The 42091-nt window shown below is 41.3% G+C and carries 43 protein-coding genes, 1 tRNA gene, 1 other RNA gene and 3 pseudogenes; 29 read left to right on the plus strand and 19 right to left on the minus strand.

The genetic code is table 11. From position 1 onward, the window contains the following. The first annotated feature begins 66 nt into the window (after positions 1 to 66). The 3 genes from PVV70_RS06925 (at position 67) to PVV70_RS06935 (ending at position 1209) form a co-directional block, all read left to right on the plus strand. Positions 67 to 450, plus strand: a complete 384-nt coding sequence (locus tag PVV70_RS06925) for a hypothetical protein (RefSeq protein ID WP_273758541.1) — start codon at positions 67 to 69, stop codon at positions 448 to 450. A 276-nt stretch (positions 451 to 726) separates the two neighbouring features. Next, complete coding sequence (locus PVV70_RS06930) at positions 727 to 876, plus strand: hypothetical protein (protein WP_273758542.1); 150 nt, start codon at positions 727 to 729, stop codon at positions 874 to 876. A 96-nt stretch (positions 877 to 972) separates the two neighbouring features. Then, positions 973 to 1209, plus strand: a complete 237-nt coding sequence (locus PVV70_RS06935) for a hypothetical protein (protein WP_273758543.1) — start codon at positions 973 to 975, stop codon at positions 1207 to 1209. Here the strand turns inward: PVV70_RS06935 and PVV70_RS06940 are convergent. Both PVV70_RS06940 and PVV70_RS06945 read right to left on the minus strand, forming a co-directional pair. Beyond that, positions 1206 to 3140 (minus strand): bifunctional DNA primase/helicase, encoded by a 1935-nt coding sequence (locus tag PVV70_RS06940; RefSeq protein WP_273758581.1) that lies wholly within the window; start codon positions 3138 to 3140, stop codon positions 1206 to 1208. The genes PVV70_RS06935 and PVV70_RS06940 overlap by 4 nt on opposite strands. Before the next feature lie 386 nt (positions 3141 to 3526). Continuing rightward, a complete protein-coding gene (locus PVV70_RS06945) occupies positions 3527 to 4609 on the minus strand; it encodes a DUF1376 domain-containing protein (RefSeq protein WP_273758544.1) in 1083 nt (360 codons plus the stop codon). A gap of 480 nt (positions 4610 to 5089) precedes the next feature. Between PVV70_RS06945 and PVV70_RS06950 the strand changes: the two genes are divergently transcribed. From PVV70_RS06950 to PVV70_RS06970, 5 genes are all read left to right on the plus strand, one after another. After that, positions 5090 to 5407: a helix-turn-helix transcriptional regulator gene (locus PVV70_RS06950; RefSeq protein WP_273758545.1), complete on the plus strand. Its 318-nt coding sequence runs from the start codon at positions 5090 to 5092 to the stop codon at positions 5405 to 5407. A 313-nt stretch (positions 5408 to 5720) separates the two neighbouring features. Continuing rightward, complete coding sequence (locus PVV70_RS06955) at positions 5721 to 6110, plus strand: hypothetical protein (RefSeq protein ID WP_273758546.1); 390 nt, start codon at positions 5721 to 5723, stop codon at positions 6108 to 6110. Positions 6111 to 6112: 2 nt separating this feature from the next. Continuing rightward, the gene (locus PVV70_RS06960; RefSeq protein WP_273758547.1) at positions 6113 to 6301 is read left to right on the plus strand and encodes a hypothetical protein; all 189 of its coding nucleotides are present in this window, start codon (positions 6113 to 6115) and stop codon (positions 6299 to 6301) included. Positions 6302 to 6344: 43 nt separating this feature from the next. Next, the gene (locus PVV70_RS06965; RefSeq protein ID WP_273758548.1) at positions 6345 to 6545 is read left to right on the plus strand and encodes a hypothetical protein; all 201 of its coding nucleotides are present in this window, start codon (positions 6345 to 6347) and stop codon (positions 6543 to 6545) included. A 604-nt stretch (positions 6546 to 7149) separates the two neighbouring features. Beyond that, entirely contained in the window at positions 7150 to 7917 is a 768-nt protein-coding gene (locus PVV70_RS06970) for a lambda exonuclease family protein (RefSeq protein WP_273758549.1), read from the plus strand. Between the two features lie 376 nt (positions 7918 to 8293). Here PVV70_RS06970 and PVV70_RS06975 read toward each other — a convergent pair. Further along, positions 8294 to 8368, minus strand: a tRNA-Thr gene (locus PVV70_RS06975). A 195-nt stretch (positions 8369 to 8563) separates the two neighbouring features. On the opposite strand from PVV70_RS06975, the gene PVV70_RS06980 reads away from it, so the two are divergent. The 4 genes from PVV70_RS06980 to PVV70_RS06995 all read left to right on the plus strand — a co-directional run bounded on the left by PVV70_RS06980 (position 8564) and on the right by PVV70_RS06995 (position 11101). After that, positions 8564 to 8716 carry a hypothetical protein gene (locus tag PVV70_RS06980; RefSeq protein ID WP_273758550.1) on the plus strand — a complete coding sequence of 51 codons (153 nt, stop codon included), beginning with the start codon at positions 8564 to 8566 and terminating at the stop codon, positions 8714 to 8716. Between the two features lie 166 nt (positions 8717 to 8882). Next, a complete protein-coding gene (gene murA / locus PVV70_RS06985; RefSeq protein ID WP_273758551.1) occupies positions 8883 to 10178 on the plus strand; it encodes a UDP-N-acetylglucosamine 1-carboxyvinyltransferase in 1296 nt (431 codons plus the stop codon). Next, complete coding sequence (locus PVV70_RS06990; RefSeq protein ID WP_273758552.1) at positions 10175 to 10468, plus strand: hypothetical protein; 294 nt, start codon at positions 10175 to 10177, stop codon at positions 10466 to 10468. The genes murA and PVV70_RS06990 overlap by 4 nt, the downstream gene beginning before the upstream one ends. 279 nt (positions 10469 to 10747) lie before the next feature. Continuing rightward, on the plus strand, positions 10748 to 11101 hold the full coding sequence (locus PVV70_RS06995; protein ID WP_273758553.1) for a helix-turn-helix transcriptional regulator: 354 nt from the start codon (positions 10748 to 10750) through the stop codon (positions 11099 to 11101). A 633-nt stretch (positions 11102 to 11734) separates the two neighbouring features. Here the strand turns inward: PVV70_RS06995 and PVV70_RS07000 are convergent. The 5 genes and pseudogenes from PVV70_RS07000 to PVV70_RS07020 form a co-directional block, all read right to left on the minus strand. Beyond that, positions 11735 to 13909: an isocitrate/isopropylmalate dehydrogenase family protein gene (locus PVV70_RS07000; RefSeq protein ID WP_273758554.1), complete on the minus strand. Its 2175-nt coding sequence runs from the start codon at positions 13907 to 13909 to the stop codon at positions 11735 to 11737. Beyond that, positions 13906 to 14115, minus strand: a pseudogene (locus PVV70_RS07005) (alpha/beta hydrolase); the annotation flags it as partial. The gene PVV70_RS07000 and the pseudogene PVV70_RS07005, both read right to left, overlap by 4 nt. Before the next feature lie 150 nt (positions 14116 to 14265). Next, the gene (locus tag PVV70_RS07010; protein ID WP_273758555.1) at positions 14266 to 15465 is read right to left on the minus strand and encodes a multidrug effflux MFS transporter; all 1200 of its coding nucleotides are present in this window, start codon (positions 15463 to 15465) and stop codon (positions 14266 to 14268) included. Between the two features lie 378 nt (positions 15466 to 15843). Further along, complete coding sequence (locus PVV70_RS07015; protein ID WP_273758556.1) at positions 15844 to 16665, minus strand: TIGR00282 family metallophosphoesterase; 822 nt, start codon at positions 16663 to 16665, stop codon at positions 15844 to 15846. A gap of 18 nt (positions 16666 to 16683) precedes the next feature. Beyond that, the gene (locus tag PVV70_RS07020) at positions 16684 to 17289 is read right to left on the minus strand and encodes a 5-formyltetrahydrofolate cyclo-ligase (protein WP_273758557.1); all 606 of its coding nucleotides are present in this window, start codon (positions 17287 to 17289) and stop codon (positions 16684 to 16686) included. Between PVV70_RS07020 and PVV70_RS07025 the strand changes: the two genes are divergently transcribed. Continuing rightward, the gene (locus PVV70_RS07025; protein WP_273758558.1) at positions 17283 to 17519 is read left to right on the plus strand and encodes a hypothetical protein; all 237 of its coding nucleotides are present in this window, start codon (positions 17283 to 17285) and stop codon (positions 17517 to 17519) included. The two genes, PVV70_RS07020 and PVV70_RS07025, sit on opposite strands and share 7 nt — an antisense overlap. Positions 17520 to 17659: 140 nt before the next feature. Here PVV70_RS07025 and ssrS read toward each other — a convergent pair. Beyond that, positions 17660 to 17820, minus strand: a non-coding RNA gene (gene ssrS / locus PVV70_RS07030) — 6S RNA. A 520-nt stretch (positions 17821 to 18340) separates the two neighbouring features. Between ssrS and PVV70_RS07035 the strand changes: the two genes are divergently transcribed. Continuing rightward, complete coding sequence (locus PVV70_RS07035; RefSeq protein ID WP_273758559.1) at positions 18341 to 18472, plus strand: hypothetical protein; 132 nt, start codon at positions 18341 to 18343, stop codon at positions 18470 to 18472. Between the two features lie 5 nt (positions 18473 to 18477). On the opposite strand, the gene PVV70_RS07040 is transcribed toward PVV70_RS07035, so the two are convergent. From PVV70_RS07040 to purE, 4 genes are all read right to left on the minus strand, one after another. Then, complete coding sequence (locus PVV70_RS07040) at positions 18478 to 19263, minus strand: tetratricopeptide repeat protein (RefSeq protein WP_273758560.1); 786 nt, start codon at positions 19261 to 19263, stop codon at positions 18478 to 18480. A 146-nt stretch (positions 19264 to 19409) separates the two neighbouring features. Next, positions 19410 to 19535, minus strand: a complete 126-nt coding sequence (ykgO, locus tag PVV70_RS07045) for a type B 50S ribosomal protein L36 (RefSeq protein ID WP_004863016.1) — start codon at positions 19533 to 19535, stop codon at positions 19410 to 19412. A 627-nt stretch (positions 19536 to 20162) separates the two neighbouring features. After that, positions 20163 to 21308 (minus strand): 5-(carboxyamino)imidazole ribonucleotide synthase, encoded by a 1146-nt coding sequence (locus PVV70_RS07050; RefSeq protein WP_273758561.1) that lies wholly within the window; start codon positions 21306 to 21308, stop codon positions 20163 to 20165. A 1-nt stretch (position 21309) separates the two neighbouring features. After that, positions 21310 to 21807 carry a 5-(carboxyamino)imidazole ribonucleotide mutase gene (gene purE / locus PVV70_RS07055; RefSeq protein ID WP_273758562.1) on the minus strand — a complete coding sequence of 166 codons (498 nt, stop codon included), beginning with the start codon at positions 21805 to 21807 and terminating at the stop codon, positions 21310 to 21312. 82 nt (positions 21808 to 21889) lie between these two features. On the opposite strand from purE, the gene PVV70_RS07060 reads away from it, so the two are divergent. The 3 genes from PVV70_RS07060 to PVV70_RS07070 all read left to right on the plus strand — a co-directional run bounded on the left by PVV70_RS07060 (position 21890) and on the right by PVV70_RS07070 (position 23395). After that, positions 21890 to 22144: a hypothetical protein gene (locus PVV70_RS07060; RefSeq protein ID WP_273758563.1), complete on the plus strand. Its 255-nt coding sequence runs from the start codon at positions 21890 to 21892 to the stop codon at positions 22142 to 22144. Positions 22145 to 22656: 512 nt separating this feature from the next. Next, complete coding sequence (locus PVV70_RS07065) at positions 22657 to 22809, plus strand: DUF5993 family protein (protein ID WP_005774735.1); 153 nt, start codon at positions 22657 to 22659, stop codon at positions 22807 to 22809. Between the two features lie 10 nt (positions 22810 to 22819). Continuing rightward, positions 22820 to 23395, plus strand: coding sequence for a disulfide bond formation protein B (locus PVV70_RS07070; protein WP_005774736.1), 576 nt, complete (start codon positions 22820 to 22822; stop codon positions 23393 to 23395). Positions 23396 to 24823: 1428 nt separating this feature from the next. On the opposite strand, the gene PVV70_RS07075 is transcribed toward PVV70_RS07070, so the two are convergent. Then, a complete protein-coding gene (locus PVV70_RS07075) occupies positions 24824 to 25213 on the minus strand; it encodes a helix-turn-helix domain-containing protein (RefSeq protein WP_273758564.1) in 390 nt (129 codons plus the stop codon). A gap of 429 nt (positions 25214 to 25642) precedes the next feature. Continuing rightward, positions 25643 to 26016, minus strand: a pseudogene (locus PVV70_RS07080) (helix-turn-helix domain-containing protein). Positions 26017 to 26261: 245 nt separating this feature from the next. Here PVV70_RS07080 and PVV70_RS07085 point away from each other — a divergent pair. From PVV70_RS07085 to PVV70_RS07115, 7 genes are all read left to right on the plus strand, one after another. After that, complete coding sequence (locus PVV70_RS07085; RefSeq protein ID WP_273758565.1) at positions 26262 to 26453, plus strand: hypothetical protein; 192 nt, start codon at positions 26262 to 26264, stop codon at positions 26451 to 26453. A 754-nt stretch (positions 26454 to 27207) separates the two neighbouring features. Next, positions 27208 to 27426 carry a translation initiation factor IF-1 gene (gene infA / locus PVV70_RS07090; protein ID WP_004857577.1) on the plus strand — a complete coding sequence of 73 codons (219 nt, stop codon included), beginning with the start codon at positions 27208 to 27210 and terminating at the stop codon, positions 27424 to 27426. A gap of 241 nt (positions 27427 to 27667) precedes the next feature. Further along, positions 27668 to 28417 carry a Maf family nucleotide pyrophosphatase gene (locus PVV70_RS07095; RefSeq protein ID WP_273758566.1) on the plus strand — a complete coding sequence of 250 codons (750 nt, stop codon included), beginning with the start codon at positions 27668 to 27670 and terminating at the stop codon, positions 28415 to 28417. A gap of 21 nt (positions 28418 to 28438) precedes the next feature. Beyond that, positions 28439 to 28783 carry a DNA gyrase inhibitor YacG gene (gene yacG / locus PVV70_RS07100; protein ID WP_273758567.1) on the plus strand — a complete coding sequence of 115 codons (345 nt, stop codon included), beginning with the start codon at positions 28439 to 28441 and terminating at the stop codon, positions 28781 to 28783. A gap of 610 nt (positions 28784 to 29393) precedes the next feature. Further along, complete coding sequence (locus PVV70_RS07105; protein WP_273758568.1) at positions 29394 to 29798, plus strand: hypothetical protein; 405 nt, start codon at positions 29394 to 29396, stop codon at positions 29796 to 29798. Next, positions 29743 to 30147 carry a TylF/MycF/NovP-related O-methyltransferase gene (locus PVV70_RS07110; protein ID WP_273758582.1) on the plus strand — a complete coding sequence of 135 codons (405 nt, stop codon included), beginning with the start codon at positions 29743 to 29745 and terminating at the stop codon, positions 30145 to 30147. Before PVV70_RS07105 ends, PVV70_RS07110 begins: the two co-directional genes overlap by 56 nt. After that, a complete protein-coding gene (locus PVV70_RS07115; RefSeq protein WP_273758569.1) occupies positions 30135 to 31346 on the plus strand; it encodes an MFS transporter in 1212 nt (403 codons plus the stop codon). The genes PVV70_RS07110 and PVV70_RS07115 overlap by 13 nt, the downstream gene beginning before the upstream one ends. Before the next feature lie 242 nt (positions 31347 to 31588). On the opposite strand, the gene PVV70_RS07120 is transcribed toward PVV70_RS07115, so the two are convergent. After that, positions 31589 to 31978, minus strand: a complete 390-nt coding sequence (locus PVV70_RS07120) for a helix-turn-helix domain-containing protein (RefSeq protein WP_273758570.1) — start codon at positions 31976 to 31978, stop codon at positions 31589 to 31591. 862 nt (positions 31979 to 32840) lie between these two features. On the opposite strand from PVV70_RS07120, the gene PVV70_RS07125 reads away from it, so the two are divergent. After that, on the plus strand, positions 32841 to 33950 hold the full coding sequence (locus PVV70_RS07125) for a hypothetical protein (RefSeq protein ID WP_273758571.1): 1110 nt from the start codon (positions 32841 to 32843) through the stop codon (positions 33948 to 33950). 162 nt (positions 33951 to 34112) lie between these two features. On the opposite strand, the gene PVV70_RS07130 is transcribed toward PVV70_RS07125, so the two are convergent. Next, positions 34113 to 34502, minus strand: a complete 390-nt coding sequence (locus PVV70_RS07130) for a helix-turn-helix transcriptional regulator (protein ID WP_273758572.1) — start codon at positions 34500 to 34502, stop codon at positions 34113 to 34115. Positions 34503 to 34971: 469 nt separating this feature from the next. On the opposite strand from PVV70_RS07130, the pseudogene PVV70_RS07135 reads away from it, so the two are divergent. The 4 genes and pseudogenes from PVV70_RS07135 to PVV70_RS07150 all read left to right on the plus strand — a co-directional run bounded on the left by PVV70_RS07135 (position 34972) and on the right by PVV70_RS07150 (position 40286). Continuing rightward, a pseudogene (locus PVV70_RS07135) lies at positions 34972 to 36208 on the plus strand (MFS transporter). A 323-nt stretch (positions 36209 to 36531) separates the two neighbouring features. Next, complete coding sequence (locus PVV70_RS07140; protein ID WP_273758574.1) at positions 36532 to 36666, plus strand: hypothetical protein; 135 nt, start codon at positions 36532 to 36534, stop codon at positions 36664 to 36666. 506 nt (positions 36667 to 37172) lie between these two features. Next, a complete protein-coding gene (gene clpB / locus PVV70_RS07145) occupies positions 37173 to 39752 on the plus strand; it encodes an ATP-dependent chaperone ClpB (RefSeq protein WP_273758575.1) in 2580 nt (859 codons plus the stop codon). A gap of 201 nt (positions 39753 to 39953) precedes the next feature. Then, complete coding sequence (locus PVV70_RS07150) at positions 39954 to 40286, plus strand: hypothetical protein (RefSeq protein ID WP_273758576.1); 333 nt, start codon at positions 39954 to 39956, stop codon at positions 40284 to 40286. Positions 40287 to 40828: 542 nt separating this feature from the next. Here PVV70_RS07150 and PVV70_RS07155 read toward each other — a convergent pair. Together PVV70_RS07155 and PVV70_RS07160 are read right to left on the minus strand one after the other, a co-directional pair. Continuing rightward, the gene (locus PVV70_RS07155) at positions 40829 to 41197 is read right to left on the minus strand and encodes a helix-turn-helix transcriptional regulator (protein WP_273758577.1); all 369 of its coding nucleotides are present in this window, start codon (positions 41195 to 41197) and stop codon (positions 40829 to 40831) included. Positions 41198 to 41742: 545 nt separating this feature from the next. Next, positions 41743 to 42091: helix-turn-helix domain-containing protein (locus PVV70_RS07160; RefSeq protein WP_273758578.1), on the minus strand; the 349-nt coding region annotated here is incomplete at its 5' end.

Raw genomic sequence — 42091 nt, forward strand, 5'->3', positions numbered from 1 at the left:
TTCGCATCTTGAAGCATGGATTGGGATCTTGAAGAGAGAGGTGTTTTGTTGCATGGTGGATTTTCCTTGAATAATTTGATGGGGGAGTGGTGTGATGTTGCACGGGCTTTGGTATTTTATGCTACGCCCAGCATTTTCCTTATGTTGGGGTATGAAGTAATGCTGCGGCGTGGTGCAAAAAAGGGGTTGTTCTTCAAGATGCTGTTGTTTGGTTTCATTTTTGCTGCTGTTACTGATTTTATTTATAAGCAAGCCCGAATATTTTGGTTTAGCTTGGCTTTGATCGGCGCCAAGTATTTGGGTGTGCCTTGGATTTGGTCCTTGAATGAGTGGGGTTCAATCTGCATTTGTGTCCTTCTTGTTCGTGTTATGAGCGCTTTTTTTCATGAGGGAATGCGGTGTGTTGGGGTGACTTGTGCTTTGTTTTTAAAAAGAATAGGCTTTTATTGAATCGTGGGCGTTTTCTTTAATTTTATGGTTGCGGGGAGACTTGTTGATGTCGCAGAGTTTGGTGCTTTTACTGTTATTGCTGTTTTTTTGCCTTTTTGTTGGGGCGTGTATTTTTCTGGATAAGGAGGCTGCGCGCCGCGGGGTTACAAGGTGGATGTTTTTTGGCAGGTGGGTGGTCTTTTATGGCGTGATTGCTCTTTACCTTAGTTTTATTTCTGTGGGCGTGGGATGTTACACTGTTAGCGGGGCGTTGTTGTTGAAGAGAGCGCTGTTTTCTTGCAGTTTTGTCGCTGTCCTTGGTTTGGTGCATGGGGGCGTCAAAAGTCTGCCTGTTGTTTGGCAAATGTTCGTGAAGACGACCCTCTTTTGTTGCTTGATGGGGGGTATCCTGTGGCTTTTTGTTGTGGGCGTCAGCGTTATGAATAGCGTAAGAGGCATATTCTTGAAGGCGTTGGTCTTGGCACTCTTGTTGAAACTGCTCTTGGTGCTCTTGGGGGCTTTATACGTGCGCAGAGTGATACGGTGGTGCAGAGGGTGTTGCGTGTTTTGAATTTTGTGCTGTTTATCTGCATTTTGTCTCTTGTCTTTAATTTTGCTCAGTGGGGAGCAGAGAGTTTGGGTTGGAGTTGGCTTTGGTTCTCGAATCACGATGTATTGATCTTCATTTGGGGATTTCTTTTTCCTTTTATTTATCAGGGAATGAAATCTGTGCGTGTGATGGCGGGACGTTTTTTTTTAAAGAGTGAGGAGGGGCGTTAAAGATAACGCCGGGGAGAAGATTGTTCAAAAGAACAGCGATAGCGGTAGGTTTGGGGGTCAAACCAGAGACCGACTTTGCCTTCAAAATCCCCAGAACGTTGTTTGGCAATATTCATAATGACACCGGGGCGTTTGACTAAATCGGCTTTTTCTTGCGCCAGAGAGGTGGCAAAGATTTTGTCTTCTAACGACCGGTTGCGCCAAATGGTGATGATGTTAAAAGCATTTGCTCCAATTTCTGAGGCACCTTTAATATCTTCTGTGCCAGGGATATCCTTATCCAGCCCCCCTTTGCGGGCATGGGCGACAAGATGAATATGAACAGTGTTTAAAACAGCCCAATCAACCATTTTATAAACCGCTTGTTCTTGTCCGGCATAATCATCAGAGGCAATGCCAAGCCGCATCAGACTGTCGATAATAAATTGATCACAACCATAACGCGCACGACAATAGTCAAAGACATCAAGCAAGGTGTCGACACTTGATTTGCCAACATGTTCATAAAGGATAAGCCCATCGTCTAAAAAATGCAAAATGCGTTCAATAGTCTCTTTTGTAGGCTTTTCTAAGCCGCCCGTTTGTTTGGTTAAACGCCGGAGCGATTGTTCTCCTTTCATTTCTAGAGAGGCTAAGCAAAGGCGACTGTTTTGCGCAATCCAATGGGGTATACAGTCGGACAACAATTGGCTTTTGCCTGCACCACTGGCACCACTCCACAGCGTTAATTCTGCGGGGCGAAAATGTAATTTGTCTTTCAGTTTAGGATAGGGAACCGTATAGCCAAGATGTTTTTCAGGCTCTGGCCAAAAAAGCCCAATCACTTGATCTTTATAGTCTGAGGCGCGTCGTAAGCCCTCTGGGGCAAAGCTTTTGGCAGAAGTAAAAGCCGATGCTATGGTGGCAGCATCAATGCCGGCGGTTAAACACTCATTGGCATCTTTGCGGGGTAAGCAAACACGGTAGCAACGGTGACGCCCAAGCCTGCTGGCAATTTCACGGGCGGCTTCTTCTCCGGGCTGGTCCATATCGGTGGCTAAAAAAATGGTTTCAAATGCTTCCAAATGATCAAATTCATTTTCAATCCAATTGTGCTTGCCCCCCTTTCCACCTCCAAAGGGGACAGAGACCGCTGGATAGCCATAGGCAGCAAGCGATAGCGCATCAATTTCTCCTTCCGTGATGACAATGGTTCGGTTTGTTGAAGAAAGCGTGGGAAACAACGTGGGGTCTATGGACGCATGTTGAGGCATCTGCGTAGCATTGTGGGGTGTGGCTGTGCGTTCCGATGCGTGTGTGGTGCTGTGGATTGTGGCGGTGGGCGCAGAGGTGTGCGTGGGCGTGTGGGGTGTGGGGTAAAGGGCTTGCCAACCAAATAAAATCGGTTCACATTGGGCTGTGGTAGGTTTTGTTTTCGCGCCTGCTTGAGTAAGCCGTTCTTTGACTAATGCAAGGGTGCCATCGGGTTTATAAAAGGGGAAAATGATTTTTTCACCCTCTTCTCCTATGCGGTAACGCTTTATAATCTCTAGAGGAATGCAGCGTTCTTTGTGGAGATAGTTTTTTACCAGATTCTGCGGGGGGCGCCCTTTTGGAACTGGGGGACGGCGATAGGAACGTTGGGGAACCATAAAAGGTTTGGGGCGTGTCAGATTGAGAGCAGCGCGTGCTTCTTCTAATGCTTGAGAGAGGTTGATGCCTTTGACTTCACACCAAAGGTCTAAAAGATCGCCTCCAATGCCTTCTGCAAAATCATACCAAAGGCCTGCTTTACTGCCGCTTAAGCAGACCGATAAACTTTGACCGGGCTCACCGCGCGTGTTGCCAACACTCCAATGGTTGCCACGTTTATGCCCTTGGGGAAGAAGCATTTCTGCTATCCGATCAGCTTGGGCAATAAGTTTTTGTTTGATTTCAAAAATTGTGCTCATAGTCATTCGTGATCTTATGCGTTTTGGGATTCTATTTTGCTGTTCTTGCTATTCAATCTTGTGGCAAAATCCGTAGCGCTTATGGCGTGCCAATCTGCTTTGTGGGCTTTTTACGGGTCTTGGCTTGCCAATGGATTTGGGCTCTCACTTAAACCTTCCAAAATTGCTGCGTTGATGTTTGCTTGCTGGTGTGGAAAGCGGAGCCTTTGCTGACGAGTGGGTAAGGGCAGGTGTGCCGCGTGAAAGAGAAGAGGCGGCGGTTTGCGGGTGTTGTGTTCAGGGTTGTTTTGCCTGATGGGACTTTGTCTGATGGTGTTTTGTTTATGGTTTTGAAACATTGGTGCACCCGCATTTGCTTGTGTGAGAAAATGGTTTGGCGTGTGATGTTAACAAGTATCGGTATAGTTGATCAGACTGCGGTAAAGGTTCTCGTTGCTCTGAGAGAGGCGCGGTGAAACGCTTTCCTGTTTTTGCTGTTCTAATCGCTCAATCTCACGGCGAAACCAGTTGCGCCATGTGGCTTGCCAATCTACTTTGAGGGCTTCTTTGCCACTCTTGGCTTGCCAATAATCGCGAAACTTCTTGGCTTGCCAATGGGCTTGGCTCTCACTCAAACCTTCCAAAACGGCTGCCTTGATGTCTGCTTGCCAAGTTTCAGGAAGACGGTGCCCTTTGACAATGCTGGTGGTGGTGGTTTTTTTGTCGGAACAAACTGGAGGTGAGTCTGAGAAACTGGAGGACACAAGATTGGTGGCGGGGTGGGGGTGTTTTCGTGGGACAATTTGTGTGTGAAGAACGCCAGCGCTCCCTGCTGGAGGAGCATTGGGAGAGACGTTTTCATGCTTGGTTTCTGCCAGTGAGGAGGAGTCTGGTGGGGAGGAGGCTAGTGAGGAAGAAAGCCCCAATGTGGGAGATGGCGTGCTTTGTTCAAAGCTCTCTTGGCTGGAAAGAGAAGGCTCGTTCTCATCAAATACCCTATTCTTTTCAAAAACACCGTTAGGTGTTTCCTTTTCTTCTGTCTTTTGAGCTTCTAAACTTTGTTGATCATCTCTTGTCCGATCGTTAAGCAGTTGTTGAATCTCAGTATTGATTTTCTTGCGCTTTTTTGCCGAAGAACGACCCGCAAAGGATTTTTGTTCAAGCAATTTTTCACGCTCTTGAAAAACATTTTCGCAACGTTTGTTCCATAAGCCATTGGCTAAACTTAAAATCTTACCCTCTTGGATAAGCATTTCTAAAACATTAACAAAAGTTCGCTTGTCACAACCGCAAAGACGCGCTAAACGTTCTTGCGATATTTCTAGAGGACGTCCGCGTGCATACATCTCATTGAGAAGAATCGTATAAATTCCAATTTCGTGTGCACGCATTCCGCGAACACCTCCTAGAAAATCATTTTGATACCAACAAACATACGGAAGCCTAGACGATTCATAGTGAGGAGTTTCTTGTTGATCAGCGTGTTTCATACGGCAATCTACTTTCTTCTTTCTTATACAGTTTCATTGACGGTAAAAGCGCAAACAGAAATTTAGCTTGTTGTTGCCTTTGGCTCTGCTCAATAACGACTAAGAGACTTCTTTATGATGTTTATCAATGAGTGGGTGTGCTTGAAGGGCATGAAAACTTAAAATTTGAGATTACAATGATGGAAAAAATAAAGAGAACAACACTTCTCAATGGATCAGCTTTTGGGGATCAGCTTTTGGGGATCAGCTTTTGGGGATCAGCTTTTGGGGATCAGCTTTTGGGGATCAGCTTTTGGAAGCGGTCTTTTGTATCCTATGGCGTGGTTAAAGTGTTTTTATTTTATAAGCAAAAAATGATTTTTTATTCCCCCTTAAAAAATAAAATTTTTCTCCTTCATTTTATCCTTTTTAGAGGATATTTCAAGCCCATTTTGTAAAAAGGACGTGTTTTTTTTAAAAGACGCGCTATATGGTGAAATTATGAATATCGATGGTTGGCGTCAAAGATTAAGAACCGCTTTGGAAAAAAGTGGACGCTCAAAAAGATCTGTTTCTCTCGCTGCCGGTAAAGGCGCGGGCTACCTTCATTCTATCCTTTCTGAAGGAAAGGAACCAACAATCGAATCTCTCTCACGAATTTGTCACGCAATTAATATCAGTATGAATTATATTCTTTACGATAAGGGCGCTAGCCCTGAAGATAAAGAATTTATAGAGCTTATTTCAAAGTTGTCTCCTGAAGAGAGAAAGGCAATTTTGACTCTTTTGCGGCGACCCGTTGACGAAGCTTTAAAATAAGTTCTTTTTGTGCTTTTGAATCAAGACGACTCCAGTATTCTATTAATATTATATCACTCATTTTATCTCTCCTGTGTGTTTATCGTTGCAATTAATTGAGAACAAATAGCGAACAACAAAAAAACATGAGGGGAATAAGGAACAATAAATTTTTATTGACATATGTCATTTGAGCCCCGCAAAGATTTAAAATATATCTTTTATGAAGGATAAAATGGTTGACATCTCTCCTATAGAGGATATAAGACTAACGCTATATTTGATCTTGTCAAGATGAAGCTCTGCTTTATCAACTATCTAAAGGGGGAAAATCATGAAAAATATTCCATTCGTTAAAGAGGATGAAATTATTATCATTCTTTGTGAAGATGAAAAGCCCGATAGCTATGAAGGACCTATCGAAGAAATTGAAGAAGTACTCGAACTCATTGAAGAATCTGAAACTGTTTATAAAGTTTTACGATTTGATCTTACAACAAATCATGCTGAAGACGTGACCGAACAAATCGCTGATTGTTATGTCGAAAATTATGAAATGAATGAAGAAAATACGCAGTTGCAGCCCTTCATTTTGAATAGTGAAGCCTATCATGTTTGTTTAGATGAAAGAGTGGCACGCGATTATGAAGATAATCTCTATGGTTCTTATGAAAAACAGCATCGTTTACGCCCTTGTGATGTCTTGTCAGATTATTGGTGGTAATCATGCCAAGTTATCTCAAGACTTCTTATCGAGGCTTTGCACTTTATTATGCTGGAAAGACTCAAAATTTAATCAGACTTGAACCACAAAAACACCATGCTGTTCTTTTCATATCGCAAGAGGCGGCTGAGGATATGGCAAACAACTTGTCGGAAGAGTATTGCTACCATGATTTTTCTGTTGTGCAATAGCAGCATGGAAAAAAGCTCTTCCCTCCCATGAGATAAATCATTGATGGGCAAGGTAAAGGTCTCCAGTGTTGTTTCACGGGGGGAAGGGGGTTTTGTGTTTTCCTTTCGTTCATTTCTAGGGGCTGTTGGGGGGGGAGACGTTGTTTTTTTGGGGGGAGAGTCGATAGGAGGCACCAGTATGGAGAAAAGAGGAAAGGGGTGGGCGCGGTGCGTGAGGGGGAAAGGTTGGTGTGCGGTTGATTGATTTTTGGGGATGAAGAAATGGAAAAGCTGTCGCAAAAGGCAGAAAGCTTAGCGGGATATGTAAAATGTCTGTTGGACAGTGAAGTGTGAGAGAGGTAGAGGAGGTGGTGTACAGGTTGATGATGGGGAAATTTCATAAAAAGGTAAATTTTAAGGGGGGGCGTGGGCATCAGAGACTTAGTGTGAGAAATATTGCGTGGGGAAGATGATGGGGGTGTTTGAAGGGGGGATAAGGAGGCAGCTTGGAGGGAAGATGTTGGGGCAGTGAAAGAGGAAACGGGGGCGGTTTTGTCTGCTTTTGTGTTGCATGTTTGAGGGGCAGTGAAAGGTCCCTTCATGGCGGGTTAAGTTGACGGATAATTGGTGGGGTAGGTGTTGTTTCACGGGGGGGGAAGGGGGTTTTGTGCTTTTTTTTCGTTCATTTCTAGGGGCTGTTTGGGGGGAAGAATTGTTGGGGGGCTGTTTTTTTGGAGGGAGGAGGCGTCTATGGTGTTTTTATTGGCACAAGAGGATGTTGTGCGTGGGGGGGTAAAGTGTGATGTTTCAAAGAGGATCTTGCAAAGAGGATATAGTGTTAAAAAAAGAGCCAGATAAAGGGGGAAAACATGCCAATTATTATCGATTGTGTTCAGGGAACAGAGGAATGGCAAAAAGCGCGTAATGGTTTGATTACAGCTTCTTTGTTTGAAATGGTCATGGCAGAAAAAAAACAGGGGCAAAAAACATCACGCTATCATAGTGTCATGATGAAATTGGCAGGAGAAAGAATTACCGGAAAAACCGTGGAGGAAGGGACAACACTTTCTCAGCGACGTGGAACAGAATTAGAACCAAGCGCACGACAGCTTTATGGAAAATTGACACAGACAGAACCGGAATGTATTGGCTTTGTTTTAGCTGATGATCGCAGAAAAGGATTTTCTCCGGATGCTTTTGTGGGGGAAAATGGATTGTTGGAAATTAAAACAAAAAAACCTGAAATTTTAATTCCTCATTTTGCGCAAAAAAATTTTCCAGCAGAACATAAAGCTCAATGTCAAGGAGGTTTATGGATTTCTCAACGCGAATGGGTGGATTTGATGCTCTATTGGCCAGATATGCCTCCTTTGATTAAACGCGCTTATCGTGATGAAGCCTATATTAGAAAGCTTGAAAATGAAATTCATCGTTTTAATGAAGCTTTGGAAAAGATGGTCCAGCACATTAAGCGTTTTGAGACAGGCTTTGGAATAAGAACAGATAGTGCTTTGAAAGAGGGGGAAGGTAAAAAGTTGAAGACAAAGCGTCTGTTGAGAGGAAAAACAAGAGTAAGGCGGGGAAGAAAGGGATCTTGTACAGCGTTGATGAGGGGAAAAGTTCTATCAAAAGATTAGTTTTAAGGGGGCGTGGGCATCAGAGATTTAGCGTGAGAAGTGTTGCTTGGGGAAGTGGGGGCCGTTTTGTTGGGGGGAAGTTAAGGTCGTAGGGGAGGGAGAAGCATTTGAGGGAAGATGTTGGGGAAGTGAAAGAGGAGATGGGGGCGGTTTTGTCTGCTTTTGTGTTGCATGTTTGAGGGGCAGTGAGAGGTCCCTTCATGGCGGGTTAAGTTGACGGATAATTGGTGGGATAGGTGTTGTTTCACTAGGGGGGAGAAAGGGTGCTGTTGTGTTTTCGTTTCGTTTATTGTGGAGAGCTGTGTTGATGGGGATTTTTGAGCCGATAAGGGAAGGCTTATAGAGAGAAGAAGAGAGAGGAAAAAAGAGAAAAAAATGGTGCTGCGAGAGAGGATTGAACTCTCGACCTCTCCCTTACCAAGGGAGTGCTCTACCACTGAGCTACCGCAGCCGTTTTCAATCGTTGCGCTGTCTTGTGCCATATTGTCAGAAAATAGGCAAGAGAACATTTGTATATTCTTGCAAGAAAACGTATCTTATGTCATGACAAGAGTGTTCTTATACTCTTAATATATTTTAAATAATATATTTTAAAAAGCCGTGAGTTGATTGGATAGAAGCTCAACACTGTTTAAAAGGTTGCGCAATGACACAGATGCATCAAAAACATAAGCACGATGGAATCAATCATCAAGAGGAAAAAGCAAAACGACGCCAAGAAAGATTGGCGCAACAATTGCGTCAAAACCTGAAACGGCGAAAAGAGCAAAGTCGAAAAAGAGCGCAGGAAGAGCGCTAAAATGCAAAAAAAATGTTTTTTTTAGGGCATCTTTGCAACCAAATGTCTCAATCATTTGTTCTCATAATTAGAATGCGTTTTTAAAAAAACGATCAATAAAGCATAACTTTTCAAAAGGAGAAAAACCTTTGGAAGGGATGGCGTAAAGGAAAAGAGGGAAAACACGATGGATGCTATTCAAATTGTTGGTGGGGTAGAACTTAAAGGGACCATTCCGATTTCGGGGGCAAAAAATGCTGCTTTGCCTCTTATGATTGCGTCACTGTTGACAGAAGAAACGCTTACGCTAGAAAATATTCCGCATCTTGCTGATGTTGAGTTGCTTATTCGTATTCTCAATAATCATGGTGTGGGCTATGCCGTTGATGGACAAGAGCTTAATGATGATGGGACCAATTCAAGAACCATTCATTTTAGCGCGCAAAAAATAGCCACAACACGGGCGTCTTACGAATTGGTGAGAAAAATGCGGGCAAGCTTTTGGGTTATTGGACCACTGCTTGCGCGATGCTTGGAGGCTTATGTTTCGCTTCCTGGAGGATGTGCTATCGGTACAAGACCTGTGGATTTTATTCTTGAGGGGCTGAAAAGCTTAGGTGCTCATATTGCCATTGAAAATGGATATGTTCATGCAAAAGCACCAAAGGGATTAAAAGGGGCGCATTACCGTTTCCCTAAAGTCACTGTCGGAGGAACGCATGTACTGTTGATGGCAGCGACAATGGCAAAGGGAACAACCACTCTTGAGAATGCGGCGTGTGAACCAGAAGTTACAAATCTTATTCGAACCTTGAATGCCATGGGGGCTCAAATAACGGGTGAAGGTACAACGACGCTTACCATTGAAGGGGTGAAAAAACTCAAAGGAACAAGAATACGCGTCATTGCGGATCGAATTGAGGCGGGGACATATGCAATGGCTGTGGCGATGGCAGGGGGAGATGTCTTTCTGAAAAATGCCAACCCTAACCATCTGACAATAGTGCTGAAGGTTTTGCAAAAAACAGGGCTTGAGATTCAAATAGAACCTCAAGGTATTCACGTAAAGCGAAATCCAAAAAACACAAAAATTATGCCCGTTGATATTACAACAGGACCATACCCTGCTTTCCCAACCGATCTTCAAGCGCAGTTTATGGCGCTGATGACACGGGGCTTAGGCATTTCCCATATTACGGAGACGATTTTTGAAAATCGTTTTATGCATGTTCAAGAACTCAACCGGTTAGGGGCAGAGATAAAACTCGATGGTGAGACGGCAACTGTCTATGGAAAAGAGAAGTTGCAAGGCGCTCCTGTGATGGCAACCGATTTGCGGGCTTCTGTCTCTCTGGTGATTGCGGCTTTGGCTGCAAAGGGCGAAACAATCGTTAACCGTGTTTATCATCTTGATCGTGGCTTTGAGAGATTGGAAGAAAAATTAGCCCGATGTGGTGCTAAAATTCAACGGATAACGGCGTGATCTTATCCCAAGAACACGCCCAATCTCGTACGGGGGGTGGTGGCGATGCATTAAGGTATGTTTTGGGGTGTATTGTTAGAGGCGGTGATGGCAAAACCCCCTGTAGAACAGAGGAGGGGCAATGGCGGGAGATGTCTTTTTTGAAAAATGCCAACCCTCATCATCTGACAACAGTGCTGAAGGTGCTGCAAAAAACAGGGCTTGAGATTCACATGAGAGCCTCAAGGAATTCACATGAAGCGAAATCCAAAAAACAGAAAGCAATTTTGTGTTTGATTGCTGAGAGATGAAAAACATTCCTTTAAATTTTATTGTAAATTTTTTTCAATTCCTTTATACCTTAAAAGGTAACTTTGGTCGTATACGCAGCGATCAAGAGGGAACTAAAAGCCCTAAAGTTTGGTACATAAAAATGAATCCGCTCTTGTGGATGTCCCGGGATTCCGGGAGTTTTTGCCATGTCCAGGTGTGTCCACACACTAAAAGCAAAAAAGCTGATCCAAACTCAGTACTTTTAGACTCCCGGAATACCAATGCGAGGGCGCTCGCAACCGGAGGGGGAACCTGAAGTGAAAGCGAAAAATCCACATTCTAACGATATTTTGATAGGCAAAAGAATTCGTTTGAGAAGAGAGATGTTGAAAATTTCTCAAAAAGAATTAGGGCATCGTTTAGGGGTAACCTTTCAACAAATCCAAAAATATGAAAAAGGCATCAATCGCGTTGGTGCAGGGCGTCTACAAGAAATTGCTGATATCCTAGATATCTCTATTTTCTTTTTTTATGCCGATATTTCAACAAAAGAAAAAAATATATCCTATGATGAAATTGCTAATAAAGAAGAGCATGTCCTTTTGAAAAGCTTCAGAGAGCTTAAACCTAAGCAAAAAAAAGCAATTTTGTGTTTGATTGCTGAGAGATGAAAAACATTCCTTTAAATTTTATTGTAAATTTCCTGAAATTACTTTATGAACAAGCAAATATTTTTCGTTGTACGATACGGTTTTATGGGGGGAATCCAAAGCCTGAAAATCCAAACTGAGATATGAGCCTACTTTATAAGGAACACGGGATTCCGGGAGTTTTTGCCATGTCCAGGTGTGTCCACACACTAAAAGCAAAAAAGCTGACTCGGATTCAGTGTTTTCAGACTCCCAGAATACGCATGAAGAAGGTGTTCCGCAATGGGGCAGAAAAATGACACGTGAAAGCTAGAAAACAGCCTTCTGGTTGATTTCTCATGAGTGTAAAAAAATTTAAAGAGTCTTTTTTCTCCATAATAAATTATTCGATAGTTTTTTCTAAAGGAAGGGAATGCTGTGGTGGCGGGTGTTGACCTTTTCCTCGCAGAAATATCCCAAGAAAATCTCTTCCTCTTCATTTAAAAAATCATAAAGTTCTTATCCTTTATTCTTAAAGGCGGTTTGAGATAAAGCGCTTTGGGTGAGAGGAAAACGCATTATTTCATCAAACAAAGGGCACTCTCGTCGTGGTTTCTGTATTCGAAGGCGCGTTCTCTTCAAGCGTTTTTTCAATGTTTCAACAGTGTGATTGGCTCATTGGCTGTTTTCCCTTCGCAAAACTCTTTTTAAAACCGACCAAGCGGCATATTCTTGTAAGACAACACCTAAAAGCGGTCGTGTATAGGGGAACGTCAGATGATCATCGTCATAACCTTTCATCTGTACTGTTATTGTCGCATGTCCAAGGCTTTCTGGCTGCTTTTCTAATGTTTCAATGGAAGGGGAGAGGCGCACTGCAACCTCAATCTGCGGAATATTTTGGGGATTTTTTTCTGGCGTCTGAAAATATTTTAAAAGATGGGGATCATCGATCAACCAATGTACCTGTGCGTATTTTGCGAGTTGTTGACACGCTGTGGTCACTTCTCTGCCTACCAAATGGGAGCGAAAATGATGTTCAAATTCTTCGATTAAAGATTGTGCCAAGGGAGTGGATGATTGACCAACCAATTGCACCAAAACATAGGGGCTTTTCCATAAAAAATGGCGTTCAAAGGGTGCATGTGCAAAATGACGATCAACCCAATGCGCAAGGGTGCTTTCATCAATTCCAATCAAAGTCCAAGCATATTCTGCACGCGATGGTGAAGAATATTTCTTCTCATTTTGCTGTAAATAATTTTCTAAAAGGGCAAGAGCTTGGGAGGGGGGACCAGGCAAAACAACAAGGGCGCTACCATCACAAGAAAGATAAAATCCTGGCGCGGTGCCGGTAGGATTGTCAAGCACTGTTGCTGTTTCCGGAAACAAGGCTTGACGCGCATTATTCTTATCCGGTGCAATTCCTAACCGCTCTAATTGATCTTTTACTGTGTGCCAAACATCTTCATGATGCACCAAAGGTTGCCTAACCGCTTGAGCAACGCTATCCCGTGTCTTATCATCAGAGGTCGGTCCCAAGCCTCCACTGATAATAATCAAATCTTCTTGTCCAAGACAAGAGACAATCGTCTCACTGATTTGCTGTAATTGATCCGCACAAACAAAATGACGCGTGACTTGAATATTTCTTTTTTCCAAGCTTTGGCTTAAATCTTGTAAATTCGTATTCAAATATTGACCTGAAAGAAGTTCATCACCTACAGTAATAATGGCTGCACGATATGAAGAGATAGGATTTGTAAGACAATTGCTAACAGTTTCAGCCATTTGACGTGTAGAGGCACTCCCTCCTAGATCATAAGGTACAGTTTTTCCAGCACGAATAACTTGATCGACACTTTGAGATAATTGTTTTGCTTCCTCGTAAAAGCCTAAATGTTCTAAGAGTAAAGACACAGTATAAAACATCGCAGAAGGATTGGCCTTGTTCTGCCCAGCAATGCGTGGGGCGCTTCCATGAACAGGTTCAAAATAAGCAATCTCGCTCCCCACATTTGCACTAGGCGCGAGGCCCAATCCACCCATAACGCCGGCGGCAAGATCAGAGAGAATATCGCCAAACATGTTTTCAGCAACAATCACACCAAATTGCTCTGGCTTTGTTGTAATCCACAAAGCAACCGCATCAACATTATGAATATCTGCTTCAATTTCTGGATAGTTTTGCGCGATTTTTTCAAAAATTTCTTGAGCAAATTGTCCACTTTCTCGCATCACATTGGGCTTATCAGCAAAAGTAACCCGTCCAAATCCTTGTGTCCGTGCATAAGAAAAAGCGTATTCAAATAACCGCTCTAAACCAAAGCGTGTTTGCAAACGAACTGTCCATGCTGCTTCTTCAAGACCATATTTTTCTAAATTGGAATGTTTTAACCAAGCGGATGTTTCAGGTGTGATACCCCGAAAATCTAAACCCGCATAGAGACCTTCACTATTCTCTCTAATAACACAAAACTGAAAAGGTTTTTTGGGGCCAAGGATGTATCTTATAGGGCGTATATTGGCAAACAGACCTAACTTTTGGCGAAGCTGAATAACAGGAGAAGTATAGCTAAGGTTTTTCTCTCTTAAATGCGGTGCAAGTTCTTTTAAAGCCGCTTCTTTTCCTTTACTGGTCACAGCTCCAAGTAAAACAGCGTCACTTTCAGCTATTTTTTGCCAAGTCGCGTGAGGAACAGGATCTCCTTCCTTTTTCCAGCATTCCCAACCAATATCACCATAAGTGAATTCAATCGGCAATTGAAATGACTCCAAAACCATTAGCGCTGCATCACAGACCTCTGTTCCTACGCCATCACCAGGTAATACAAGAACTTTCTTTTTCATAATCTATCAATCCATTCATCAATGATTGCATTCGTCATAACAGGATTATCCTCCCACAAACGCATACCAGCCCCAGAGATAATCTTATATTCATGATTTATATAATGACTTTTCGTTTGATTATTAACCGTTGCAAGTTGTGACTTTTCCCCCACTAAAGCTAAAAAATTTCCAGTATATTTTATAATCTCATCTCTAGCATCCACGGTAACCGATCTCAATATATTCAATTTGAGCAGCTGTTAGATTTTTAATGTTCAACGATGTAATCTAGAGAAAAAGAAAATTGATTCCGATATCCTCCATCACGCAAAGTGACATCAAGATTTTTAAGCATAGTTCCCCCCCCAATTCGGTTATTTGACTTGATTTATGGTGATAAAATAATTGGCTTTTAGAATATAAATGACAAAACCTACAAGACTGCATATTGCCAATAAAAGGGCAAAAGCTTGAGGATTATGGCCGGATATCTTTCCAATAATTGCCGCGCTTAATGCTGCACTTCCTAATTGTAAAGAGCCCATCACACCAGATGCTGCTCCAGCTGCTTGCGGATGTGAGGAAATTGCTAACGCTGTACCTAATGGTAACAAAAAGCCATTGCCAAAAGTTAGAAGCGAAATGGCACTCACACTTGTGACAAGGGGCCACGGACTCACATAGATTTGGAGAGCAAATAATATCCCTCCCAAGACAAAAATAAGATATCCACGTCGAATGGTCCGTTCCATAGATTCTTGCTTCAAAAATCTTCGTGCAACCAAGTTGCCTAAAACATAAGTCAAAGAAACACCAATGTAACTATATCCAATATCGTTACTAGGTAAGCCCAAAGCTGTAAGAAAAAAAGGCGACTCAACAATGTAAGCAAAATAGGTTGCATAGGCAAAACATGGGATCAATGCGTAAAAAATAAATTGCTTATTTCTAAGGACTTCTAAACTGCCCTTAATGATCCCCACAGCCGTGAAAGAGTGACGTTTGTTAGGAGGTAAAGTCTCTGTGAGGACAAAATAACACAAACAAATAGTGGAAAGGATAAAAAGGCTTAAAAAGATAAAAGTAGCTTGCCAATTAAAAACTTGCAATAACACCCCCCCAATCAATGGGGCAAGCGCCGGTGATGTTCCAACAAAAGGAAAAATAACCAAATAAAGCCTTCCTGCGGACTTTTTATCCATTAAATCATTTATAATAGCGCGACTTAAAACGATCCCAGAACAGGCGCCAAGACCCTGTAAAAAACGCAGTGCAAAAAAAGTTTGAATATGAACGGTGTAAATTATACTCAATGTGGTAAAAAACCACAAAAATAAGCCAAACAAAAGTGTCTTTTTGCGTCCAAAATTATCGCTGAGTGGTCCATAAATCAGTTGTCCAACAGCTAAAGCAAGTAAAAAAATGGCCACCGCACTCTGAATCTCAGATTCACTCACTTGGTAATATTGACGCATATCTCCAAGAGCGGGGAGAAAAATATCCGTAGAGATTAAACCACCGATGGATAAACATACAATAGAAATTATAAATAATAAAGAAGGCTTATTGTCCACAAACAAATACTTTTCAAAATTAATATTTTTAAAGTAAGCACAATTTATACTTATAAATATAGTGATATTGTATCATCCTTTATCTTTACCCACAGGAAAAGTGATCACTTTTATATGTTATTGTCCTTTACTCATGTCAATAAATGTCCGCTCATAAAAATACGTGAAAATACATAAAAATACGTGAAAATAATTGAGAGATCTCTTAATTGATGGGGAGGTGCAGAATCGCCTTTTTCTGAGTTTTCAAAAGGGACGCATGGTGCATGATCCATCAAAAGGTGCGGCTAAAGAGGGGGCGCGGGGCTAAAGTTGGAGAGGCTTAGAGGGCGCGCGGTTTAAAGAAAGGGGCAGTGGCTTGAAGGAAGGGGCGCTTGCCTACCAAAAATCTGGAACTTCAGGCTTTAAATGCGGACCAATGCGCACCGCTGAGACTTTTTCTGCTAACCCAGTGCGGTCGGAAATCTCAACCGCAAAACCACAAAGGGTGGCGGGACCACGGGCCGGTTCAAAACGATCTTGCTTCGTTTGGTAAAGAAAACGGTGTAACGGTTCTTCTTTATCCATGCCAAGGGAGGAGTTGTAATCACCACACATGCCGGCATCTGTTAAATACGCACTGCCACCTTCTAAAATCTGCGCATCAGCGGTGGGAATATGCGTATGTGTGCCAACGATAACACTGACACGACCATCTAGAAAATGCCCAAAACATTGTTTCTCACTCGTCGTTTCCGCGTGAAAATCAAAAATAATCGCATCGGTTTGCTCCATTAACGAACAGGCAAGCAGAATATTTTCCGCTATCTCAAAGGGATCTTCAACTTTGTTCGGCATAAAAACACGACCCAATAGATTGGCAACAAGAACACGCGCACCATTTTTAGCCGTAAAAACACCTGCTCCTTTGCCGGGAGTCTCTTTCGAGAAATTGGCAGGACGTAAAAAACGATCACTCTCATGCGCATACTGTAACGCTTCTTTGTGGGAAAAAGCATGGTTGCCCGTGGTCACAACATCAGCACCCGCCATTAAAAGATCTTGATATGTCTCTTGGGTAAGACCAAAACCATCAGAGGCATTTTCTCCATTGACCACAACAAAATCAAGCTGCCATTTCTCAATCAGTTGAGGAAGATGCTCAAAAACAACCTGACAGCCTGTGTTACCGACAATGTCACCCAAAAATAAAAACCGCATAGGCGCTTTAATCACATTTTAACATTTTAAGAAACCTTTTTCTGTAAAAATTCCTTGAAGCTGTAAATCATGTTCGGCTGCCGGAATAGAGGTAACCTCCTGACACGAAAAGCCTATGCCCCATAATGCCATTTGATGTCCTTGTTTTTTAAGGGTTTCAACTGCGCGGTCATAATAGCCGCCTCCATAGCCAAGACGGTGACAGTGATGATCAAACGCAGAAAGTGGAACAAGAATATTATTGGGGATAACCGTGGCGTTGTCTGCACTGGGACCTAAGGTGCCAAAACGCATGGGTTTAAGTCGCGTGTGTGGTGAAAATGCTCGAAAAATCATGGTGGTGGAATCAAGTACTGCGGGTAAGGCTAAACGCCCTCCGCGTGAGGCTATCGCATCAAGAAGAGGACGCGGGTCAATTTCCGATTTAATGGGCAAATAGCCTGCTAAAATGAGACCTGAAAAATCTGTTCCTTTTTTTTCAAGATATTCAAGAAAGTGGCAACAAGCATGCTGTGAAAACAGGGCGCGCTCTTCTGTTGAAAGGGCATCACGACGCGATAAACCACTCTTGCGTGCGCACGCGCGAAGCGATGAAGCTGTTTCACAGAGGGGAACTTTTGTCATTGTCTCGTCACTTGTTTAGCGGTTGGTATTTTAGCCATTGTAGCCATGCTTGCTATTTTGTAAACCCGCTGCTCAGAATAAGAGCCGTGTACGGGAAAACAGGGCGCGCTCTTCTTGCTAAAAAGCATTACGACGCGATACACCATTCTTGTGCTGCTCTCGCGCAAAGCGATGAAGGAGCTGTTGCAAATCTCATGATGCTAAAGCTTATCGTCATTTTGATCGCTTAAGCCTCTTGCTGTATAGAAAAGAGGGGCTCATAGAACAGAAAGCTTCACACAAAAGGGAGGCTCATAGAAAAGGGCATGAACAATTTTGGGGGAAAAATGTAGGGAAAAAAGTTTTAGGGGGAAAAGTGATGCAAAAAAAGGGGTGATCCACAACAGCCGATGGAAAAAGTCGACCCCGGGAACCTATACAAATAGGTGGGCGCCATATGAAAAAGCCCACGGGCTTCATCAGGGACAGCTCCCTTGGAGATCACTAAGGTCTCAGGAATACGTTATTTCCTGTCGAGAAGCGCAGAACACCCTCCTTAATATAAAACAATTTCACAGCTTCTGCTAGAGATAAAATAACCGCAAATGTTTTATTTTTTTAAAGTTTTACAAGCGTTTTTTTACACCCTTGCTGGTAATGGCTGGAAAGTAATGTGGGATGGATGGATGGCTTATTCAAAGTATAAAAATCAAAAAAACACTGGATGGGAGAAGGGGAATGAAACAACTTTTTTCATTGGTGATGTTTGATTGGCACTTTGCTTTTTGGGCAAGGTTTGATTGCTTTTTTGGGGGAAAGCTTGATTGGCGCTTTCTAGGCAAGGCTTTATTTTAATGTTTTATGGAAATGTTTGCCGGCAAAGCTTGAAGGGAAATATTTTTTTCTTCAAGGATGCTCTTGGACTGAACTAGATCGCCTTTGACGTTTTTTGCCTTATGAAGTGTATTTTAAGGCTGTTTTATCAATTATGAGAGCACGCAGGGGATGCCTTTCGTTTTTATCATTTTCTAAGATTGTAAAAAAAACATTGCCAATGGCATAGTGCCGGAGGGTGCGGCGTTGGGAGGGTGTGGCGTTGGAGGGTGTGGCGTTGGAGGGAGAAGGGCGTATTTATTCAGCTTGGGATGGGTTGCGCGTTTTATGCAAACTTGAAATAGACTTAAAGGGTTTTGTTTCAGTATGATCCGTTCAAAGAGCTTGCGGTGATTGTTCGTCTAAGAGAGCTTCAATGCGCTTTTGAATCCTTTGCATTTGTGGGTAAATGCTTAATGCCGTTTCATAAGCTTTAAGAGCAAGTTGTGGACGCTCTGTCGCTTCCATGGTAACCCCAAGTTCAAAAAAGGCAATGTAGTTACGCGGTTCAAGTTCAAGAGCATGGTTCAGATCAAGCATGGCAAGTTTGAAATCACTCAGTTGAATGTGAATCCAAGCACGTCTTATCCAAGCTTCAGCGTGAGTTGGTAAAAGCGCAAGAATATTATCAATATAATCAAGCGCAAGCCCATAATCATCATTATTGATCGCATTTTCTGCCCATGACATTAAAAGATCAATCGTCTCACTCCCCGATTGGGACCATAAAAGTTGAAGTTGTTGACTGATCTTTTTTGCTTTCGCAACATCAGCACAATATTTTAATTCTTTCAATAAACGTAAAATTTCTGCCTCTTTGTGTTGCTTAACTTTGTCAACAGAGGAAAGCTGCTCTGAGTCGAAATCTTCAAGAATCATCGCCGATGAATCAGAATCAGAAGACGTTGCAGAAGAGGGAGGAGGAGAATTGGGGATGAGATCATCTAAGGGTAAGAGCGATTGTGGAGAAGGACGATCTTCAGGAAGTGAAGGAGGATTCTGTCCGTAGCCAGAAGAAAGAAAACAAAAAATCCCCATAAAAGAAAGAAAAAAAGCGCGCTGAAAAAGACAAAAAAAATGCAGCAGAAAAAATCGAAAAGCTTTTAAAATAGAAAAATCCATAAAAACAAGCCCTCAAAAGATAAATCACCAAATATGATCAAACAGTGGACTCGTAACCAACAGATTTATATCTCCCAAAAAATCTCAAGAAAAACTTTTTAATGCCTACAATAAAGTAGGCATAAAAATATTTATTCTGAAAGAAATTAGCCCTGACGTGCTCTAAAACGTGGGTTCGTTTTATTGAGGATATAAACACGCCCCTTACGGCGCACCAAACGATTGTTCCGATGGCGCTCCTTGAGTGCTTTAAGCGAATTTTTAATTTTCATCCTATTCACCGTTTAAACAGTTTACATAACACAATATTATAACAACAATAAAACAATATACGGCATACGAATACCACCTTATGATTGTATCATTGCATCATAATATAACACCATACACTTTTTCACTGTGATCACAAAAATAAAAACGCACCCTTAAGGTACGCATCAACACACTTCATTAGCACAACGAGTAAGTGAAAATTGCAAAAAAAGTGATAGGAAATCTAACAAGAAGACTTACTCTTGTCAAGGGTCTCTCTGCGACAAAAAGAGGGGGGATGGTTGCTTTAAAAGACAAAATATTTGAGCAAAAGACGGATAAGGCGTGAAAATAAGCTCAAAGCTTCTCAGTTGTGAGAAAATAAGCTCTGTCAGGGGCCGTTGGAGAGTTCGGGACGTTGCTTGAGCCGTTGGATTGTTGAGCGGTTTGGGATTTTGTCTTTTGAGAGCGGGGGGTGTTAAAAGGGTAGGGCTTATAAGGAGCGTGTGAAACCTTGTTAGGGAGAGTGGAAGGGGAGTGAGGGATTCAGAGGGCGTTGCTTGAGCCGTTGGATAGCGGTGTGTGCGCAGGTGTTTGTGCTTTCAGTTCATTCGGGGAAAATGGGAAAAAACGTTTGTATAGGGAGGTTAAGATTTGCTCGCTGGTCCCGTTAATTGAATGACATGGCCCATTTTGCGATAGGGTTGGGCTGTGCGTTTGCCATATAAATGGATCGAAGTGCGCTCTTGTGTGAGAAAATATTTTAAAGTGTTCAAATTATTCCCAAGAAGATTGGTCATTTGGCAATCACTATGGCGATAGGGGCTGCCTAAGGGAAGACCACAAATCGCACGGATATGCTGCTCAAATTGTGAGGTGATGCAGGCTTTTTGCGTCCAATGACCAGAATTATGCACACGCGGGGCTAATTCATTTACTAAAAGACGACCATCCGTTAAGACAAAAAATTCAATGCAAAGAACACCTACATAATTAAGAGCATTCATCACTGTCATGCTGATATCTTGCGCGGCGTTTTGCACTTCAAGGGGAATATGAGAGGGAACAAACGACTTATGAAGAATGCCGTTTTGATGTTGGTTTTCAGGACAATCATAAAAAATATGTGCCCCTTCTTTTGTCCGCGCCGAGAGAACCGAAATTTCCGATAAAAAAGGAACGATCTCTTCTAAAATACAAGGCTGTCCTTGAAAAGTTTTTAAGGCTTCTTGACAAGTTTGTTCATCGGGACGATCAAGCTTGATCTGATTTTTTCCATCATAACCAAAACGACGTGTCTTTAAAAGACCACGACCACCTAAGGCATCAACAGCAGAAATAAGAGAAGAAGAATCGTCAACAGCATGCCATGAGGCGGTGCTGATCCCTTGATCCCGTAAAAATTGTTTCTCAAAAAGTCGATCTTGCGCGATCTCTAATGCGTTGGAAGAAGGATAAACAGGTTTGCTTTCCTCTACATATTGAATCGTTTCAAGCGAAAGATTTTCAAATTCATAACTGATAACATCACACTGCGCAATCAATTCATCTAAGGCTGATGTATCATCATAGGAGGAAACAATATGCTTATTGGCTGTTTGAGCGGCTGGGCAATCAGATTCAGGGCAAAAAATAACCGTTCGAAATCCTAATTCTGCGGACGCTATGGCGAGCATGCGTGCTAATTGTCCACCGCCGATTAAACCAATGACACTGCCTGGAGGAAGCATGTTGGAAGAGGCCGGCGTGCCGGAGGGGGTGGCGTTGGAGGGTGTGGCGTTGGAGGGTGTCATTTTAAACCTCTGTTACAGGCGTTAGCGCGACATTGGCGGTTTGTTGCTCACGCCAATCTTCTAAGCGTTGGGCAAGATCAGGATCATAAACCGCCATGACAGCGGCGGCTAAAAGGGCCGCATTAATTGCTCCGGCTTTGCCAATGGCTAGTGTGCCAACCGGTATGCCTGCTGGCATTTGCACGATTGAAAGCAAAGAGTCTTGACCAGAAAGAGAGTGTGAGTGCACTGGAACGCCAAAAACAGGAAGCGGCGTAAGTGCTGCGAGCATACCAGGAAGATGCGCCGCACCCCCAGCTCCGGCAATTAAAACTTTAAAACCTGCCGATTTTGCTTCTTTGGCAAATTGATAAAGACGTTCAGGAGTGCGGTGGGCTGAGACAATATGCAAACTATGAGAAATACCAAGAGCCGTCAAAATATCGGCACTATGGCACATCGTTTGCCAATCCGATTGGCTCCCCATTAAAATCCCGACATCACATGATTTCTTCATCATTCTCTATCCTTTTCAAAGATTCAAGGCGATTCTTTATCATTCGCTTTTTAAGAGTTTTATAATCTCTTTGCAAAGCCAATTGATGGCAGAGAAACAGTTTTTTTTAAGTAAGAGTGAAAGGTCAAAATTTAAAGGGCAAATACAGAAGTTCAAAAATACCCTCTTGAAGCTCATAAAACACTGTCCTTTGAGCTTTTTGCTGTTCAATATGTTGGAGGGGGAGGGGTTAAACAGCAAGAGTGTCTTTTACTTTAAGAATGCTAAGAAAATGTACTTTGAAGTAAAAAGAAAAAAATACATGCTGGAAATATATTCTGGAAAAGTCCTTGAAGATTAAAAGGTTTTTAGAAAATGTCTCTTTTTTTGTTGCTAAAACAAAGACCGTTCCCATATACTGTACAATATGGTGCAATTAATGGTGCAATTTGAAACACTATTTATGATAAAAAGAGATTTTTATGGCAAAAATGCGTTGTAAATAAGGACATTTTCCAGAAAAATAAACAGAGGGATATCGTGTCTTTTAAAGGCTTTTTATTTTGATGTTTAGGTATGGGGGGAAAGAAACTCTTTCAATAATTGTTGAGATCAAAGAATGCTAATAATCAACGCTTTAATGCTTCTGTTCAAAGGCGTTTTGAGGCGATTATCTCTTTCATCATTTCTGCATATATTTCTGCATATAAATGTAACGATAAGACCATAAATATAACAACAATATAAAGTGAAGGATGAATTGTGAATAATAAATCCATGGTCTCTTTTTTGCCCAATTTTTTAATATGTTGAACCCTCATAATAAGAAAGAACAATTAAACACCGGATATTAAGAAAGGAGATTTAAAAGTTATGTTTTTTCCATTTTTAATCGCTTTAGGCACTGCAATAACAACGGTGTATGGCAAAAAAAATATAAGTTATGTTTTGTGGGCTATTTTGTTCGTTGTTATTCTTTTAACCTTTAATCATCACGCAACTTCTACTTTGAATTTATCTTTTTGAGAGAATAGCCATGGAAAATGTTGAACAAAAAAATCCTCATTTCGTCATTTTTATGAATACACTAGGACTAATTGGATTGTCCATTGTCTTGGTGGTCGCTTTTTATTATCAATTGGTAAAATTTGAGTTACCTTGTCCCCTTTGTTTGCTGCAACGCGTTGGATTGATGCTGGCTGGATGTGGGTTCTTGCTCAATATTCACCATAGGGTGAAAAATACCCATTATGGCATGGTTATTATCGGTTGTATGGTCACCAGTGCTGTTGCTGCTCGGCAGGTATTTTTGCATATCACACCTGATGATCTGGGATATGGTTCAACGTTCTTTGGATTGCATTTTTATACTTGGGCTTTCATTATTTCTGTCCTTTGTATCTTTGCTGTGGCATTCGTCATGATTTTAGGCGAATTGGCACATAAGTTTAAAGAGTTTTCTTCTTTTCCAATCTTAAGCAAAACAGCAAGTTTCTTATTTGTATTTTTAATCGCGGCAAATTTGATTTCAACCATATTGGAATGTGGTGGCGGACAATGCGCCGATGACCCCGTAAGGTATGAATTGTTGTCGAATTGGTTCCCTTCATAGTCTTGAATTTTTTTAATTATTCCTCATCATAATTTTACGGTTAAAGAGGCGGAGATGTTGAAAAATCCGCTTCTTTTTTACTCGGGCGGTGTTCATCAAGTGTACTGAGGCGGTGTTCATCAAGATTTTTGTTCTTCTCAAAGGAATCTTTTATTGAAGAGATTGGCTTTTATGTCTATTGGCGATTGATCTTTTAAAAAAGACTTGGTTTGTCGTCTTTTTGGGGGTGAATTTTAAAAAAAACGCGTTATTGTTGAGCGGTGTTGGAGGATTTGTTCGAGGGGACTTGTCTTGAGCCGTTGGATTGTCGAACGGTGGGGAATAGGAAACCTCGTTTGTTAAGGGTTCATTAACGATAAAAATTTTTTGTTCTTGATTTTTTTTCGCTCTGTGCTAGATAATTCTTTGTATTCATTTTGGTGCTTCTGAAGTATTTTAGATACTTTTAGAGGGGGTAGTTTAAAATTTTGAAAATTATCCCAATAATTTTCTCTGAGGTTTGTTTATGAGAGACGAACCTTTTTTTTTTAAATCTGCTTTTTCAATGTTTTTTCTGTGAAGCCTTTGTTTTGGAAAAGCATAAGTGTTTTGATGATGATTCTCCTTACGAAAAAATATTGACGTAGAAAAACAATTTATCGTTGTGAATGTTGAAGGCGAAAATCAAAAAAGTTTGCTCATGTCTCACTTTCTGAGGGTGAAGTCATTCAATAGATCTTTGTTCATTATAAAAAAAGCATTGTTTGTGGGGCAAGATTCTCTAAAAAATTGTAAAAATACTTTTTATGTCCCTTTTTGATCACCAAAATGGGAGCGCGAAATTTTATGCTGGTCAATAAAATAATAAACCGGTTTATCTCTATGATGGAAATTAAAGTGGGGGATGGAAATTAAAGTGGGGGATGGAAATTAAAGTGGGGGATGGAAATTAAAGTGGGGGGATGAAAATTAAAGTGGGGGGATTCAGGTGAAAATGGGACTGGGATTTTAAAGGCATTAAAAAAAACGTGGTCGTATCATCATTTTGTACAGATATTTCTGTAAATCTGTAAAAGCGTGAAAACAGAAATACGCAAAAAAGAGAGGAGGATTGATGCTTTGTGGAGGCTTTGGTGTGGTTTGGGCTTTTGCTGTGGCGTGAAATGGAGTGAGCAAATTGGGGTGAAGAGTTTGTGAATGGGGGAAAGCTGGGGTGAAAAGTGAGATGTGACTGGAGGAGAGCCTCTTGTGAGTGGAGGGGCAAGAAGCGGGATTATTTGGTGCTTTGTGGAGAAATGATGGTTGGAAACTTTTTTGAAAGTGCGTAGAAATTAAGAATATTTTAGAGTGGCGTTACCTGTCGTGTCTTATGAAACACTCTCTTTGAGAGGTGCATAAATTTTACTGAAAAGCATAGTATGAGCGAAGAATGTTTCTGTGCGCTTTTGTCTAATCAGAAATGAGCCAAAAAATTGCCTGCTGTTTTTTGCGGGGAAGCTCTCTGAAATTTTTTAAAAGAGCGTGTTCTTTTGCGCTATAGGTATATTGATCATCGTGTGCATGATGGTCTTTTGTTACAATATCCGCTGTTACAATATCCGCATAAAAAAAGCTTATCGGAACTTGTAGTTGTGTAGCGATTTCTAGTAAACATTTAGCGCTTACACGGTTTAAACCTTTTTCATATTTTTGAATTTGTTGGAAACTCACCCCTAAAAAGCTTCCTAATGTCTTTTGAGAAAGCCCCATGGCTATGCGTCTTTGACGAATTCTTTTGCCGATTGAAATATCAATAAAATGTGGATTTTTGGTTTGAAACTGTGAATTTTGGGTTTGCATGTTAAGCCCCCTCCAGTTGCGAGCGCCCTCGCATTGGTATTCCGGGAGCTGAAAACACTGACTTGACTCAGCTTTTTTGCTTTTAGTGCTGTTAAGCACCTGGACATAGCAAAAACTCCCGGAATCCCGGGATACCCGCAAAGCGGGATAAATTTATGTGTCAAGTCTTCGGGGTTTTCAAATCCCTATTGATCGTTGCGTAAGCGACCAAAAACACTCCATTGATAAAATAATCTTAGAAGATTAGCAAGAACAATCAAAACATTTTTTATTTGTTATGGTCGTAAAGCAATGTTATTTCAGAAGGGAAAAAGAGCAGGAATATTCGGGATAGTTTGCTCAAGTCTGATGAAATTTCATCCTTTGATGTGTGATATAATTTTACTGAAAAGCATAGTATGAGCGAAGAATGTTTCTGTGCGCTTTTGTCTAATCAGAAATGAGCCAAAAAATTGCCTGCTGTTTTTTGCGGGTAAGCTCTCTGAAACTTTTTAAAAGAGCGGGTTCTTTTGCGCTATAGGTATATTGATCATCGTGTGCATGATGGTCTTTTGTTACAATATCCGCATAAAAAAAGCTTATTGGAACTTGTAGTTGTGTAGCGATTTCTAGTAAACAGCTTGCGCTTACACGGTTTAAACCTTTTTCATATTTTTGAATTTGTTGGAAACTCACCCCTAAAAGCTTCCTAATGTCTTTTGAGAAAGCCCCATGGCTATGCGTCTTTGACGAATTCTTTTGCCGATTGAAATGTCAATAAAATGTGGATTTTTGGTTTGAAACTGTGAATTTTGGGTTTGCATGTTAAGCCCCCTTCAGTTGCGAGCGCCCTCGCATTGGTATTCCGAGAGTCTAAAAGTACTGAATCCGAGTCAGCTTTTTTGCTTTTAGTGCGGTCGAGCACCTGGACAGTGAAAACCTCCCGGAATCCCAAGACACCCACAAGAGTGGGCTCAATTATACGCTCGGATTTAGGGCTTTTAGTTCCCTCTTGATCGGTGCATGGACGATCAAAATATCTCTTAAGTAATAAAGGAGTTTCAAAAGATTGGCAAGAAAAATGAAAAATATTGGGAAAATGAGAATATTTTTTGGAGCTCAAGAATTATTCTCTTATATCCTAAAAACAAACTCTTTACGCAGTGGTGAAGAGAAGCATTCGGGACAGGTCGGGATAGAGCAAGGCGTGTTTTATGAAGTGTTCTCGTTGAGGGGGAGTGATCTGGACCACATGAAGTGATTAGCATGGGGGATGAGGCTTGTTTGGTCTTGTCTGTTCCATGTTTTTGAAGGGGCGATTTGACAGAGCGTGTGGGGACGAGAGGCTGGTTGGTCTTTTGTAAACTTTTGTTTTTTCAGTGGGGGGGAAGTTTTGTCTTGTGGGAGGCAAGTCAATAGGCTTTTTTCGGCAGTTTAGTCTACAGATTTCTTTAAAAATGGTAAAATGTAAAAACGTGTATCTGTAAAAAGGGAAGGGTCGTTTAAGCCGTGGAGGATGAATGCTTTGTGGAGGCTTTGGTGTGGTTTGGGCTTTTGCTGTGGCGTGGAATGGAGTGAGCAAATTGGGGTGAAGAGTTTGTGAATGGGGGAAAGCTGGGGTGAAAAGTGAGATGTGACTGGAGGAGAGCCTCTTGTGTGTGGAGGGGCAAGATGGGATGGAGAGGTAAGTGTGTGGAGGGGGGGGTGAGAGGATGGAAGGGAGAGGGGTAAGAGATAGGGAGAGAAAAGTTTGGAGATGGGTATCATTTCTTGTCATGCTTAAACCAAAATCATCCTAAAAATTGAAAAAAATTGGCAGGTAAAATTTGAGGGAACGAAATTGGAATGCTCAAAATAGAGGGTGAGGTTTTTTGAGAACAGAAAAGAGAAAACTGGAAAAACCTTTCCCTTTTTGTGGAATTTTTATTCACAAATTTGAGAAAATAGGGTATGAACGCTGGAAAATAACGCACAGCTTAACAAAATATGCGCATTGTATAAGGAAATGATTGTTTATGTCAAAAGAAGAAGTTTTAGAATTTTCGGGTATCGTTACCGAACTCTTACCGAATGCGATGTTTCGTGTGAAACTGGAAAATGATCATGAAATTATTGCTCATACCGCTGGAAGAATGCGAAAAAATCGCATTCGCGTGTTAGCCGGTGATAAAATCATGGTGGAAATGACCCCTTATGATTTAACAAAAGGACGCATTACATACCGTTATAAGTAATCTCATGGATGGCCCCGCGCTTTTTTGTAAAAGTCATAATATTCTTTCTGTTATTTTTAACAGACCTTGAAGGGGTTTTCTCTGCGTGAGAAAAGGCGAATGTTTAAAGTGACCTTGAAAAGGTGTAAAGGCCGGTGCGGAAAGTATACAAAAAGAAGTAGGGGCAGTGTACAGAAAGAATAAGGGGATTAATGGCGCTTAAAATGGGGTAAAAGATAAGCCGATTGTTGAAGGGGTGGAAATGAAAATTATAAAAAAGTGGAGGGAAAAACGTTGGGCACAAACTCTTGGGGGGAAAATGCATTTGGGAGAAGAAATTCATTTGGTGCTTGCCTCTGCTTCGCCACGGCGTTTAATGCTTTTAGCGCAAATGGGCATTGAGCCCCAACAGGTTTATGCAAGCGATATTGATGAAACGCCAAAATTAAAAGAACATCCCGCAAATCTTGCCAAACGTTTGGCAAAAGAAAAAGCACTCAAAGCGCAAAAGAACTTGCGCTGGTACGCTCAAAAATCCCAAGAAAATCAAAACCCTCAAGAAAAATCGCAGAACGTCCAAAAAAAATTATCTGGGCAGAAAACGATTATCTTGGCAGCTGATACGGTGGTGGCGGTGGGGCGTACCATTCTTCCCAAACCAGAAGGGGAGGATGAGGCTTATGAATGTTTACGTTTCCTTTCTGGAAGGGCGCACAAGGTTTATGGCGCCATTTGTGCTTTGAATGAACAGGGAAAAATAACCGTAAAATTGGTTGAAAGCCGTGTCCGTTTTAGACGCTTAACCTCTCCTATGATGAAGGCTTACCTTGCTTCTGGAGAATGGCAAGGGAAAGCGGGTGGCTATGCTATCCAAGGAAAAGCAGGGGCTTTTGTGGTCTATATCGCAGGCTCTTATTCGAATGTCGTGGGATTGCCTTTGGCGGAAACAGCCGATCTCTTGACTGCTTATCACTATCCACTTTATGCTCAGTGGACTGAAGAGATGCCGTAGAGAAATTTGAAGGTAAGAGCTATGCAGGGTGAAAGGCAGCAAAAAGAGTGCCAAAAAGAGCAGCAAAAAGTGCAAAGCGAAAATGAAAAAATAAAAACAGAAGAAAATTTAATGAAAGAGGAAAGAACACAAACGTCTCAAAGTCAAAGGAAGCTGCATAGTCCAAAAGAACGCTCTGAGCAACAAGAACCCCCTTTGCCAAAAGACACTCGTCCTGTGCATCCTTGTCCTATTTGTGGTCAAATGTCTCAAAAATCTGCTTATCCTTTTTGCTCACCCCGATGCCGCGCCATTGATCTTAATCGTTGGCTTTCGGGGGCTTATATCCTCCCGCCACCTCCACAGATTAGTGATGAAGAAGAATAAAGGGGCTAGAGGGTAGAGATTGCGTGCGTTTTGTGTAGTCAGGTAAGGCTTGGGGGATAGGGGTGCAGTATCTCAGCGGTGCTGAGCTTTCTAAGGAAAACTTGGGGGGCAGAAAAACTCTGGACATTTGAGTTGAGAGGGGAAGGGTTGGTGAAAAGGCATGAGTTGAAAGAGATGTTGGGGGAGGGGAGTTTTATGCAAGTGAATCGCATAAGTAGACAATAATAGGAATCCGCCGAAAGAAGTTGGACTGTTTATAAGACTAGTACTGTTAGGAATCCACATCTTTTGAGGTGATAGATCAATATTTCAGTTCCGAGAGTTAAATGAGAAAAATGACAATAATTATGATACACAAAAGTGAAAACTATTTTTTAATAGAGTATAAATTTTAGCTTGACAGTTGTATAAAATAAATGCTCCCATGAAATATTTTAATTGTTAAATTTAAAAAGGAGGAGTTAATATGTCGCTTAGTAAAAAAGATATTCAGTTTGTACCATCAGCAGCCTTAGTGAGTGCACAGCACGTTTTATTTTAAGGTTTTCCAAAAAGATGATGGCGCCGTAAGGTGCCGTCATCTTTAATCTTTTAGGGGGGGAGATATATTATGATCGACCAGATTATAGGTCCAGTTGGACGCCAAGCTTTTCTAGATAATTATTTTGAAAAAAGACCGTTAATACAGAAATCTGCTAGTAAGTTGCATTCTTTGTTCTCTGTCCGCGATTTTGATCGTTATTTAATTGCGGGAGAAGGATCACTGCATAATCTTGTGCGAATCTCTAAGAATGGTGCTACGATAAACATTCCAACTTATAACGGTCAAGCTGTCACGCAACGGGAGTTTGTTCTTGAACAGTTCAAGGCTGGTGCAACGCTTAAGCTAGAAGACCTTGATTCAAGACATCCCCAAATTTCTGTTTTGTGCAAAAAATTGGAACAGATTTTTGGTGGATATGCATTTGCAAAACCAGTTTTGGCACCGTTTTATCAAAGAATTACCTCAGTATAGTCTTGATTGTGTGGCATCGCTTGATGAAGTACAGGAAAATTTTCGGCGTTATGGATTACTTAAAGAAAACGTTGTGTTTCTCAAAGGATGGTTCGCACAGTCTTTACCGAAGTTGCCTTCTCATTGTCGGTTTAGCGTCATTCGTATAGACGCAGATTGGTATCAATCAACGATGGACGCTTTAATACATACATATCCAAAACTTACCACCGGTGGTTTTGTTATCATTGATGATTATAAATTGCCGGGTTGCAGGAAGGCTGTTGATACCTTTAGGGCGCAAAAAAGAATCAAAAATCCAATCAGCATTGCTGATGAAAAAGCAGGAGTCGTATTTTGGCGCAAGTAAATGCGGCAACAAAAAATCACTTGCGGGTGCTTTTACTAGGTAATGGCATGGTGTCATTTGGAGGCTGGGTTGATTACATCGTGATTTTGACCGTCTCCGTGTTCTATTGGAAAGCAGATCAATATGATGTCGCTTTTATTGGAGCAGCAACATTATTACCAGGTATCGTTCTGTCTAAGCCAATTGGAATGCTTGTAAGTAGCAAGTATATGATACATTGGTTGCGGGCGTCACTGCTCTTGCGGGCGCTGTGTACTGTCGCTTTATTGATGGCGACGAGCCTGCAAGGATTTATTGTATTGGCAGTTATTCGAGCGACATTCAATAGTGTCGCCATGCCTGCAATTTCCGTTCTCAGTGCAAATTCTGTCCCTGAATGCGAACGGAGCCGTTACTATTCTGTTTTGAACATGATCAATAGCGCGGCAAAGATGAGCGGACCTGCTTTGGGCAGTACGCTTTCTGCATTTTTGTCAGACGCCTATACTTTATTGTTTTCTGGATTTTTGACATTTCTAGGCTTGATGGTGTTTTGTTGTATAGGCACGCAATCTGTCTTAATGCCAATGATAAAAAAAGCGAATACCATGAAATCACAGCAGAAGCTTTGTGGGACAACTTGGTATGCTTATGTGGGGGTGATGTTTATTTATTTTGCCATGGTTTTTATGGTAAATAATCAGTTGCCGGTTATCCTTCATGCAATGAAAATGAATAAACAGGTTCTTGGAATGCTGGTATCCGCTTCGGCAATTGGTAATTTTCTATATGGGTTTTGGAGTGTAAAAAAATCAAAGCATAAACCCCTTACAGGCAAAATATCGGAGTTGTTAATGCCAGCGATGTCAACAATGGTTTGTTTTGTAATGATCTCAGTGTGCTTTTTTTACTTAGATTTACTCCATATTGAGACTTTGTTGCTCTGTTTTTTTCTCATTGGAATGGTCAGTGCTTACTTTTCCATATCTTCTAATGTTTATTTAGTAACCAATTTCAATGAACAAATTGGGACCGCTTCTGGATGGGTGCAGTCTATACAAAATTTAGCGATGTTGGTCGCGCCATTTATTGGAGCGTTTGTTTTAGATCACACTTCTTCAGGGAAGTTATTTCTTCTTTCTGGAGTGATTGGATTATTCTGTTTATTGGGGATCAGGATATTGGTAAACAGTTCTTTGTCAATTGTTTCTTCTGAATGAGTTGCTCATCAATGAAACAAGAGTTTTATCCTATCCATGCTGTAAAACACCGTTCTTTGAGGTTGGTATTGGAACATAGATTTACAATTTAGGTGTTTTTGTGCGCGTGTCATGTTGAATATTTAAGGGACGGCTTGTTTGGTAAGCTTTTTGAAATACGGTCCTTTGTCCTTTGAGGGGGCGTGATCTGGATCTTGTACTTTAGGGGGATTGACGGATAATGTTTGAGGGTGCGCTTTGGTCTAATCAGAGATTAGACACCAAATCGCTTGCTGTTTTTTGCGGGTAAGCTCTCTAAAATTTTTTAAAAGGGAAAATTCTTTTTCGCTATAGATGTATTGATCATCGTGTGTGTGATGGTCTTTTGAGATACTATCTGCTGTCACAATGTCTGCATAAAAAAAGCTTATTGGAACTTGTAGTTGTGTAGCGATTTCTAGTAAACAGCTTGCGCTTACACGGTTTAACCCTTTTTCATATTTTTGAATTTGCTGGAAACTCACCCCTAAAAAGCCTCCTAATGTCTTTTGAGTAAGCCCCATGGCTATGCGTCTTTGACGAATTCTTTTGCCGATTAAAACGTCAATAAAATGTGGGTTTTTAGTTTGAAACTGTGAGTTTTTGGTTTGCATGTTAAGCCCCCCTCTGGTTGCGAGCGCCCTCGCATTGGTATTCCGGGAGGCTAAAAGTACTGAGCTCAGTCAGCTTTTTGCTTTTAGTGCTGTTAAGCACCTGGACATAGCAAAATCTCCCGGAATCCCGGGATACCCGCAAAGCGGGATAAATTCATGTACTGAGCGTTCGGGCCTTTAGCTCCCTATTTGACCGTTGCGTGGACGATCAAAAACACGTGCTCATCAATAAAGGAATTTTAAAAGATTGGCAAGAAAAATGAAAACATTTAGAAAATGAGAGCCGTTGGGCGCTTAAGAATTGTCCTCTTTTTTTGTGAAAAAATATGCTGTGAAGAGGATATGGGGCATGGGATACTTTAAGTGGGGATATTTTGACAACGGATGAGAGTTTCTTTGCTGTTTGAATAAAAAGGGGGAGGGTGCGTAAAACCTCTGACTTTACATTTTTTTCAATGATGCGTGTTTTTCTGTTTTAAAAGCTTTTCTGTATTGATCGTACTCTTGTTCGTGGGTGATGGATAATAGATGGTCGAGCACGATCAAGTTTTGGCTACCTTCAGTTTTTTTAATCAAGACGAAGACTTAAAAAACAAGGTCCCTAAAATGTTTTTGGTTAAAATTTTTGCTCTTGCGTTACAAAGTCAAGTTTAAGTGGAGATGTATATTAAAAACAAAATAGCATTTTTTTCTTAATTTAGTTTCTTTTTTGTCAATTTAAATATAATATGGTTAATATTAATTTAAATAAAGTAAATAGATAATGAACTTTTTTCAAGAATTATAATAAAAACTATATTAGATGTCTTGGAATTTATTGACAAAAAGTATCATTTGTAATTTGAGCGGGGGAGATAATCTCATGAAATTAGCTACAAACAAGGAAATAATTAACAACTGGTTTGCAAAGGAAATAAAGAGTTGCAATTGGCGCCTTCCAGAAGGCGTAAAGGATTTCTATGAGTATAAGAAAGATTCGTTAATAAGTGATCGTAATCTTCAACAGCAAATTGTGACGCCTTTAATACAGGATATATCGTTAACACCGGGTAATTCCAATCCATTAAATATGTTTCTTCAACAGGGTATGTCTTTTAGTGAATCGCAACATGTGAGGGCTTTTGACTCTCTTAAGGGGGAGCATTTTATATCTGTTAAAAATGGAGAAAGTGTTGATCAATTTAAAGTGCATGATCCAGAAACTGAAGAATCATATATATCGGATAAACGAGAAGATAAATATAAATTTACAATGACGAGAGAACGGAGAGAGCATGCTTTTAAAGAAGAACAGGGGCTGTGCAATTTTTTAGATGAGATCAGAACGAAATTCATAAAGAGTGATGATACTCAGTGTTATGATTGGTTAGAAAAGCTCATTGATCGTGCATTAAACAGTCAAGTTGCACCGTTGCAAAAAACACAAGAAATCTACATTCCAGATATTCGTGATTACCATTTAGATGAAAAATTATGCGACCTTGCTAGAAAAATCATTCAAAATGCAGTCGGGCTTCTTGAATTTCACTCACGTTTGTACAATGCTTGCTCTTTTAAAAAAGCTTGTTCTTTACGTGATCTTATATTCATTTTTAATTTTAGAGCTCAAGTTCTTGACGAAGTCATGAATATGTCGCCAGTTTACGACGCTAAAAATAACCTTTTAAAAGTAAAAAATTTTGGTGAGAAAAATAGCGATGTTATTGGTCTTGCTATGTCAAAAAAAGCGATATCTGTACATGACTTAAAAAGAACAGGGGGGTGCATTTTTGATCCATCCAGTTTGCGCATGAATATCTTTTTTAATATTCATCAATTGTCATTATTTCGTCCTTTTGAAACAATGATTGTCTTTAAAGCAGGGACTGATGATCAGATTAACAAAACAATAGAAATGCAAAAAGACGCCAATAAAACGAAGTTAGAAAAAGAAGCGGAGGAAAAAGCACTAAAAAGAGTAAAAGTGCTATAAATAATTAATTGAGGCATTCAAAAGTCATTGAAAAATTATAAGTTACAACAAAAATGCAGCTGATTATTCAATCATGCCGTAAAACACTGCTCTTTAAGGGGCGTGATCTGAATCTTGTACTTTAGGGGGATTGACGGATAATGTTTGAGGGTGTGCTTTGGTCTAATCAGAGATTAGACACCAAATCGCTTGCTGTTTTTTGCGGGTAAGCTCTCTAAAATTTTTTAAAAGGGAAAATTCTTTTTCGCTATAGATGTATTGATCAGGGTGTGTGTGATGGTCTTTTGAGATACTATCTGCTGTCACAATGTCTGCATAAAAAAAGCTTATTGGAACTTGTAGTTGTGTAGCGATTTCTAGTAAACAGCTTGCGCTTACACGGTTTAACCCTTTTTCATATTTTTGAATTTGTTGGAAACTCACCCCTAAAAAGCTTCCTAATGCCTTTTGAGTAAGCCCCATGGCTATGCGTCTTTGACGAATTCTTTTGCCGATTGAAATGTCAATAAAATGTGGGTTTTTAGTTTGAAACTGTGAATTTTTGGTCTGCACTTTAAGCCCCCTCCGGTTGCGAGCGCCCTCGCATTGGTATTCCGGGAGTAACAAGTACTGAATCCGAGTCAGCATTTTGCTTTTAGTGCTGTTAAGCACCTGGACATAGCAAAATCTCCCGGAACCCCGGGATACCCACAAAGAGTAGGCACAACCATACGCTCGGATTTAGGGCTTGTTTTCCCTCTTGATCGGTGCGTGGACGATCAAAATATCTTTTAAGTAATAAAGGAATTTCAAAAAATTGGCAAGAAAAATGAAGATATTGGAAAGATGAAAATATTTTTTGGAGATCAAGAATTATCCTCTTTTTGTTAAAAAATGTTCTTTGAGATCGATATTAGGGTATGGAATACTTAGCGGGGATATTTTGACAACGAATTGGGCGTTCCTTTGAAGTTCATATCACCAATTGTATGAAAGGGCGGGGAACTTTAACTGTAAAAAAGTTTAATATCGGGAGGGTGATATGAAGTTATTTTTAAAAAAGAGTCCATTAGCTCTTTTTTCTTCTCTGTTTATTTCTAAAGTTGGTGATTATGCTTATGAAGTCGTTTTCGTTTTACTTGTCTTAGAAGTAACAGATAATGCCTTTTTGATCGGTCTTGTGTATTTTTTTCGATTTATCCCTTTTCTCTTTTTTGGACCTATAGGCGGTTGGTTTGCAGATAATTTTTCTTTGAAGAAAAATATGATCTTCAGTGAAGTGGTGAGATTATTCGCTGCATTCTTCGTGTTCATAACCACTATAACAGGGACTGACCATATTATTGTGCTTATTTTGGCAGCCATAGGTACAACAATCGGAAGAAGTATTTTTCAACCAAGCTTTCAAGCTGCTATTCCTAGAATGTTTGCAATCAAGGGTCTGACAAAGGCAAATAGCCTTGCACAAATTATCAATGAAATTGCCGCCGTCATTGGTCCTTTAGTTTGTTCCCTCCTACTGTTTTTAGCCAATAAATCCACCGTCCTCATCTTTGATTTTTTTACCTACTTTATCTCTATTATCCTGTTATTGAATCTCATGAATTTAAACTCAAACGAGACTCAATCATTCAATTTTATAAAAATTTATCAGGAAACAGCTTCTTATCTTAAAACTATTTCTAATGAAAATAATAACTTATTTATTACGCTCGTTGGCTCGGCTTTTGCTATTCTCTTTACAGGGGCAATTTTAAGATTTTTAATTCCAGCTTTTGTTCTCTCTATAGGGGTAGAGGAAAGCTTTGTGAGTTCACTTTTTTCTCTCATGGCTGTGGGAACAATTGTCGGCGGTTTGTTCTATCATAAAATGATCGTCAATGTTACATCATTAAAGCTTATGATCTTTTGGCTTCTTTATGGGGGTGTTCTGTTTTTTATGCCTTTAGCGGCAATGCTTTCTTTAAAACTCATTTTAGGATTTGCCTTTGTTTTAGGCTTTACCGGTGCATTTGTGGATATTAGTTTAGTCTCAGCGCTTCAATTATATTCTCGTCGTGAAGATTTTGGAAAGAGTTTTGGAACCTTTTCAACCCTAGCAAATTCTGCGGAAGCTGTGTCTGGCCTTATTGCTGGACTTTTTGCAATCGTCGGATTAATGGGCTCTTTTTTAGCGATGTCTGCCTTCATTATTGCCACTGGAATGACTGGTGTTATAAAAATTAAAAAAAGTAAAATGTTAACACCCCCTTCATACGACAGTAGAGAATGATCATTGAACGATTTGAGATCTCTATGCCGTTTCTTTTTTCTAAAAGACAATGCGCTCATGACCCGATCATGGCGTAAAACACTGATCTTTGAATTGTGGTGATCTCAGTTCTATCGCTTTATGCATTTAAGGTGCTTTTTTGTGTGCGTGGATTGTGGAGCTTGCTTGTCGCGCATTTTGTTGCGTCGCTCCCCAAGGGCGGTGATCTCAAGATAGGGGCGTTGCTAAACTGTTGTGTTGTTTACAACGTGGCTGTGTACTGAGTAGCGCGTGTGCCCCTTTGGTTGGCTGCTTTTGAGTGAAAATGGGAAAGCGTAAAAACGTGCATCTGTGAAAAAAGAGACAGTTCAAGGACGTGGAGGATTGATGCGTTGTGGAAGCTTTGGGAGGGGTGTGCTCTTGTTCATGGTGTGGAATGGGGAGAGAGAATTTGGAGGTAAAGATCTTGTGAATGGAAAAGGGTAAGTTCAGATGGAGAAGGGTGCGCGCGTATTGGTGCGTTGATGGAAGGGGGGTGAGAAAGATTTATGTTGGGTGTGTGTTGGAAGAAGAGGGGCGTGTATGACGGGGTAAAGTCCATTTTTTTAGGGTGTGTGTGCTTTCATGTTCTTCTTGAAGGCGCTCTTCTGAATGTTTTTAGGGGATGGGCAATTGCTCGCAAGGGATGAGATCATTTTTGGGGGAAGCTGTTTTGCAAAATCTTTTATCTTCTGGTTTTATGATGCTTTTTTGCACGCCTTTCTTGTCCTTATTTTTTCTTTCATGTTTTGCTCTTGCACTCATTTGGATCAAAACCCATATTCATTTTAACACGACAGTTCTTCATGCTTTAACGTTTCGGGTGTTCGTGTGGTGGGGCGATCTTTGTGACATGCTGGGGAGAGCTTTTCGTTTAGTGTTTTGAGAGAGCAAAAGGGCTGGGGCGATCAATAAAAAGGGGTGCCTAAAGGAGCCCGCAAGAAAGGAAAAAAATGCACTTAGAAAAATATAGCGAACGCGTGCAGGGGTTTTTACAATCAGCACAAAATAACGCGCTGGCTTCTGATCATCAGCAGTTTATGCCGGAGCATTTCTTGAAAGTGTTGTTAGATGATCCGCAAGGATTGGCAGCATCGCTTATCCAAAAAGCTGGGGGGGATCTGAAGCTTATTCAAAAGGCGCTTAAAGAAGCGCTCGAAGCTTTGCCAAAAGTGCAAGGGGGAAATGGACAGCTCTATCTCTCGCAGCCGGTGGCAAAAGTTTTCGCGCAGGCTGAAGAGCTTGCACAAAAAGCCGGTGATCAATTTGTGACCGTGGAGCGTATTTTGCAAGCGCTGTTGATGGAAAAATCCGCAAAAACAGCCGATATTCTGACAAAGGCGGGCTTGACCCCGCAGGCGCTTAATCAGGCAATTAATGATCTGCGCAAAGGAAAAACAGCCTCAAGCCCCCATGCCGAAGGACAATATGATGCCTTGCAAAAATATGCCCGTGATCTCACAAAAGATGCTCGTGAGGGAAAACTTGACCCTGTCATCGGGCGGGAAGAAGAAATTCGACGTACCATTCAGGTGCTCTCACGGCGGACAAAAAATAATCCTGTGCTGATCGGTGAACCCGGTGTGGGAAAAACCGCTATTGTTGAAGGGTTGGCGCTGCGTATTATCAATGGGGATGTTCCAGAAACTTTGCGCGATAAACAACTCTATGTTCTGGATATGGGGGCGCTTATTGCGGGTGCAAAATATCGCGGGGAATTTGAAGAGCGTCTTAAAGCTGTGCTGGCTGAGGTGCAAGCCGAAAATGGGCAGATTATTCTCTTTATTGATGAATTGCATAACCTCGTGGGGGCTGGAAAATCTGATGGTCCGATGGATGCTTCCAACTTGTTAAAGCCTGCTCTTGCCCGTGGAGAACTCCATTGTGTGGGCGCAACAACCCTCGATGAATATCGAAAATATGTCGAAAAAGATGCTGCTCTTGCTAGACGTTTCCAACCGGTCTTTGTGTCCGAGCCATCGCTGGAGGATACGATTTCTATCTTGCGTGGGATTAAAGAAAAATATGAACAGCACCATAAAGTGCGCTTGGCAGACAGCGCTTTGATTGCAGCAGCACGACTCTCTTCCCGTTATATTACTGATCGTTTCTTGCCCGATAAAGCTATTGATCTGATCGATGAAGCCGCTGCACGCTTGCGTATGCAGGTGGATTCAAAGCCCGAAGAACTCGATGCTCTCGATCGGCGAATTTTACAGTTGAAAATCGAACGCGAAGCTTTGAAAACAGATGTTGAACCTACGGCAAAAGAACGTTTGAAAAATGTGCAGGAAGAACTCAAAACTTTGGAACAACAGTCTGCCGAGATGACAACAGCTTGGCAGGCTGAAAAGCAAAAATTAGGGCATGCGGCCGATTTGAAAAAACAACTCGAAGAAGCACGCAATGCTTTGGCAATTGCACAGCGGGATGGACAATTCCAACGCGCTGGGGAATTGGCTTATAGTGTTATTCCGGAACTTGAAAAACAATTGACTTTAGCCGAAAATGATGACCAACAAAATCATCTCGTTGAAGAAACAGTGACCGCTGAACATGTCGCGCGGATCGTTTCTCGCTGGACCGGCATTCCTGTTGATCGGATGTTGGAAGCAGAACGCGAAGCGCTCTTGCGCATGGAAGATGAAATTGCTACCCGTGTCGTGGGACAGGGTGAAGCGGTTCAAGCGGTGGCGCGGGCTGTCCGGAGGGCGCGGGCTGGCTTGCAAGATCCTCATCGTCCCCTTGGCTCCTTTATGTTCTTGGGACCTACCGGTGTGGGGAAAACCGAACTAACCAAAGCTCTCGCCGCTTTTCTTTTTCAAGATCCAAATGCCATGTTGCGCATTGATATGTCGGAATATATGGAAAAGCATGCCGGAGCCCGGCTCATTGGGGCGCCACCCGGATATGTCGGATATGAAGAAGGGGGCGTGCTGACCGAGGCTGTACGGAGAAGACCTTATCAAGTTATCCTCTTTGATGAAATTGAAAAGGCACATCCGGATATCTTTAATTTGTTATTGCAAGTATTAGATGAAGGGCGCTTGACCGATAGTCAAGGAAGAACGGTCGATTTTCGTAATACGTTGTTGATTATGACCTCTAATCTTGGTGCTGAATTTTTAACCGCTTTGCCGGAAGGGCAAACGGTTGATCAAGCAAAAGACGATGTGATGAATGTTGTCAAAGCTGCTTTCCGGCCGGAGTTTTTAAACCGTATCGATGAGATTATTCTCTTTCAACGGTTGCAACGCAAAGATATGGAGGCGATTGTTGATATTCAGATACAACATTTGCAAAATTTGCTCAATGAACGCAACATAACCTTGCATATCAAACCAGAAGTCCGACAGTTCCTTGCCGATAAAGGCTATGACCCCCTTTATGGGGCACGTCCGCTTAAACGGATTATCCAAAAGGAAATTCAAGATCCGCTCGCAGAAAAAATCTTATTTGGAGAAATTCATGACGAGACAGCGGTGACCGTTACAAAACAAGGAGATCGCTTAGAATTTTCGCCTGAAACATAAGGGGAGGAAAATTCCACGGGAGAGAAGGGGCGATAATCCTCTTATGCCCATAAAGTACCGTTGTTTGAGGTGCGCTTACGGTGTGCTGCTCTGCACGAGTGGGTGGTCAGAGAAATCTGCTATAAGATGTTGGATTTTTGACAGAGCAGGGTGCGGGCTGGGTGGATGTTGCATTTGGCTTAATTCTGTAAAGCTGTAAAAATGTGGTTCTGTGAAAATGAAGTGAAGGTTTTAGGCGTTGTGCATGCTTTGGGGCGGGGGGAGCTTTTGTCATGGGATGGAGAGGATTGGAGGACGAAGAGGAAGCCGTTTGTCAATGGAAGGAATACAAGTTGGGGTGAAGAGAGGGTGTATTGGTGCGTTGATGGGAGAGGAGAAGGGGAAGCAGAGAGAGGGAGGGGAGAATGGGATGGAGGGGGCGTGGTCGCTATAAGAGAGGGAAGAGAGAGTGAAGGGGGAGAGGTTGGTTTTTATGATCACAAGGTATGGAGCATTATTTTGCAGCGCACTGTCGTGAAATGGCGAAAGCTGTAAGGTATGTTTTTCAAAAACGCGTGAATGAGCAACATAATGATATTGTATTTTGTGCTTTATGTTTTGGGCATTGTGTTTGTATGAGAGAGATGATTATGAGAAAGAATGACACGAAATATTAAAAGAACAATATAAAAACTTGACAAGGTCAATGTAAAAAGATATCATAATGGCACAATCGGAATTGTATCTTTAAACCAGATCAGATTAAGAGCTCCGCATAAGAGCCAGCAGGAAGATGGGGAAGATGATGGGTGAGAAGATAATGGGGTGAGGGTGCTCAAGGTTTTTTTCCAAAATTTTGTTGCTTTTTTGCTTGTTGCTCTCTGATGCTGTCAAAGGGGGGATGAACAAGGGGATGTTGTTTGAAGTGGGGGTGGCCTCCTACCTTGAGGGGCTGCTGTAAATACCATTATTGGAGGCGGGTGATAGCCGATATCGAAAGCTTTAGGTGCACGCGGTGTTGACGGGTAATGGCAGGGGGTGTCGGCGGATAATGTTTTAATGCTGCTTTTTTGCCTAATCTGAAATCAACTACAAATCTAATCAGAAATTAACCACCAAATTGCTTTCTGTTTTTTAGGGTGGAGTTCTCTAAAATTTTTTACAAGAGCGTGTTCTTTTTCGCTATAGATTTCTTGATCGTCGTGTGAGGGATATTCTTTTGTGGGGATATCTTCTTTTGAAATATCCGCGTAAAAAAAGGTAATGGGAACTTCCAGTCTGTTGGCAATTTCTTGTAACCGCCCTGCGCTTACACGATTGAAGCCTTTTTCGTATTTTTGGATTTGTTGGAAACTGACACCTAAAGAGTTTCCTAATTCCTTTTGAGAAAGCCGCATTGAAATTCTTCTATGACGAATTCTTTTGCCAATCGAAATATCATTAAAATGTGAATTTTTGGTCTGCACTTTATGCCCCCCACCGGTTGCGAGCGCCCTCGCGTTGGTATCCGGGAGTTTGAAAGCACTGAGCTCAGTCAGCCTTTTGCTTTTAGTGCTTATCGCACCTGGACATAGCAAAAGCTCCCGGAATCCGGGAGATGCCGTAAAGTGGCATCGATTTTTTGTACTGAGCTTTCGGACTTTCAAATCCCTTATTGATCGCTGCGTAGACGACCAAAGCATCTTTTGAGTGATAAAGTAATTTCAAAAGATTGGCAAGAAAAATTAAAACATTGGCTATGCTGCACAGTCGTAAAAGAGTGTTGTTCTGAGGTGTGGTGAAGAGAGCAGAAATATTTGGGATAAGGCAAGGCATACTATCCGTTTGAAGGGTGATGATCTGAAGTCCGTAGGGGATATTTTGCTAGAACCAGAGGTTGTGTTGTTAATGGACCAGTGTTGACTAAGGTGGTGTGGGGTGTTGGTTTGGAGAATTTTTCTGTAAAGATTTAAAAGCGTAAAGGCGTGGATCTGTATGAAGTAAAGGATTGGAGCTTTGTGGGCGTTTTTATCTAATCAGAAATTAACCACCAAATTGCTTTCTGTTTTTTAGGGTGGAGTTCTCTAAAATTTTTTACAAGAGCGTGTTCTTTTTCGCTATAGATTTCTTGATCGTCGTGTGAGGGATATTCTTTTGTGGGGATATCTTCTTTTGAAATATCCGCGTAAAAAAAGGTAATGGGAACTTCCAGTCTGTTGGCAATTTCTTGTAACCGCCCTGCGCTTACACGATTGAAGCCTTTTTCGTATTTTTGGATTTGTTGGAAACTGACACCTAAAGAGTTTCCTAATTCCTTTTGAGAAAGCCGCATTGAAATTCTTCTATGACGAATTCTTTTGCCAATCGAAATATCATTAAAA

The sequence above is a fragment of the Bartonella sp. AU55XJBT genome (assembly GCF_028618525.1).

Coding starts and splice junctions, on each gene's coding strand:
- PVV70_RS07110 (WP_273758582.1), top strand. CDS start 29,743: ATGCATTTGCAAAACCAGTTTTGGCACCGTTTTATCAAAGAATTACCT.
- PVV70_RS07095 (WP_273758566.1), top strand. CDS start 27,668: ATGAAAATTATAAAAAAGTGGAGGGAAAAACGTTGGGCACAAACTCTT.
- PVV70_RS07020 (WP_273758557.1), bottom strand. CDS start 17,289: ATGACAAAAGTTCCCCTCTGTGAAACAGCTTCATCGCTTCGCGCGTGC.
- PVV70_RS06940 (WP_273758581.1), bottom strand. CDS start 3,140: ATGAGCACAATTTTTGAAATCAAACAAAAACTTATTGCCCAAGCTGAT.
- PVV70_RS06955 (WP_273758546.1), top strand. CDS start 5,721: ATGAAAAATATTCCATTCGTTAAAGAGGATGAAATTATTATCATTCTT.
- ykgO (WP_004863016.1), bottom strand. CDS start 19,535: ATGAAAATTAAAAATTCGCTTAAAGCACTCAAGGAGCGCCATCGGAAC.
- infA (WP_004857577.1), top strand. CDS start 27,208: ATGTCAAAAGAAGAAGTTTTAGAATTTTCGGGTATCGTTACCGAACTC.
- PVV70_RS07065 (WP_005774735.1), top strand. CDS start 22,657: ATGTTTTTTCCATTTTTAATCGCTTTAGGCACTGCAATAACAACGGTG.
- PVV70_RS06980 (WP_273758550.1), top strand. CDS start 8,564: ATGACACAGATGCATCAAAAACATAAGCACGATGGAATCAATCATCAA.
- PVV70_RS07075 (WP_273758564.1), bottom strand. CDS start 25,213: ATGCAAACCCAAAATTCACAGTTTCAAACCAAAAATCCACATTTTATT.
- PVV70_RS07015 (WP_273758556.1), bottom strand. CDS start 16,665: ATGCGGTTTTTATTTTTGGGTGACATTGTCGGTAACACAGGCTGTCAG.
- PVV70_RS06970 (WP_273758549.1), top strand. CDS start 7,150: ATGCCAATTATTATCGATTGTGTTCAGGGAACAGAGGAATGGCAAAAA.
- PVV70_RS07125 (WP_273758571.1), top strand. CDS start 32,841: ATGAAATTAGCTACAAACAAGGAAATAATTAACAACTGGTTTGCAAAG.
- PVV70_RS07000 (WP_273758554.1), bottom strand. CDS start 13,909: ATGAAAAAGAAAGTTCTTGTATTACCTGGTGATGGCGTAGGAACAGAG.
- purE (WP_273758562.1), bottom strand. CDS start 21,807: ATGATGAAGAAATCATGTGATGTCGGGATTTTAATGGGGAGCCAATCG.
- PVV70_RS06950 (WP_273758545.1), top strand. CDS start 5,090: ATGAATATCGATGGTTGGCGTCAAAGATTAAGAACCGCTTTGGAAAAA.
- clpB (WP_273758575.1), top strand. CDS start 37,173: ATGCACTTAGAAAAATATAGCGAACGCGTGCAGGGGTTTTTACAATCA.
- PVV70_RS07105 (WP_273758568.1), top strand. CDS start 29,394: ATGATCGACCAGATTATAGGTCCAGTTGGACGCCAAGCTTTTCTAGAT.
- PVV70_RS06965 (WP_273758548.1), top strand. CDS start 6,345: ATGGGCAAGGTAAAGGTCTCCAGTGTTGTTTCACGGGGGGAAGGGGGT.
- PVV70_RS06945 (WP_273758544.1), bottom strand. CDS start 4,609: ATGAAACACGCTGATCAACAAGAAACTCCTCACTATGAATCGTCTAGG.
- PVV70_RS06960 (WP_273758547.1), top strand. CDS start 6,113: ATGCCAAGTTATCTCAAGACTTCTTATCGAGGCTTTGCACTTTATTAT.
- murA (WP_273758551.1), top strand. CDS start 8,883: ATGGATGCTATTCAAATTGTTGGTGGGGTAGAACTTAAAGGGACCATT.
- yacG (WP_273758567.1), top strand. CDS start 28,439: ATGCAGGGTGAAAGGCAGCAAAAAGAGTGCCAAAAAGAGCAGCAAAAA.
- PVV70_RS07070 (WP_005774736.1), top strand. CDS start 22,820: ATGGAAAATGTTGAACAAAAAAATCCTCATTTCGTCATTTTTATGAAT.
- PVV70_RS07150 (WP_273758576.1), top strand. CDS start 39,954: ATGTGGTTCTGTGAAAATGAAGTGAAGGTTTTAGGCGTTGTGCATGCT.
- PVV70_RS07060 (WP_273758563.1), top strand. CDS start 21,890: ATGGCAGAGAAACAGTTTTTTTTAAGTAAGAGTGAAAGGTCAAAATTT.
- PVV70_RS07040 (WP_273758560.1), bottom strand. CDS start 19,263: ATGGATTTTTCTATTTTAAAAGCTTTTCGATTTTTTCTGCTGCATTTT.
- PVV70_RS07050 (WP_273758561.1), bottom strand. CDS start 21,308: ATGACACCCTCCAACGCCACACCCTCCAACGCCACCCCCTCCGGCACG.
- PVV70_RS07120 (WP_273758570.1), bottom strand. CDS start 31,978: ATGCAAACCAAAAACTCACAGTTTCAAACTAAAAACCCACATTTTATT.